A 56,160-nucleotide genomic window follows, 5' to 3' on the forward strand; every position below is an offset into this window, starting at 1 on the left:
ACCGCTTCGTCAGCCCACGAACTTCGATCACAGTGCCGCTCCCCGCTTCCGCCCGGCCCGGCGTCCGGCCGGGTCACTGCTTCGAGGCTAGGAGCGGCCACAGCACGGCCCGTGGGCCCGCAGGGGACAAACCCCGCTGGTCACTGGTACCGGGGTACCAGTGAGCGGGGTGACGGGGTGGTCGTACGCGGTGCTTCGCTTCCGGAGGGCTCGACGGCCGGTGCGTCAGCCCTTGTTGGCGCCCAGGGTGAGGCCGCTGACGAACTGGCGCTGGAGCGCGAAGTACACGATCAGGGTCGGGATCGCGGTGAGCAGGGCGCCCGCGGCGACCAGGTTGGGGTCGGTGAAGTACTGGCCGGAGAGGTTGTTCAGGGCGGAGGTGATCGGCATGTTCTCGCCGGTGGAGATCAGCACGATCGCCCAGAAGAAGTCGTTGTAGATCCAGATGGAGAGCAGGGTCGCCAGGGCCGCCATCGCCGGCTTGCACAGCGGCAGCACGATCTGCCAGTACATCCGCCACACCGACGCGCCGTCGACCAGCGCCGCCTCGGTCAGCTCGTCCGGCAGCATCCGCATGTAGTTGCTCAACACGAAGGCACAGAAGCCCGATTGGAACGCCACGTGGATGAGGACCAGGCCGAGCGCGGAGTCGTAGAGCTTGCCGCTCATCGTGATGCCGGGCAGGTCGATGAGCAGGTACATGCGGTACAGCGGGGTGATGATGACCTGCTGGGGCAGCAGGTTGCCGGCCGTGAAAACCAGCAGCAGGAAGATGTTCAGCCGGAAGTCGAAGCGGCTGACGTAGAACGCGACCATCGACGCCAGCAGCAGCGTGAGCAGCACGGCCGGGACCGCGATGATCAGGGTGTTGACGAAGTAGTGCGTCATGTCGGACTGCTCGAACGCGTTCTTGAAGTTGTCGAGGTTCAGCGTGTCCGGCCAGGAGACGTACCCCTTGTTGCTGGTCTCGGAGTACGGGCGCAGGGCCGCGTAGACCGCCCACAGCAGCGGGGCGAGCCAGGCCAGCGAGGTGACGACGAGGAACACGTGCAGCAGGACCCGGGCCGGGCGCAGCGGGGTGCGCTGCTTCACGCCGAGCGCGGCGGTGGGGGTGGTCATGCGCGCCGCTCCTTCCGGAAGGTCGCGATCAGGTACGGAATGATGACCACGAGGGAGATGACCAGCAGAACGACGGCGATCGCCGACCCGTAACCGATCCGGCTGGACTCGCCGATGATGTTGTTGGTGATCAGGATCGACAGCAACTCGGTGCCCTGGGCGCCCTTGTTGAAGACGTACACCAGGTCGAAGGCGCGCAGCGACTCGATGATCGTGACGACCAGGACGACCGTGTTCGTGGGCCGCAGCGTCGGGAAGATGACGTTCTTGAACGTCTGCCACTCGTTCGCGCCGTCCAGCGCGGAGGCCTCGCGCAGGGACGGGTCCACGCCCTTCAGGCCGGCCAGGTACAGGATCATCATGTAGCCCGCGTGCCGCCAGGACGCGGCGATCAGGACGGCCCAGAGGTTGAGCTTGGGGTCGCCGATCCAGTCGATGTAGTGGCCGGGCTTGTTGGCCCCGATGAGGCTGTTGATCAGGCCGGTGTCGGGGTTGTAGATGAGCTGCCAGACGAAACCGGTGACCGCCAGCGACATCACGACCGGCAGGAAGAACGCGGTCTGGTAGACGCGGCTGAACCGGATCTTCTTGTCCAGCTGGACGGCCAGGAACAGGCCGAAGGGGGTCGGCAGCAGGATGAGCACGACGAACCAGATGACGTTGTGCTCAAGTGCGGGCCAGAACTGCGGGTTGTCGTTGAACAGCTCCTTGAAGTTGGCCAGGCCGACCCACTTGATCGAGCCGAAGCCGATGCCGTCCCAGCTGGTGAAGGCCAGGAGGATCGAGGCGAGGGCGGTGACCCAGACAAGGGCCACGTGCAGGACCGTCGGTACGCCCGCCATGAAGGCGAGCGTGATGCGGTCACGGCGGGTCAGCAGGCGCTTGGCGCCCTGCGGGACCCGCTTCTTCTCAGGCGCGGGGCCCGGAGGCGGAACGGCGTCCGCCTCCGGGCTCGTCGTAGTCGTCTCGGAGATCATGAGGAGGCGAAGATCGTCTTCTTCTGGCGCTCGATCGAGGTCAGCAGACTGTCGACGCCCTTGGGGTTCTGGAGGAACTTCTGCAGCCCGGGCTGCATCACCGTCGAGGTGAAGTCCGGACGGGAGTCGCGGTCCATGAACTGGGTGAGGCTCTTGGCGGCGCCGATCATGTCGAACGCCTTCTTCTGCAGCGGCGAGTACGCGGAGGTGTCGGCCTTGCTGGAGGCGGCCACCACGCTCGGGTCGGTCTTGAGGTACAGCTGCTCGGCCGCCGGGCTGCCCAGGTACTCCAGGAGCTTGACGACACCGTCGTGGTTCTTCGGGGACTTGCTGACCATGTAACCGTCGGTGGGCGCCTCGACGGTGTCCTGGCCGTACGCGGAGTTGATCTCCGGGAAGGCGAAGAAGTCGAGGTCGTCGAGGTCGGCCTTGACGGTGAACTGCTGGGCCACGAAGGAGCCCAGGAGGTACATGCCGGACTTCTTCGACACGATGCCCTGCGCCGCGTCCTGCCAGGTGCGGCCCATGAAACCGTCCTGGTGGTACGGGAGGAGCTCGGCCCAGTGGTCGAAGACCGCCTTGACCTTCGGGTCGGTCCACGCCTCCTTGCCCGCCATCAGGGACTTGTGGAAGTCGTAGCCGTTGAGGCGGAAGTTGATCTGGTCGAAGGTGCCCATCGCCGGCCAGGCGTCCTTGTCGCCGAAGGCGATCGGGACCAGGCCGTCGCTCTTCATCTTCTTGCAGAGGGCGACCAGTTCGTCCCACGTGGTGGGGACGGTGTAGCCCTTCGCCGTGAAGACGCTCTTGCGGTAGAAGATCGCCCACGGGTACGTGGTCATCGGCACGAAGTAGTACTTGCCGTCCTCGCCCTTGCTGAGCTGCTTCATCGCGTCGGGGAAGTTGTCACCGATCTTCGCCCAGACGTCGTCGATGGACGTGGCGAGCTTCTTGGCCGCGAAGAACTGCATGCGGTACCCGGCGAACCAGTTGAACACGTCGTCCGGCGTGCCCTGGAGGTAGGAGTTGATCTGCTCCTGGAAGGTGTTGTGGTCCTTCGTGTTGACCTTGACGGTGATGCCGGACGTCTTCTTGAAGTCCGCGTAGACGCTCGCGAACGCCTTCTTCGGCACCGCGTCGGACGCGTTGGAGCCGACGGTGACGGTCTTCGGGTCGGACGAGCTGCCGCTGCTGCCGCACGCGCTCAGCAGGGGTATGCCGGCGCCGAGCACGGCAGCGCCGCCTATGCCGCGCAGGACGGAGCGGCGACTGGCGGCGGGGAGGGAGAAGTCGGGCATGAACGGCTCCTGACGGACAAGGTTCGGCCGGAATGCGCCACGCCCCAGGTCGTCGTAACCGACCAGAAACCAACGCGACCAAACACGGTGGCGTAATAACAGTCCTATGTCTGGTCATGCGTCAACACCCGCCGCCTTCATTTGTCGAAACGTAATCGACACTCACGAGCAAAAGGAGCGAACGTGCAGCCGAGTGGCCACACGTCCGCTCCGGGGAGGCTGGGGCCACGGAGTCCGCGAGGGGTTCGTGGGGCCCATGGGGCGCCTACTGGAAGGCCGAGAAGGCCTTGGTGAAGGCGGACGGGGCCTGGACGACCGAGCTGCAGGTCGCGTCCGCGCTGGGCTTGGCACCGCCGGGGCACTGCTTGTCACGGGTCGCGGACCACATCGAAAGCCCGCCCAGACTCTTCGCCTTCGCGAATGCCGCCAACTCGTTCGCGTCCTCGACCGTGAAAACCTCCGATGAAACGTCGTTGACGCCGATCATCGGGGTTACTGCAACCGCTTTCCATGCAGCACTGTCCGAGAGCCCGAGAACACTCTTGACTTGGGCCTTAGTCGCAGTAGCCGCTTGCTGTGAGTACGTTCCCATATCTCCGCTGTACGCCGGTCCGTAATCCATTGCCATGATGTTGACCGTGTTGATCTTGACGCCGTTGGACTTGGCATTGGACAACAGGTTCACCCCGTCCTGGGTCAGACCCTCGGGCATCACCGGGAGCGTGAAGGAGACGTCCAGGTTCGGGTGCTGCTGCTGGAGCTTCGCTATCGCCTGGGCGCGGATCGTGTTGGCCGCCGTGTTGGGCAGCGCGCCGCCCTCGATGTCGAAGTCGACCTTGGTGAGGGCGTACGCGTCCACGACCTTGCCGTACGCCGTCGCCAGCGCGCTCGCCGAACCGCACGTCGTCGCCAGCTCGGAGCCGGACGCGCCGCCGAAGGAGACCCGGACGTCACCGCCCTTGGCGCGCAGCGCGCCGATCTGGGAGGCCACACCGTCGCTTCCGAGGTCCGAGACCCCGCCCCACTTCGGGGTGCAGCCGCCGCCGTCGGTGATGAAGGCGAGGTTGTAGTTCTTCACGCCGGTCGCGGTGACGTTGGCGAGCAGGTCGAAGGCGGGATAGAGGGAGGTGTCGACGTAGGGGGCGAAGCCCGCGCCGGCCGTCGTGCCGGTACCGGTGGTCGTGGTCGGCGAGGCGGTGGGGGTGGGGGTCGCCGTGGGCTTGGGGGTGGCCGTGGGCTTGGAGGTCGGGGAGGCGGTCGGGGTGGGCGTCGGCGACGAGGTCGTCGGACGGCCGGTCGGCTCTGGCGTCGCGCCGTCGTCCGCCGAGCACTTGGCGTTGTCGATGAGACAACTGGTCGGCTGGCCCGTGCCGTTGACCACGAAGCCGACCGTGACCGACTCGCCGGCCGCGAGACCGTCCGTGTCCCACTTCGGCGGCTTCACGGTGACGCGCTGCCCGCTCACGCTCGACTCGGCGTTCCACAGCGAGCTGAGCTTCGATCCCGACGGCAGGTCGAACTCCAGCGTCCAGTCCTTCTTCGTGGCACCGGTCGTGTTGGTGACGACGTACTGCGCGGTGTACCCCGTCGACCACTCGCTGGTTCTGGTGTAGGCCGCGCCGACGCTCGCCGCCTGGGCGATGCCGGTCAGCATGATCGCGCCGCCACCGACGACCGCGGCGGCGACCGCTCCGCCGATCACCTTGTTCCTCTTGCTGATCCTGCGCCGGTGCGTGCTCATCGCGTGCCTGCTTTCGCCGTACGGGGGTGGGGTGCGGCAGCACGCTAGCGATCCGGAACCGGGCAAATACCCTGATCCGGGCGAGGGTTGGCGATCTTAGGGTGCGCTTAAGGGAGGGATCGGGAACGGTTAAAGGTCGAGACCAATTTCCCGCGCCGACGCCGTCGTACGGCTCCCCGATGCCCGTTGCGCTCCGGCTCCCGCCCGTCCAGCTGGATCCAGATCCGCACCTCGGTGCCGCCGAGCATCGAGGACCCGATCCGGACGTCCCCGCCGGTCGTCTCCGCGAGCCGGCGCACGATGTCCAGGCCGAGCCCGGTCGACCCGGCGCTGCCGGAACCGCGCCCGCGGGCCATCGCCGCCTCGGGGTCGCGTATGCCGGAGCCCGCGTCCGAGACGAGCACGATCACCGCGTCCTCGCTGTTGTGCACGTCGACCGCGAAGGCCGTGCCCTCGGGGGTGTGCCGGAACACGTTGCCGAGGAGGGCGTCGAGGGCGGCGACCAGGTCGGCGCGGGCCACGGGTATCCGCACCGGCCGCTCCACCCCGGCGACCCGTACCTTGCGGCCCTCGTCCTCGGCGAGCGCGGACCAGAACCGCATCCGCTCGCGCACCACTTCGGCCGCGTCGCACCCGGCGCCGGGCCCGGCCGCCACGGTCTGCGGCTTGGCCTCGCGCGCGGTCCGGATGATCGTGTCGACCTCCCGCTCCAACTGCGCGACGGCGGTCCGCGTCTGCTCGGCGGCGGGCCCGTCCCCGAGCGAGGCCGCGTTGAGCCGCAGCACAGTGAGGGGTGTGCGCAGGCGGTGCGAGAGGTCGGCCGCCAACTCCCGCTCGTTCGCGAGCAGTTGTACGACCTGGTCGGCCATGGAGTTGAACGCGACCGCCGCGAGCCGCAGTTCGGTCGGCCCTTCCTCGGGCACCCGTGCCCCCAGCTGCCCCTCCCCCAGTTCGTGCGCGCCCTCGACGAGGCGCTGCGCGGGCTGCACCATCCGTACGCCCAGCCGGTCGGCGACCGCGACGGAACCGACGATCAGCGCGATGCCGACGCCGGCGAGCACCGCCCAGGCCGTGCCCACACCGTTGCTGACCTCCGACTCCGGGACGTACACCTCGACGACGGATATCTCGCCGGAGCTGAGCGCGACCGGCTGGAGCAGGACGGAACCGCCGGGCACCTCGGTGGTGGAGGCGCGGCCCAACTTCCGTACGGTCGCGATGTCCTTGCTGGCGGCGCGCTGCAGCCCGATGTCGAGAGCGGCTTTCCCCTCGCCCGCCGGTATGTGGACGGCCATCCCGGAGTCCGCACCGGCCGAAGCGACGACCTTCTCCAGTTGGTCCCGGTCCGTGGTGATGGACAGTGCGGGGGCGACGGCGGCGGCCTCCCGCTCGGCGTTCGAGAAGGCGCGGTCGCGGGCCATCTCCTTGATGACCAGGCCGAGCGGCACCGCGAAGGCGACGACGACCATCGCCGCGATCGCCAGACAGACCCTGACCAGCGCCCACCTCATCGCGGCGACTCCGCTCCCGGTGGCTCCAGCTTCACGCCGACACCCCGCAGGGTGTGCAGATAGCGCGGCTGGGCCGCCGTCTCCCCCAACTTCCTTCGCAGCCACGACAGATGGACGTCGATGGTCTGGTCGTCACCGTACGACTGCTGCCACACCTCGGCGAGGAGTTCCTTGCGCGGGACGACCACACCGGGGCGGCCCGCGAGGAAGGCGAGGAGGTCGAACTCGCGGCGGGTGAGGTCGAGTCGGACACCGTCCAGCTCGGCCTGGCGGCGCAGCGGGTCGACGGTGAGGCCGCCGACGCGGATGACGGTCGACGGGGGTGCCTCGCCGGTGGCGGCACGGGAGCGTCGTAGAACAGCGGACATGCGAGCGGAGAGGTGGTCGACCGAGAAGGGCTTGGTGAGGTAGTCGTCCGCACCCGCGTTGAGCAACCGGACGATCTCCGTCTCGTCGTCCCGCGCGGTGGCGATGATCACGGGGACATCCGTGATCCCGCGCAGCATCTTCAGCGCCTCGGACCCGTCCAGGTCGGGCAGTCCGAGGTCCAGGATGACCACGTCGAAACGGAAATGGGCGACCTCGCGCAGGGCCTCAAGGGCCGTACCGACACTGCGCACCGTGTGCGCGGCATCGGTCAGATGCCGGATGAGGGCCGAGCGCACGAACTGGTCGTCCTCGACCACGAGCACACTTGCCATGCGCCGCACCGTACGCCATGCGGGCGAACCGCATCCGGGCCTGTGGACAACTCCCCCCTGTGGACAACCGGTGGGACATCGATGGGACACCTGTGGGGCGCGTGAGGCAGTATGGCGGCGATGCCCAGAGGACTCGTCAACGGATTCGTGCACGTGCTGGCTTGGTCACTCGCCACCGGCGCGGCCGTCACGCTGTCCTGGTGGGGCGTCCACACGGTCATGACGGGCACGGCCTACGACCCGCCGCGCGCCCTGCCCATCACGGCGGCCGGCGCGAGCGCGCAGGCGGCTCAGCCACCGTCCTCGGCACCGGTTCGGGCCGAGTCCTCGCCGAGCCCGACGAGCACCCCGACGCCGACCCGCACCCCCGTCCCGACCCCCACGAAGACGACGGCGAGCCCGTCCCCCTCTCCCTCCACCACCGGCCAGGTGAAGAGTTACGCCACCGACGGCGGGCGGGTGGTGCTCGAACTCGACACCTCCCCGGCCTATGTGGCGCTCGTGTCGGCGACGCCGGGTACGGGCTGGTCGATGCAGGTGTGGAAGACGGAGTCGTGGCTCCGGGTGGAGTTCACCAAGGGCACGGGCAAGGTGTCGGTGATCTGCACGTGGCACGACGGGGCGCCGCGGGTGGATGTGGGCAACTACTGAGTCTTTCCTGGTGCGTTGCTCCGGGTGCGTTGCTCCGGCTAGCGGAACACGGACGGGGGCGGTGCCGGTGAGGCGACCGCCGCTGCGTCCGTCACGGGTACGGCTCCGCCGGTGAAGTCGGTGAGTTCCTTGCCGTGTTCGAGCCTGCCGGGGTGCGGGTCGGAGGCGGCGCGCCGGGTCAACTCGGCGAGCGGCAGCGGGTGGTCGGAGGCGACGAGCACCGCGTTGCCGAACCGCTTGCCGCGCAGCACGGTCGGGTCGGCGATCAGCGCGCGTTCCGCGAACCGGGCGGCCACGGTGGCGATCTGGCCCCGGAGATGCGCGAGCGGGGGCCCGTCGGCGAGGTTCGCGGCGTAGCACCCACCGGGCTTGAGCGCGCGACGCACCTCGTCGAGGAACTCGGTGGAGGTGAGGTGGGCGGGCGTACGGGCCCCGCTGAACACATCCGCCACGACGAGATCGGCCCACCCCTCGGGCACCTTCGCGAGCCCCGCGCGGGCGTCGGCCGACCGCACCCGGATCCGCGCGTTCGGGTCCAACGGCAGCTCCCGCCGGACCAGTTGGACCAGCGCCGCGTCGAACTCGACGACCTGCTGGGTGGATCGGGGCCGGGTGGCGGCGACATACCGCGCGAGCGTGAGGGCACCCCCGCCGAGGTGCACGACGTGGACGGGCTTCCCGGCCGGCGCGACGAGGTCGATGACGTGCCCGAGGCGACGCTGGTACTCGAAGGACAGATACGCCGGGTCGTCGAGGTCGACGTACGACTGCGGCGCCCCGTCGATCAGCAACGTCCAGGCACGCGCGCGTTCCCGGTCGGGTATCAACTCGGCGAGCCCACCGTCGACACCCTCGACGACGGCCTCGGCGGTGCCGGCACCGCGCCGGGGGCTCCTGGACTTTCCCATTGGCCCATTATCGGGGGCTCGGGGCGGTACGGCGCGCTCGGCGTCGGGGGCGGGCGGTTGCGCACCGGCGAGGGGCGGTCAGGTACAGCCGTCCGCCGCCTCGATCAGCCTCGCCGCCTCGCCCAGCGCGGCTCGTAGCACCTCCGGGTCGGTCGCCAGATCGGCGTCGCCGGGGGGCAGCAGCCAGTCGGAGCCCTCGACGGGGGGCTCGGGGTCGGGGGCGAGGCGCAGGCCCCGGCCGTTGGTCTCCGTACAGGTGCTGCCCGGCAGGTCCCAGGCCGCCGCCGTGCCCGGCGGTACCAGGAAGCCGAGTGTGTCGTCGCCGTCGTCGTGCAGGACGGGGCCGACCCCGTCGCACGCGCCGCGCCGCAGGATGTCGACCGCCTCCAGCCCCTGCCGCGTCGGTACCGTCACCAGGTCGCAGGCCGAGTCCACGAACGGTGGCGCACTGCATTCCGCGCTCGGCATTCGAGGATCGACGCTCTGCCTGGTCTCCATCCCGGTCTCCACCACGGAACCCCTCCTTGGACGAGCGGGTCGGGAGTCGGGTGGCTCCCGGGTCCATGGGGTTCAACGCGTTGAAGCGTCAACGGCTACGGCACAAGTCAGCCGCAAAGGATGGCAGTTCATGGCAGATCCCGGATGAGATATCCGGTTTGTAGCCAAACCCTGCGTGGCGGGTCGTGCACAGCAGGTACGTTCTTGCCCGCTGGAAACAGGGCGTCACTCAACAAGTCACCCTGAATCCGGCATGGTTCGACGGTTCGCACGAGAGGACCCGGCCATGGCGTCGTCAATGGTGACCCCGTCCCCGCTCCCCCGACCACCGAGACCCAATCTCGCCTTCCGGCGGCTGCGCGGACAGCGCTCACCGGCGGAGTTCGCCGCGGCCGTACGCCGGTCCGCTCGCGAGATCGGCGAGCGGGTCAGCTGCGACGCGCGCTACGTAGGCCGCGTCGAGGCCGGTGAGATCCGTTGTCCCAACTACGCGTACGAACGGGTGTTCCTGCACATGTTCCCCGGCCGCACGCTCGCCGACCTCGGCTTCGCGCCCCGCTCGTCCGTACGCGGACGCGGGGCGCGCACCGCCGAGGACACGCCCCCCGCACACCTCACGAGCCCGGCCCTCATCACGGATGAGACGGCCAGGACGGGTGAGACGCGGGACGTGTACGAGCCGTATGACACGCAGGACCCGTACGACACGCACGAGAACCACGAGAACCACGAGGAGAGCGACGTGCTGCGTCGCGCATTCATGAGGGGCGGCACCGTCACGGTGGCCGCCGGCACGCTGGGCCCGCTCGGGCTCACCTACGACGCCGTGGCAGCGGATCGTTCCGTCCGCCGCCCCGGTACGAGCGAGGCGGGCGCCCTGGAAGAGGCCGTCCGCAGAATCCGGCTGCTCGACGACCGGCACGGCGCCGACGGCCTCTACCGGCGGGCGGCGGCCCCGCTACGCGCCGCCTACGCCCTGCTCGACGCGGGCACCACCCGGCAGTCGGTCGCCGAGAGACTGCACTCCGGAGCGGGTGAACTCGCCATCTCGGTGGGCTGGTTGGCCCACGACTCCGGCCGCTTCGACGACGCCCGCTCGCACTACGCGGAGGCCCTCGCCACAGCCCGGATGACCGGCGACCCCGGCCTTGAGGCACACGCCTTCTGCAATACGGCGTTCCTCGCGCGGGACGCCGGACGCCCGCGCGAGGCGGTGCGCGCCGCGCAGGCCGCGCAGCGCGTCGGACGGCCCCTGGGCTCCGCCCGCCTGATGTCGCTGCTCGCGCTGCGCGAGGCGGGCGGCTGGGCGGGGCTCGCCGACCGCACCGGCTGCGAACAGGCGCTGGCCCGTGCGCAGGCCCTCTTCGAGCGGGGCCACTCGGACGCCGACCCCGAGTGGATGAGCTTCTACGGAGAGGCCGAGTTGGAGGGGCTTGAGGCGCAGTGCTGGTCCACCCTGGGCGACTGGCCTCGCGCGGCACGGCATGCGCGGCGTGCGGCGCATCTCCAGGACCCGCATTTCACTCGGAACATCGCCCTGTACATGGCCGAGCTGGCGGATGATCTGGCTCGCGGTGGGCGTCCGGATGAGGCGGCTACTGCCGGGATGCGGGTGCTTGATCTTTTGGACCTGGTGCAGTCGTCGCGGATTCAGACGATGTTGGCGGGGACGGCGCGGGTGCTGTTGCCTCACAAGAGGGCGTCGGGCGTATCAACCTTCCTGGAGAGGCACACAGGCCTGCCCAGAACAGCCGCCTAGCTGCGAGGGCTTTGGCTTTTAGGGGCGCGGGGCTGTGCCGATATGCGGCTCCGCCGCGTGGGCGCGACCAGCCCCCACCGGCCCGCAGCCGTACTACAAAGCCAGATGCCCCAGATCGTTCCAGCTCTCGATCGCCGGCTCCCCATAAGCCCACCCAAGCACCGACAACGACGTCGGATTGAGCCGTATCCGCGCCGCGAAGTCGATCGGCAGGCCCAGCCAGCGCGCGCCGATCGAGCGCAGGATGTGGCCGTGGGCGAAGACCAGGACGTCCCGGTCCTCGGCGCGGGCCCAGGTGACGACCTCGTCCGCGCGGGCGGTGACCTCGGCGAGGGTCTCCCCTTCGGGGACGCCGTCGCGCCAGATCAGCCAGTCGGGGCGTACGGAACGGATCTCCTCCGGGGTCATGCCCTCGTAGGCGCCGTAGTCCCACTCCATGAGGGTGTCCCAGTCGGTCGCGCGGTCCCCGAAGCCGGCGAGTTCGCAGGTCTCACGCGCGCGTGCCAGCGGGCTGGTGCGGACCTCCACCCCAGGGAGGCCGTCGAAGGGGGCCCGGTGCAGTCGCTCGCCCAGCACCTTGGCGCCGCGTCGGCCCTCTTCGAGGAGCGGTACGTCGGTCCTGCCGGTGTGCTTCCCGGACAGCGACCATTCGGTCTGTCCGTGCCGGGCCAGCAGGATGCGCGGTGCCATGGGGGACCCTTCCGGGAGAAAACGAGAGGCGGGTCACTCCATCATCGCGCACCCTTGAGAAGGGCAACCCGGGGGGCGATCTCTGCGTCTTTGAGGTCCGGGGGCGCCGGAAACAGGGCGCTCACATACGCCGTAAAGTGTTCCGACCGGGCTATCGGGAAGCCGGACCACGGGGCAGCGCACAGAACAGAAGGGGGAGGGCGATCGGATGCCGCAGACCGAGACACCAGGCATCGAGGCGGACCGGCGAACCCGGCTGCGCTGGTGGACCGAGCTGCCGCTGATCCTCCTGGTGTACGCCTCGTACTCGGCGGGCCGACTGCTGGCCCGGGGTGACACGACGAGTGCCGTGGACCACGGTCTGACGATCCTGCGCATCGAGAAGTTCCTGCACATCAACGCCGAGCACCCGCTGAACCGCCTGTTCACGCGCGAGTCCTGGCTCGGCGTCCCGGCCGACTTCTGGTACGCGTCGCTGCACTACCTGATCACGCCCGCGATCCTGATCTGGCTGTTCAGGTCGCGCTCCCAGGTCTACCGCGCGGCCCGCACCTGGCTGATGACGTCCACGTTCATCGGCCTGATCGGCTTCACCCTGCTCCCGACCTGCCCGCCCCGCCTGCTCTCCCCCGGCTACGGCTTCGTGGACACTATGGCCCAGTACAGCTCGTACGGCTGGTGGGGCGGCGACGCGAGCGCGCCGCGCGGCCTCGGCGGCATGACGAACCAGTACGCGGCGATGCCGAGCCTGCACTGCGGCTGGGCGCTGTGGTGCGGTGTGATGCTCTGGCGCTACGGCGGGACCCGGCTGACCAAGGTCGTCGGGGTCGCCTATCCGCTGCTGACGGCGATCGTGGTCATGGGCACCGCGAACCACTACCTCCTCGACGCGGTCGCGGGCGTGGTCGTGATGGGGCTCGGGTTCCTGCTGGCTCCGCAGGTGATGAAGGCCGCGGACCGGCTCAGGGCGCGGTTCGAGGGACGCGGATCGCTGGTCGCGGCCCGCTCGCGCGACGCGGCTCGGGACGCTTCCCGGAATGGCTCCCGTGACGCCTCTCGTGGCTCAGAAACCTCAATTGTCAGTGGCGGATGCCAGACTTCGCCGGGTGAGCGAATTCCACGGCAGCGCGAGTCACAGCTCGGTACCGGAGCCGAGCCGGGTGCCTCCCCCACGGACGCGGGGGACGGCGCTCCGGCACCGGCTCGCTGAGCTGCGGGGCCCGGACGTCCCGGCCAAGGCGCTGGACGCGCGCGCCCTCGCGGCGCTGGCGGCGAACCCGGGCTGCAAGCGGCGGGCGATCCTGGACGGCGCGGGGGTGAACAAGGCGGTGCTGGCCGATGCGCTCGGCTCGCCGTCGTCCTTCGGGCAGTCCCAGTTCGCCTTCATGCGGGGCAACGCGTTCGAGGCCCGGGTCAAGGCGGACGGCGGCGCGGAGCTGCTGCGGCTGGTGCACGAGAAGCTGGACCCGGGCGCCGAGCCGCCGACCCGCGCGCGGGTGCCCCAGCTGGACGCGATCGGCCCCGAGGGGCGCGCGGCCCGTACGGCGCTCGCGCTGCGCGAGGCGACCGAGGCCGCGGCCTGGACCCTGCTCGACCACCCGATGCTCGCCCTCGACGTGGCGGGGTCGCCCGCGTTCCTGGAGCCGGACGCGGTCGTCGTGCACCCGGACGGCAGTTGGACGGTCGTGGAGATCAAGTCCTTCCCGATGCTGGACGGTTCGGCGGACCCGGCGAAGGTGGGCGCGGCTGCCCGCCAGTCGGCGGTGTACGTGCTGGCGCTGGAAGAGGTCGCGGCCAAGCTGGATCCCGCTCCCCGGGTCCGCCACCGCATCCTCCTGGTCTGCCCGAAGGACTTCTCGAACCTGCCCACCGCGTCCGCCGTCGACGTCCGCAAGCAACGCGCGGTCACCGGCCGCCAGTTGGCCCGCCTCACCCGCATCGAGGACATCGCCGACACCCTCCCCGAGGGCACCTGCTTCGCCCCCGACCGCCCCGCCGCCGAGCTGACCGCCGCGGTCGAGTCGGTCCCGGCGGCCTACGCCCCGGAGTGCCTGGCCGCCTGCGAGCTGGCCTTCCACTGCCGCGACCACTCCCGCACCTCCGGCGCGGTCACCACCCTCGGCCGCTCCCTCCGCGCCGAACTCGGCGACCTGACCACGGTCGACGAGGTCCTGTCGGCGGCCCACGGCGAGTCCGGCGACCCGGACGACCCGACGGTGGCAGCGCTGCGGAGGGCGGCGGAACTGCGGGCCGAGGCCCTGGAGAACGCGGCCGCGCTGCGAGGGCAGGCTCCGGGGAGCGCGGCCGAGTTGCCGATGGAGGCGCTGGGGAGTGCGACGGGTGGTGGGGCGCGGTGACCGTGACCCTGTTCGGTACGGTCGCCGACCCGGCGCACCACGCGATGACGGCAAACCTGTGCGCCGTCGCCGCTGCCCCGGCGCGATCCGCGACGACCACAATCCCGCGCGGCACCCTCGCCGCCGCGACGCAACGCATGATGGCCGCGAGCCCGTGCACCGTCGCCGCCGCCACACGACACCCGGTGACCGCGAATGTGGACGCCGCCGTCGCCGCCCCTGCGCGCCCCACGACGAGCCCGATCCCGCACGCCCCCGACACACCGGCGCCGCACCGCCGGCCGACATCCCGCGCCCCGCACCACCGCACCCCGCCCCCGGTCGCCCACCCCAAGGGGACCCCGTGTCGCTGATGTCAACTCTCGCCCGGCTGGAGGCAGTTCAGACCGGCCGTGCCCAGCCCGCCGCCACCGTCCTGCACCGGCACCTCTCCGCGCGCCCCCTCGTCCTCGTGCCGCTGACCACCGCCGGTGAGGCCGGGGCGCCGCTGGGTGTGCTCGTCGGTACGGACCGGGACGCGCCGCGGCTGTTCGTCGTACCGCAGCCGCGGGACCGGGACCTCAGGTTCACGTTTCTCGCCGAACTCGCGGACGTGGTCCTGCCGTACATCGACACGTTCGCGGACGACGTCGAGGCCGCCGAGCGGAACGAGACCGATCCGGAGACCGGCAAGCGGGTCAAGGTCGAGGTCGAACTGTGCGCGGACGCACCGCAGTTGATCGTGCCGAGCCGCGCGGGCATCGAGTTGGTGCGGCTGCTGGGGCGTTCGATGCGCTTTCGGCGTACGGCCGAGCAGGACCCGGAGACCCCGCACCCGGCGCCCCCGCGCGTGCCGTTGCTGGGGCGTTGGCTGACGCACTTCGGGGAGCGGGCCCGGGTGCCCGGTTCCGCGCTGCTGCTCGCGCTCACCGAGGTGCTCGGCCGGCACTGGGCCACGGGGCAGTCCAGCCTGGAGGACCAGCACTTGGCCGCGCTGCTCGCGTGGATCGACCCGCCGGACGGTGTCTCCGGCGCCGGGGCCGCGCTCGACGCGGAGCTGCGGCGGGACGCGCGGGGCCAGTTGGTGTGCCCGCCGGCCGGCCCGGCCACGGACCCGGCGTTCGACAACAAGCTGCTCGCCCCCGCCATCGAGCGCTACGACCGCGCCCGTACCGCCCTCGCCGCCGCCGAGGACGGTCTGGAGGCCGACGACCGGCTCGGTGAACTCACCGCCGCCGAGCGGGAGATCAGGTCTCTCGTCGAGAGCGTCACCCGCCCCACTTGGGACGCGGTGTGGCACGGGCTCGACCTGTTGCGGGCGCTGCCGGAGGGCGCGCACGCCGTCGACCGGTGGACCCGGGACCGCTGGTCGTTCACCGGTCACCGGGACCGGATCGTCGCCGGTGAGCCCCCGCAGCCGCGCCGCGACGACGCGGTCACCGCGGCCAACAAGCTCGCCACGCGCGAGCGCGAACAGGCCCGCCTGGACGCCCAGGAGGCCCTGGACGACCCGCTGGTGATGGCCGGGCGGCGGCTCGCCGGGGAGGCGTTCGCGGGCGAGGTCATCGATGTCGTCATGGCGTACAGCGAGGGCAAGAGCCCCCGCCCGCGCCCGCTGGTGACCGTGCGCACGGACGACCGGCCGCATCTCGGGGAGCGGGTGAAGGTGTTCCGGTCGCTCGGCGGGAAGCCGCAGTCGGCGGAGTTCGTGGGCCACGAGGAGGACGGCGCGGTCGTCGTGCTGCGGGTCGTCGACAAGATGGGGCGCGGCAAGGAGCCGGAGACCGGTTCGCTGCCGGAGAAGGGCGACCGGATCTGCTTCACGCTGTTCGAGCACGAGCAGCGGGGCGGCGCGAAGCTGCCCGACCAGGAGGAGACACCGTGGACGCACGGGGGTCCGCCGGGCGAGGAGAGCGCCGTGCAGGAGGCCGCTGATCCGGTGACAGAGGAGGACGTCCTGTGAGCGCCGACATCGTCTTCGACCCCGGTGCCGAGGCCGGCCGCGCCACCGACGCGATCCTCCGCGACACCCTGCACGGCACGGCTCGCGGAGTCGTCGTCGACTCCCCGCCGGGTGCCGGCAAGTCCACCCTCGTCGTCCGCGCGGCGCTCGAACTGGCCGACGCCGGGCGTCCGTTGATGGTGGTCGCGCAGACCAACGCGCAGGTAGACGACCTCGTCGTACGGCTCGCCGAGAAGAACGGCGAGCTGCCGGTCGGCCGCCTCCACAGCAGTGACGCCGACCCGTACGACAAGGCGCTGGACGACCTGCCGAACGTACGGAAGTCGGCGAAGGCGGGCGAACTCGCCGGGCTCCCGGTCGTCATCTCCACGGCGGCGAAGTGGGCGCACGTCAAGGTGGACGAGCCGTGGCGGCACGCGATCGTCGACGAGGCGTACCAGATGCGCTCGGACTCGCTGCTGGCCGTGGCCGGGCTGTTCGAGCGGGCGTTGTTCGTGGGCGACCCGGGCCAGTTGGACCCGTTCGCGATCGTCGGCGCGGAGCAGTGGGCGGGCCTGTCCTACGACCCCTCGGCCTCCGCGGTGACGACCCTCCTGGCCCACAACCCCGAACTACCGCAACACCGCCTGCCGGTGTCGTGGCGGCTCCCGGCGTCGGCGGCCCCTCTGGTCTCGGACGCGTTCTACCCGTACACGCGCTTCCGCAGCGGCACGGGCCACGGCGACCGGCGGCTCGACTTCGGTGTCCCGTCGGACGGTTCGGGCCCGGACCGGGTGATCGACGAGGCCGCCGAGTCGGGCTGGGGCCTGCTGGAACTGCCCGCCCGCCACACCCCTCGTACGGACCCGGAGGCGGTGCGGGCGGTGGCGACGGTCGTACGGCGCCTGCTGGACCGGGGCGGCGCGGCCACGTCGGAGCGCTCACCGGACCCCACTCCCCTGACCGCCGACCGCATCGCGGTCGGCACCGCGCACCGGGACCAGGCGGCGGCGGTCCGTGCGGCGCTGGCGGAGTTGGGCGTCACGGACGTGACGGTGGACACGGCGAACCGGCTCCAGGGGCGGGAGTTCGACGTCACGGTGGTCCTCCACCCCCTCTCCGGCCGCCCCGACGCCACCGCCTTCCACCTGGAGACGGGCCGCCTCTGCGTCCTCGCCTCCCGACACCGGCACGCGTGCATCGTGGTCTGCCGGGCGGGGGTCAGTGAGCTGCTGGACGACCATCCGTCGACGGAGCCGGTGCAGCTGGGGGTGACGGTGAAGTTTCCTGACGGGTGGGAGGCAATGATGTCCACATGGGACCACTGGTCCGAGCACCGGGTGGCCTGGCGTCCCTGACCGTCCTTACGGCACCTGCCCGTCAGGCGGTCAGCACTGCGCCGCCCGATCCGCCGGACGGAGTCCGGCACGCCGCCGGAGGCGGCCAATGGAAACAGCCCGGACGGGTGGGAGGCGAATCACGCGGTGCTGGCGCATCTCGCGGAACACCGGGTGGTGTGGAGACCGTGACCGGCACGCCTGTGCGAACGCCGGGTGACGCGGGACCTTGACCTGCGGCTCCTCGCGGTTCGGTCTGCGGGGTGATGAATACCGGGGCGGGCGGCTGGGCAGCCAATCATGCGGTGCGGGATCGGTGCCTCGGGAGTATGCCCGGGGCCCCTTGCGCACCCGGGGGACAATGGACGGTGGTCCGCTCGTGAGGCGGGTCATCCATGACGTACGAGGAGGAGAAGACATGGCGGAGCACACGCCGCGTCGCAACGAATCGCGGCTACGCCCCGCGCCCCTGCTCTTCGAGCCCGCCCAGGCGGCCGAGGACCCGGAGCACTTCTTCGACCTGGAGTCGATGGACGACCCCCGCGCGCTGCTGGCCCGCGCGACGGAGCTGACCCACGCGTTCCGCGCCGCGACCGACCGCGCGGTGGAGTTCCAGGCGATCGCGGCGGCCCAGCTCGCCGACCCACGCCGCTTCGACCGGCTGACCCCGGCGGACATCGCCGAGCGCGCCGAGTGGACCGAGGACTACGCCAAGAAGATGGTCGAGTTCGGCCGGGACCTGCTGCGCGGCACGGAGGGCAGGGACAGCGGGGGTGCCGACCCGGTGTGACCTCGGGGGCGCGGGTCCGGAGGACGAGAAAGAACTTCTGGCATATGCCGGTCGGGCAAGATACTCCTTCCCGCCCCCTCCTGTCCCGATTTCTGGCAACCCTCAGAGAGCGGGTGCTCACGGGCGGTAGATCTATGGGACATGAGCCGCACACAGGATGAGCCCTTCGCCGACCGCTTCGACATCTCGGGCGTCACCTCGGACGGTGCCGCCTGGCTCGCCTCGGCAGGAACGTATCCGCGCAGCACCCTCGCCCTCTGGAGGGAACGGCCGGACGCCCCGGTCGTCCTGCCCTGCGGGTCCGCCTTCGACGTGGTGAGCGCCCCGGTGGTCTTCGGGCGCCGTATGGTCGACCGCTTGTGGGAGGACGGGCCCGGCTCCGGACCCGTCGCGACGCACCGGGGGCGGATGCTCCTGTTCGCCAGTCCCGGCACCGCTCAGCGGTTGCCGTCACTGATGGGCTGGGAGGAGTGGGGCGCGCACCCCGGGGAGCACAGCCGTACGGGGTCCGTCCCGCCGTTGCTGTGTCACGGCAGGGGCGACGCGGTGACCGTCCCCGCGCTGGTCGGCACGGCCTCGTCGGCCCCGTTCGACTCGCGCTGGCTGGTAGCCCCGGACACCCGTCGGCCCTGGCTTCCCGGCGCCGAAATCCTGCTCTGGGCGGCCGTGCGGGCGGCCCGCGCGACCGTGCGGATATCGATTTTTCCTCCCCCGGATCAGGATGCTAAGGTCTACGACGTCAGCAGGCGCCGCTAGCTCAGTTGGTTAGAGCAGCTGACTCTTAATCAGCGGGTCCGGGGTTCGAGTCCCTGGCGGCGCACGCTAGCGATGGCGAGGCATGTTCGCGGAAAGCGCGAACCAGCCTCGCCATCGTTGTTTCTGCGCGGCTTCGCCGCGCGTTGCGGGGGCTTCGCCACCCACACCCCCATCACCAGTCGTCCGGGGTTCTCAGCCCTGCTCCCCCGGCGTGATGATCACCGTCCACGCCCCCGAAGCCGTCCGCCCCTCCACCTCCACCTTCACGTTGTCGCCGGGCACGGTGAAGCTCTCGCCTAGGGAGACCGGCGCGTCGGCGAGGGGCGGGTAGACCGAGGTCTCCCAGCAGGCCTCGGTGTGCGGGTGGGCGTCGACGACCTCGATCGGGCCGTTGCCGGAGGCCGCGCCGTCACGCACCCGGTACACGAGGATGCCCTGTTTGCAGGCCGTGCTGTCGTTGCCGACGGGGCTGCGCGCCTCGAAGGCCAGCGCGCTGTCGGTCCCGGTGCGCACGACCGCCAGCTTGGCGCCGAGGCCGAACGCCGGTGATCCCGCCGCGGCTCCGGCCGAGGAGGTGCCGGGCCCGGCGGCCACGGGTTCCAGGGTCAGCCGTTTCGGCGCGGTGCCCCGTACGCACACCACCTGGCGCGGATCCAGCCAGCCCAGCTTCCACTTGTGCCAGGCGAACAGGTCCGGGGAGAGCCCGAACTGACTGCCCATCAGATCCCAGTCGCCGACATAGGTGTCCCAGTCGCCCTTGCCGTCCACCGGCCGGTGATAGAGGTCGGGCAGGTCGAAGACGTGGCCCGTCTCGTGGGCGAGGACGAGCCGGTCCGGCGGGTGCTTCTCGAAGACCGTGACGACCCGTCGGACGTCCGTGCCGTCGGCCCGCAGCGGGGTGTCCAGGTTGACGACCTTCGTCGCGTCCGAGTCCACGCCGGGCGCGTCCGGATCGGCCACGAAGTACACGATGTCGTAGCGCGAGAAGTCGACCTCGCTGTCGGAGGCGGCCAGCGCGTCGCGGAGGTACGCGGCGCGGTTCACCGGGTTCCAGTCGCGCTGTATGGCGTACGACGTCGACGAGTGCGGCATGCGGATCCAGTTCCGCAGCGGGTGCGGGCGGAGCGTGAACCTGCCGTAGGAGGCGCGTTCGTAGAAGCGGGTGGTGGCCGGGAAGTGGTCGGCGGCGAGTTCGGCGGGAGTGGTCCGCGGGGTCGCGTCGGGGAAGGAGAGGAAGATCATCACCGCGTCGAGCGCGCGGGTGGGGCGCGGGTAGGCGGTGTTCCAGGTGTCGAGGCCCTCGGAGTGGTGGGCGTCGGTGCGCTTGAGGGCACAGGGTGTGGTCGAGAACGGCTCGGCGACCGACTGGCTGGACATGATCGAGGTCGCGGCGAGCGCGGACATCGTGGTGAACACGGCGGCGGTGCCGCGCAGTCCGGGGCGGGTACGCCACTGGGCGAGCCCCTTGAGCGCCGTACGGGAGAGCCCCTTGAGGGGGAGCTGGCACGGCACGTTGGACCTCCGGGAGCGGGTTCACGGGACACCGACACCCAGCCTGTGATGGTTTGTTGGGGTACGCCCTGTTTATCTGCACCAGATGAGTGAGGGGGCGGCCGGGACACGCCCGGGCTGACATCCGGAAACACTCACGGAACGTCACATGTGGTCGGCCATTTGAAGAACCCGTCCAGGTGCGGGCGGAAACGATCTGCCGGAACCGGCCGTTGTTCCGGGACACTGGACAGTGGCTGGAAGGGCCGGGGGCCAACCTCTATGATCGGCACACTTTCCTGCACGGACACGGCACGGCGGCCCCCCACCCGGTCGGCCATCCCGACGAGACCCATCCGAAGATCGAGTGCACTGCGGGAGCGAGCGGTGAGCGGAACGTCCGAAGGGCCGGCGCCCGCGGCAGACCTCATCCGGCCAGCCGTCACAGAGAGTAAGGGCGAGGCATCGCCTCGTACCGATGTCCCCTGTTCCATCGAGGTCCCGGATTCCCACGAGTCCCCCGGGTCCCTCGCATCCCTTGAGTCCCTCGAAGGCGGACGCCTCGGGTCCGCCTTCTCCGCGGCTCCCCTCGCGATGGCCGTCGTGGACCGCGACGGTCTGGTCGTCAGCGCGAACGACTCGTTCGGCGCGCTGCTCGGCAAGGCGGGTGCCGCGCTGACCGGGCGGGTCGCGGCCGATCTGATGGACCTGAAGTCGGACGCCCGCACCTGGCACGCCTATCGCGAGGTGCTGCGCGGCCGGCAGGCCAAGCTGAGCTGCACCCGCCGGGTCAAGCACCCCGACGGGCACGTGCTGTGGGCGCAGGTGACCGTGGCGCCGCTGCCGGCCGAGGAGCACGGTGTGCTGCTGTCCCTCACCGACATCAGCGCCCGCCGTGAACTCCAGGCGCGGCTGCGGCACTTGGAGATGCACGACCCGGTGACCCGGCTGCCCAACCGCACCCTGTTCTTCGAGCGGCTCTCGGCCGCGCTGGAGGCGGAGTCGTACGAGCAAGGGGGTACCGGGCGGATCGGCCTGTGCTACCTGGACCTGGACGGCTTCAAGGCGGTCAACGACACGCTCGGCCACCGGGTCGGCGACCGGCTGCTGGCAGCCGTGGCCGAGCGGTTGACGCGGTGTGCGGACGAAGCCGGTTACGCGCGGGCGAGTTCGCCGCTGGTGGCGCGGCTGGGCGGGGACGAGTTCGCGCTGCTCGTCGAGGACTCGACCGGGACCGACCAACTGGCCGAACTCGCCGAGTCGGTGCTCAAGGCCCTGCAGGCGCCGTTCGACCTGTCCGGGCAGCGGCTGTCGCTGTCGGCGTCGATCGGTGTGGTCGAGCGGCACGCGTCCGGTACGACGGCCACCGGTCTGATGCAGGCCGCCGACACGACGCTGTACTGGGCGAAGGCGGACGGCAAGTCCCGCTGGACGCTGTTCGATCCGGAGCGCAACGCGCACCGGATGACCCGCCAGGCGCTGGCCTCCACGCTCCGTCCGGCCATCGAGCGGGGTGAATTCACCCTGGAGTACCAGCCGTTGGTGGGGATGGAGAACGGACGGCTGCGCGGGGTCGAGGCGTTGGTGCGCTGGAACCACCCGCAGTTCGGCATGCTGACGCCGAATCGGTTCATCGGACTGGCCGAGGAGGACGGCTCGATCGTGCAGCTCGGCCGCTGGGTCCTGGTCACCGCCTGCCGCCAGGCCCGGCGCTGGCAGCTGGACCACCCGGACGAGCCGCCGATCTTCGTGAGCGTCAACGTGGCCGTACGGCAGGTCTGGGACTCGGACCTGGTCGCGGACGTCGCGGAGACCCTCGCCGAGACCGGACTGGACCCGCGGCTGCTGCAGTTGGAGCTGACCGAGTCCGCGGTGATGGGGTCGGCGGGGCGGCCGCTGCAGACGCTCCAGGCGCTGAGCGACATGGGTGTGCACATCGCCATCGACGACTTCGGCACCGGTTACTCGAACCTGGCGTATCTGAGCCGGCTCCCGGTCTCCGTCCTGAAGCTGGACGGGTCCTTCGTCCGCGGCTTCCAGTACGAGGGCGAGGGCGTCCCGCCTAACCCGGCGGACGAGGTCATCGTCGAGGCGATGATCCAACTCGCCCACCGGCTGGGCCTGTCGGTGACCGCCGAGTGCGTGGAGACCTCGGCGCAGGCGGCCCGGCTGCGCCGGATCGGCTGCGACACCGGTCAGGGGTGGCTGTACTCCCGTCCGGTGGCGCCGGATCGTATCTCCGAGCTGCTGGGCACGAAGGCCTGTCAGCAGACCTGAACGGCCTTGGCCCGTCAGGCCGTTCCGTCAGGCCTGAGGGGTCGTCAATCCGTAGGCGTCCGCGATCAGTTCGTACGAGCGCAGGCGCAGGTCGCCGTTGTGGGCGTGGGACGTGAGCATCAACTCGTCGGCGCCCGTGCGCTTCTGGAGGTCGTCGAGTCCGGCGCGGACCTCGTCGGCGGTGCCGTGGATGACGTTGGCGTTCCAGGAGGTGATGAACTCCCGCTCCATGGGGCTGAATTCGTACGCCTCGGCCTCTTCCGGGGTGGGCACGAGTCCGGGGCGGCCGGTGCGCAGCCGGACCATGTTGAGGGCGGCGGCCAGCACCTGACGGCGGGCCTCCTTCTCGTCGTCGGTGGCGAGGGCGGAGACACCGATCAGGGCGTACGGCGCGTCGAGCACCGCGCTCGGGCGGAAGGACTCGCGGTAGAGGTCGAGCGCCGGGACCGTGTTCTGCGCGGAGAAGTGGTGCGCGAAGGCGAACGGCAGGCCGAGCATGCCGGCCAGGCGGGCGCTGAAGCCGGAGGAGCCGAGGAGCCAGATCGGCGGGCGGTGCGGGGACTGGACGCCGCCGGGCGAGGTCGACTGGATCGGGCCGGGGACCGCGTGGATGCGGGCGTACGGGTGGCCGGAGGGGAAGTCGTCGTCCAAGAAGCGGGTGAGTTCGGCGAGTTGCTCGGGGAAGTCGTCTGCGCCCTCGTTCAGGCGCTCGGTGCGGCGCAGGGCGGCGGCGGTGGCGCCGTCGGTGCCGGGGGCGCGGCCGAGGCCCAGGTCGACGCGGCCCGGGGCCAGCGCCTCCAGGGTGCCGAACTGCTCCGCGATGACGAGCGGCGCGTGGTTCGGGAGCATGACGCCGCCGGAACCGAGGCGGATGCGGTCCGTGTGGGCCGCGAGGTGGGCCAGGATCACGGCGGGCGAGGAGGAGGCGACGCCCGGCATCGAGTGGTGCTCGGCGACCCAGTAGCGGTGGAAGCCGCGCGACTCGGCGAGAGCGGCGATCTTCACGCTGGTGCGCAGCGCGTCGGTGGCGGTGCGGCCGGCGCCCACGGTCACCAGGTCCAGTACGGAGAGGGGGACGGGGGCGGTGCCCTGTGCCGTGCCCCGGATCTCGTCACCCCTGATCTCGTCGGTCGCGCCCCGGACCTCGTCGTCTGCCGCCACGGTGGGTGCCTCCTGTTGTGAGCTGTGCGGTGTCCTTCCCCGCTCCTTCTCCGCGTAACAGGAGGCTGTCTCCGGTTTATTCCCGGAGGATCCCGTGGTGGACCGCGCAGGTCAGCCCGCCTGCACGAGCGGCTCCTTGGTGAACAGCACCCCCAGATCAGGCGCGTTGACCTTGCGGTCCGCCAGCCGCAACGCCTCCCACACCGTGACCTGGTTGGCCGTGAGGACCGGCTTGCCGAGTTCCTTCTCCAGGTCCGGGATGTGGGCGGCCGTGTGCAGGGCCGTGTCCGGGAGGAGGACCGCCTCGATGTCCGGGGCGTCCACCGCCCGGGCCAGGGCGAGAACCTCGTCGTAGCCCCAGGTGCCGACCTCGGCGGCGGTGATGATGCCGGAGGCGCGCACCACGGCCGGTTCCACTCCCCCGGCCCGCAGGAAGTCCGCGAACAGGTTCGCCACGTCCTCCGGGTAGGTCGCTCCTACGGCCACCCGGCGCACCCCCAGCTCCTTCGCCGCGTGGACGAAGGCGAAGGACGTCGACGACGCCGGGAGGCCCGCCGCCCGGGCCAGGGCGCGGATCTGGTCGTGGGCGCCCTCCCAGCCGTAGACGAAACTGCCGCTGGTGCAGGCCCAGACGACGGCCTCGGCGCCGGACATGCGGAGTTGTGCGACGCCCGCCGTGAGGCGCTCGGGGGAACCCATCCGCAGGAGCGCGTCCACGCGGTGTGCGTCCTCGCCGATGTCCGTGTGGACCACGTCGAGGCGGACGTCGCTGCCGAGGAGCTGTTCGATGCGCGGGTAGTCGTCCTCGGCGGAGTGGCCCGGGTAGAGGAATCCGAGTGCGGTCATGACCAGCCTTCCTGGTGTTCTTCCGGCAGTACCGGCCCCTGGCGGCGGGCCGATTCGTCCAGCAGCGCCTGATAGGGGCCCACGGCACGCGTACCCAGTCGGCGGAGGGCTGCCCACATCGTGACCTGGTTGGCCGATACGACCGGTATCCGCAGTTCCGCCTCCAGCTGGGGGATCACGTCGTACGTCGGGAGGTTGGTGCAGCTGATGAAGAGCGCGTCGGCCTCGCCCTTGACGGCCTGGCGGGCCATGTCGACGACGTCGCGGTACGGCACCTTCCAGATGTGCCGGGTCAGGCCCATGAAGGCGCGGCCGGTGACCTCGACGCCGGCCTCGGCGAGGTACTCCTCCAGGGACTGGGTGACGGACACCGTGTAGGGCGTGACCAGGGCGATGCGGCGGGCGCCCAGTTCGGTGAGGGCGGCCAGGAGGGCGCCCGAGGTGGTCAGGGACGGGACCTCGCCGGCCCGGGTCATCGCCTCGCACATCGCGCGCTCCCCGGCGACCCCGCCGACGAAGCTCCCGGAGGTGCAGGCGTACGCGACGACCTCGGGGGCGACCTCGTTCAGCGTGCGGACCGCGTCGTGCAGCGTCTCGTGCTCGCTGACGAGCCGGGCCAGGTCGAGGCTCACCTCTACGGGCACGAACGGCGTCCGCGTGAGGTGCAGCGAGATGTCGTCGGGGACCCAGCGCCACAACTCGCGGTCCAGCGCGAAGTCGAAGGGGGCGACGACACCGACACCGCGCTGCGGGCGGGGTCCGCCCAGGAAGGAAACATGCATGGCTACACCGGCCTCACCAAGAGAAACGGGGTGACAACGGTCCGTGCGGGCGTCCGTGTTGACGAAGGTAGGTTCGAGTGCGAGCGTGGTCAATCCGTGCATGTCAGACGGCCGCGCCCGGTGCTTCCCGCCGTGCTTCACGCTGTACCTCCCGCGAGAAACGGCTTCGCATGACCGCAACTCCCGCTGCCCTGCCCACCCTTCTCGTCCTGGACGCCGACCCGCTGCCCCGGCTCGGCAAGCTCACCGGGCGGGTGCGCGTCGCGCACGCCGACGAATCGACGCTCGCTGATCAACTTCCCTCCGCCGACGTCCTGTTGGTGTGGGACTTCGCCTCGCACGCGGTGCGTGCCGCCTGGCCCGGCGAGGGTCCCCGGCCGCGCTGGGTGCACACGGCCAGCGCCGGGGTGGACCACCTGATGTGTCCCGAACTCGCGGACTCCGACACGGTGGTGACGAACGCGCGGGGCGTCTTCGACCAGCCGATCGCCGAGTACGTCGCCGCCCTCGTCCTCGCGATGGCCAAGGACCTGCCCAGGACGCTGGAGCTCCAGCGGCAGCGGACCTGGCGGCACCGCGAGGCGCAGCGGGTGGCCGGAACTCGTGCCTGCGTGGTCGGTTCCGGGCCGATCGGGCGGGCAATCGTCCGCACCCTCAAGGCACTTGGGGTGACGACCGCGCTCGTCGGCCGCACCCCGCGCACCGGTATCCACGGCCCCGGCGAACTCGACCGGCTGATGGCCCGCGCCGACTGGGTGATCTCCGCCGCGCCGCTCACCGACGACACGCGCGGCATGTTCGACGCCCGCCGCTTCGGCTGCATGCAGCCCTCGGCGCGCTTCATCAACGTGGGCCGGGGCCAACTCGTCGTAGAAAGTGCGCTCGCCGAGGCGCTGACGAAGCACTGGATCGCGGGCGCCGCCCTCGACGTCTTCGAGGCCGAACCCCTCACCCCGGACGGCCCGTTGTGGCAGGTCCCGGGGCTGATCGTCTCCCCGCACATGAGCGGCGACACGGTCGGCTGGCGGGACGAACTCGGCACGCAGTTCGTGGCGGCGTACGAGAGATGGGAGGCGGGCAAGCCGCTGCCGAACGTGGTCGACAAGAAGCGTGGGTACGTACCGGGGCACTGAACTCCCCACTCTGGAGGGCCGGATGACGACCGAACTCACCGAGCTGACCGCCGTGGAACTCCTGGACGGCTACCGCAGAGGGGAGTTCAGTCCCGTCGACGCGACCCGCGCCACCCTCGATCGGGCCGAGGAGATCCAGCCCGCCGTGAACGCGTTCGTACGGCTCGACGCGGAGGGTGCGTTGGCGCGGGCCTCCGAGTCGACGGAGCGCTGGCGGCGCGGGGAGCCGGCCGGACTCCTCGACGGGGTGCCGGTCACCGTGAAGGACATCCTGCTGCAGCGCGGCGCACCGACCCTGCGCGGCTCCAAGACCATTGCGGAGCAGGGCAGTTGGGACGAGGACGCGCCCTCGGTTGCCCGACTCCGGGAGCACGGCGCGGTGTTCGTCGGCAAGACGACGACCCCGGAGTTCGGCTGGAAGGGCGTCACGGACTCCCCGCTGTCGGGCGTCACCCGCAACCCGCATGACCCCTCGCGCACGGCGGGTGGCTCAAGTGGCGGGAGCGCGGCGGCCGTTGCCCTGAGTGCGGGTCCGTTGTCGCTCGGCACCGACGGCGGCGGCAGCGTCCGTATCCCCGCGTCCTTCTGCGGGATCTTCGGCCTGAAGCCGACGTACGGCAGGGTGCCGCTGTATCCGGCGAGCGCGTTCGGCACGTTGTCGCACGTCGGTCCGATGACCCGGGACGCGGCGGACGCGGCGCTGCTGCTGGACGTGATCGGCGTACCGGACGCCCGCGACTGGTCGGGGCTCGACCGCGCGCCGGGCTCCTTCAGCGAAGGCCTCGCGCACGGCATACAGGGCCTGCGGATCGCGTACTCACCCTCCCTCGGCGGCCAGGTCGCGGTGCGTCCGGCGGTCGCGGCGGCGGTACGGCGGGGCGTGGAGCGGCTGGCCGCACTCGGCGCGTACGTCGAGGAGACCGACCCCGACTTCACGGACCCGGTGGACGCCTTCCACACCCTGTGGTTCAGCGGCGCGGCCCGCGTGACGCAGAAACTCGCGCCACGGCAACGGGAGTTGCTCGACCCGGGGCTGCGGGAGATCTGCGCGACGGGGGCGGGCTTCTCGGCGCTGGACTATCTGGCGGCGGTGGACGCCCGCATGGAACTCGGCCGCAGGATGGGCCTGTTCCACGAGCGCTACGACCTCCTCGTCACGCCGACGCTGCCAATTACCGCTTTTGAGGCGGGAGTTGAGGTCCCGAAGGGTTCGGGGCACCGCCGCTGGACGGGCTGGACCCCGTTCACGTACCCCTTCAACCTGACGCAGCAGCCCGCCGCCACCGTCCCCGTGGGGAACGACGGCGACGGGCTGCCGGTCGGGTTGCAGATCGTGGGGGCGCGGCACCGGGACGATCTGGTGCTGCGGGCGGCGCACGCGCTGTTCGCCGCCGGGGCTTCCGGGGTCAGGCCCGCCGGAAGCTGAGGCTCTCCCCCGCCGCCCCCGACCGCCACAGGTCGTTGCATGCCTCCGCCATCTCCGCCAGTCCCTCGACCACCTCACCCCAGACGATGCCGGGCACCCAGCCCACATCGCCGTTGAGGAGGAGGTTGTTGCGTTCGTAGAACAGGGCCAGGTCGACGACCGTCGCGCCGGCGCGGACCTCGCGGTCGTAGCCGTAGGCCTTCGTGCCGAGTTCCGTGCCGGCGAAGGAGAAATAGCAGAGATCACCCGGTATGGGGGTGACTGTGGGGTTCTCCAGCGGGGGTTCCGTTTCTGCGAATGGCGGGAAAAGGGCGTAGATCTCGTTGCGGGCGTACTTGGCGTGGTAGACGTCGCCGATTAGCGGGAGTGCGTCCCAGATGGCCGCGCATGTCAGCGGCGCACGTTCTACCAGCAGTTTTGCCCGGCAGTGGACGTTCCGCTTTGCGAGTGAGACCTCGATGAAGTGATCCGTCATGTCTTCCAGGGTGCATAACCCGGGAGCGGTCGGGTAGCTGCGCGCCCATGGCTCCACCAATTGGGAACGACAGACACACATCCGGTCACACGCCGGGTCACACCCGTCGGGCACTGCTCGCCGGGGTGGCGGCGGCAGGTGCGCTGGGCGCGGCCGGCTGCAGCCGTGTGGCCACCGCGTCGACCACGAGCGGCGGTGATCTGCTCGACCGGCTGAAGGCGCAGGGCGTCGTACGGCTGGGGATCGCGGGTGAGATCCCGTTCGGGTACATCGACAGGGACGGGCAACTCACCGGTGAGGCACCGAAGTTGGCGGAAGCGATCTTCAAGCGGCTCGGCGTCGACAAGGTGCAGCCCGTGCCGACCGAGTTCGGCTCGCTCATACCCGGCCTGAACTCGCAGCAGTTCGACGTCGTGGCCGCCGGGATGTACGTGACCCCGGAACGCTGTGCGCAGGTCATCTTCGCCGACCCGGACTACCAGGTGCTCGACGCGTTCGTCGTCCGCAAGGGCAACCCGAAGGGGCTGCACACCTACAAAGACGTCGTCGCGAAGAAGGCGAAGTTCGCCACCGGCACCGGGTACGCCCAGATCCAGCACGCCGTCGACGCCGGGTACAAGCAGAGCGACATCCTGATCGTCCCCGACCAGGTCGCCGGGCTGAACGCCGTAGAGGCAGGGCGAGTTGACGTCTTCGCCGGTACGGCGCTCACCACGCGTGCCGTCGTGAAGAAGTCCGCCAAGGCCGAGTCGACCACGCCCTTCGCACCGCTCGTCGACGGGAAACCGCGGATCGACGGCGGCGCCTTCGCGTTCCGGCCGACCGAGACGAAACTGCGCGACGCCTTCAACGTCGAGCTGCACAAGCTCAAGAAGAGCGGGGAGTTGTTCCGGATCCTGCGGCCCTTCGGGTTCAGCAAGGCCGAGATGACGGACCTCACCGCGAAGGAGCTCTGCGGCGGATGACCTCAGGCCTCTGGGAACTTGTCCTCAAGGGAGTCTGGACGACTGTCCAACTCCTCGTCCTCAGCGCGCTGTTGGCGACCGTCGTGGCCTTCGTCGTCGGCATCGCCCGCACCCACCGGCTGTGGATCGTCCGCTTCCTCGCCGGTTTCTACACCGAGGTGTTCCGCGGCACCTCCGCCCTCGTCATGATCTTCTGGGTGTTCTTCGTCCTGCCGGTCGCCTTCGGCTGGCAGCTGGTCCCCCTGTGGGCGGGCACACTCGCGCTGGGCCTGACCTACGGCGCGTACGGCACGGAGATCGTGCGCGGCGCGCTGAACGCGGTCGACCCGGCCCAGCAGGAGGGCGGGGTGGCGCTGAGCTTCACGCCCTGGCAGCGGATGCGGCTGATCCTGCTGCCGCAAGCCGTGCCGGAGATGATCCCGTCCTTCTGCAATCTGCTGATCGAACTGCTCAAGGGCACCGCCCTGGTCTCGGTCATGGGCATGGGCGATCTCACCTTCAGCGCCAACCTGGTGCGGCTCGCGCTGCAGCAGAGCGCGGAGATCTACACGTACATCCTGCTGATCTACTTCGTGATCGCCTTCACGCTCACCCGGCTGATGCGCGGACTGGAGAAGAAGCTGAAGGCGGGCATCGGCAAGGCGCCCGGCAACGAGAAGGCCGCGCGTGAGCTGAAGCGCGCGCAGACCACGGGTGTCGGAGGTGGCGTCGCGTGAAGTGGGACTGGAACGCCGTGAGCGACTTCATGCCGTATTTCTGGGACGGCCTGAAAGTCACCCTGCAGATCCTGCTCCTCGGGTCGCTGATCTCGTTCGTCCTGGGGCTGGCGTGGGCGCTGCTGATGCGGACCCCAACTCGCTGGGTGCGCTGGCCGGTCGGGGTCGTCACCGAGTTCGTGCGGGACACCCCGCTGCTGGTGCAGCTGTTCTTCCTGTTCTACGTGCTGCCCGAGTGGGGCCTGACCTTCTCCGCGCTGACCACCGGTGTCTTCGCGATCGGGCTGCACTACTCGACGTACACGATGCAGGTCTACCGCGCGGGCATCGAGGCGGTGCCCGTCGGCCAGTGGGAGGCGGCGACCGCGCTGAACCTGCCGTTGCGCCGGACCTGGACGGCCGTGATCCTGCCGCAGGCGATCCGCCGGGTGATCCCGGCGCTGGGCAACTACGTGATCGCGATGCTCAAGGACACCCCGATCCTGATGGTGATCACCGTGCTCGAACTGATGGGCCGGGCCCGGCTGTTCTCCCAGGAGCACTACCAGTTCACCGAGCCCATCACGGTGATCGGTGTGGCCTTCGTCCTCATCTCCTATCCCGCCTCCCTGCTGATCCGAGCCCTGGAGCGACGCCTTGTCCGCTGACACACCCCTGACGAAGGAAACCGACGCCAACGCCAACCCCCCGGTGGACGGCAGCGAGTTGATCCGCCTGGACCACGTCACCAAGCGCTTCGGGTCCAACACCGTGCTCGACGACCTCGACTTCTCCGTGGAGTCCGGCAAGCACGTCACCCTGATCGGTCCGTCCGGGTCGGGCAAGACCACGATCCTGCGGCTGCTGATGACCCTGACGAAGCCGGACGAGGGCACGATCAGCGTCGACGGGGAGCAGTTGTTCCCCGCGCCCGAGAAGCAGATCCGGGAGATCCGCAAGAAGATCGGGATGGTGTTCCAGCAGTTCAACCTGTTCCCGAACATGACCGTGCTGCGCAATGTCACCGAGGCGCCGGTCACCGTCCTGGGCCTGCCCAAGGACGAGGCGGAGGCGCGCGCCCTGGAACTGCTCGACCTGGTCGGCCTCGCCGACAAGGCCGGCGCCCACCCGACCCAGCTCTCCGGCGGCCAGCAGCAGCGCGTCGCGATCGCGCGGGCGCTGGCGATGCGGCCGCAGGTGCTGCTCCTCGACGAGGTGACCTCCGCGCTCGACCCGGAACTGGTCGCGGGTGTGCTCGACGTCCTGCGGGACATCGCCCGCACCACCGACATCACCATGCTCTGTGTGACCCACGAGATGAATTTCGCCCGGGATATTTCAGATCAAGTCCTGATGTTCGACGCGGGCAAGGTCATCGAATCGGGCCCGCCGGAGCGGATCTTCGGCGATCCGGAACAACAGCGGACCCGGGAATTCCTCGGCGCCATTCTTTGACATTTATTCAATTACGACACGTGAGCAATCGAACACCCAAGGTCCACGTCACGTGGCATGACAAAGGCATATGCCAAAGGATTCGCGCCGCAGTTCGGAGGCCATAAGGAAGGCCACAATCTCACCAACAGCCGCTCCACATCGGCCGTTTGACAGCTATCGTGGAGGGGATTCGCTGTCCGGTATCACGGCCCAGAAAAGCGAGCGCAGGGAGAAACACCGTGGCGCTGATGCACGAGCCGACCGCTCCCTACCACTCGGTACAGGACGCACTGCGCATCCTGGAGACAGTCGCCGGACACTCCACCGGCGTCACGGACACCGAACTCGCCCGTCGCACCGGCCTCGGCACCGAGCGCCTGACGATACTGCTGCGGACCCTGCGCCGCGAGGGCTACGTCGAGCAGCTCACCGACGGCGCCTACGTCACCGGCGAGGCCCTGAGCCGCCTCGGCTCGGCGGCCGGCCGGGAGCAGGCAGTGCGCGAGCAGATCCAGCGGACCCTGGACCGGCTGCGCGACTCCCTGGGCGCGGCGGTCTACGTCAGCCGGTACGTCGACGGCGAGGTCACGATCACCCAGTACGCGGCCGGGCCCGCCACCCCGGCGGTCAACGAGTGGGTCGACTTCCGCGTCTCCGCGCACGCGACCGCGCTCGGCAAGAGCCTGCTGGGCCAGCTCGACCACAACGGCCGGCGCGACCATCTCTCCCGGCACAAGATGGCCCGCCTCACCTCGCGCACGATCACCAGCGACCGGCTGCTGCTCTCCCGCCTGGAGACCCAGCCGCCGACCGTCCCCCACCTCGACCTCCAGGAGTACGCGGTGGGCACGGTCTGCGCGGCCGTCCCGATCACCGCCGGCGCCTCGGTCGGCTGCCTGGCCCTCTCCCTCCCGGTCGAGCACGCCCACCGCCTGCGCCAGGCGGCGGACACGCTGAACCGCGAGGCGGGGCCGGTGCTGCTGTCTCTCGCGATCTGAGGGCTGCCGCGACCCTGGTCCGAAGCACCCCTCCGGACCAGGTAGTATTTTTCCCGTCGCCCTCCGCGAGACTCTGATCCAGCGGAAGGCGTGAGTCACGCGCCGCTAGCTCAGTTGGTTAGAGCAGCTGACTCTTAATCAGCGGGTCCGGGGTTCGAGTCCCTGGCGGCGCACGATGACGATGGCGAGGCATGTTCGCGGAAAGCGCGAACCGGCCTCGCCATCGTTGTTTTTGCGCGGCTTCGCCGCGCGCAGTGGGGGCTTCGCCACCCACACCCCCTCAAGCCGGGCCCCTCGTTCCGACGAGGGGTCCTTCGGCGTCCTCCGGGGTCAGTCGTCGGTAGGCCGCCTCCCCCGGCGGCCGCCACCACACCGGATCGGGACATACGACCCCCTCCCGCCGCAACCCCGCCCGATGGATCTTGTTGGTCGCCGTCACCGGCATCCGCTCCACCACCCGCACGAACCGGGGTGCCATCTTCGTCCCCAGATCGGGCTGGGCCAGCAGGAACTCCGCGAAGTCGAGCGGGTCGAAGTGCCCGGCGATCGTCGCCATGACCTGGTCGCCGGTCACCGGGTCCGGTACGGCGTAGACCGCCACGGCGTCGGCGCCCTCGTAGCGGGCGAGGATGTTCTCGATCATCGCGGCGGCGAGGTTCTCGCTGTCGACGCGGAGGCGGTCGTCGGTGCGGCCGGCGAAGTAGAGGTAGCCGTCGGGGTCGCGGTAGAAGAGGTCGCCGGTCCAATACCAGCCCGCCCTGCGCCGCTCGGCGTCCGCCTCCGGGTTACGCCAGTACCCTTCGAAGGGGTTGGCGCCACGGTTCACCAACTCCCCTATCGCCTCTTCCCCGTTGAGCAGTCGACCGGCCGAGTCGAAGGCGGCGGGCGGGCATTCGGCCCGCGTCCCGGGATCGAGTACGGCGAGCCCGGGCGCCGCCCGCCCGACCGCCCCGTCCGGCGTCCCCGGCGACCACTGCACCGCGGCCCCGCCCTCCGAGGACCCGTACCCCTCCACCAGCCGCACCCCGAACCGCCGCTCGAACGCCGCCGCGTCCACCGCCCCCGCCTCCGTACCGAAGCCCATCCGCAGCGGGTTGTCCCGGTCGTCGGCCCGCTCCTCGGTGGCCAGCACGTACTGCACGGCACGGCCGACATAGGTAAAGTACGTGGCCCCGTACGCCCGTACGTCGTCCAGGAACCGTGACGCCGAGAACCGCCGGCGCAGCGCCATCCCCGCTCCGGCCGCCAACGCCGGTGCCCAGTCGGCGATCACCGCGTTGCCGTGGAACATCGGCATGCAGATGTAGTGCACGTCGTCCGGGACGACCTTGAAGCTGTCGACCAGTGACTGTCCGGCGGCGGCCAGGCGGCCCTGGGTGCAGATCGCGGCCTTCGGGGCGCCGGTGGAACCGGAGGTGAAGTAGAGCAGGATGCGGTCGTCGGGGGTGGCGCGGGAGAAGGCGTCCGGGCGTGCCTCCGCGTACGGGGCGAGCAGGTCGTCGTAGGCCTGAGTGTCCGTCACCAGGAGCTGTACGCCGGGGAGTTGGAGGCCGTCGAGGAGCGGGAGGTAGGCGCGCTCGGTGACGAGTACCCGGCACTCGGTGTGCAGGATGTCGCGGGCCAGTTCGGGGCCGCGGCGGGTGGGGTTGATACCGGCGACGGCCGCGCCCGCGAGGGCCGCCGCGCTCAACCACAGGGGATATTCAGGGGTGTTGTCGAGCAGCACGCCGACGTGGGGCGCAGTGCCGGGTGGCAGGAGGTCGGTGAGGAGTGCCGCTCTGGCTGCCGCGCCGGACGCCACCTCGTGGTGGGTGAGCACCCGTTGCCCGCACCACAGTCCGGGGCGGTGGTCGCCCCACCGTGCCTGTACGAGTTCCGCGACGGTATGTCTCCTGGACTCCATGGGGGCGCAGGGTAGTTGACGTACCGTCAGATATGGAGACTACGAGCCCATGAAGTCGAACATCTTGTGGGCCACGAGGATGAAGAGGACGCAGAAGGCGACGACCACGCCGAAGAACACCAGCGCGCAGCCCGCGCCCGCCGCGAGCTTCCCGCGGGCCGGGGCATGGGCGGTGGCCCGCTCAGGGTGGTCGGCCGCGTAGTACACGGTGACGATGTCGCCCTCCAGGGTCGTTCCCGGCCCGTTGCCCTCCTCGAACCTGACCGTGCGGCCCTCGCGCGTCGTGAACTCGTATACGTGGTGCAGCGTCGTCGACACCATGGTGTCCCCGGCGCCGCCGCTGGTCGTCGTGTACGTCCGCAGGCAGCGGGCCTCGGCCGTGAGTCCGCTGCTCCAGGCGCTGTTGACCTGGCGCGAGCGGCGGATCACGCCCGTCGCGCCGAACGCCACGATGGCGATGATGAGCAGTGGCGCGATGTAGAACAGCGCTTCCATGGTGTCCCCCGAGGTCAAGTACCGCTTGGTGGAGGGAACCTACCCCCGGGGGATGCCGGACTGTCTCAAGCAATGCTCAGAACCTCACGCCCTCAGAACGTGACGTCATCGCAGGAGTAGAACGCGTTGGTCGTGTCCGCGATCGTCCACACCGCGACGATCACGTGGTGGCCGGAGAGGCCGGACGGGAGCGTGCCGGTGTGGGAGATGGTGGACGACGAGGGGCGCTGGCCGTTGTAGGGGACGGTGAGGAACGGGGTGGTGTTGAGGTCCGAGCGGGCCAGGTTGTGGTTCTGGTTCCAACCCGCCTTGGTGACGTAGTACTTGAAGTCCGTCGTCGCGTGGATCGCCGTGAACTGCCAGCGGAACGTGTACGACTGACCACCCGTCACCTTGGTCGTCGGCCACGCGGCGCCCGACGGGGCCTTCGGTGCGCTGAGTTGGGCGAAGCGGCTGATTCCGCCGTTGCAGATCTGGCCGTCGGCGGGGCCGGCCGCCGGGAAGCCCTTGGGGCCCTCGACGCTCTGCGGCTCGTACTGGATGTCACCGCAGTTCGTCACCGTGCCGTTGGCACAGAGCTTCTGCCTGCTGATGGGGAGGTCGGTGTAGCCGTGGCTGCTCGCGGCCCCGGACGAGAGCACGATGGCCCCGGCCGTGGTGAGCCCGAGCACGCCCGCGTACCACTTGGTCTTTTTGCGCATGCTGCCGCTCCTGGAGAACGTGTGGGGAAGTTCCGTGAGCCGTGCAGGTCTAGACCAAGTCCCAGATTATTGCCCTTACTTGACCGTGTCCATACCGCTCACGGCGCGGCTTCTCCCCGTCCCGAGCAGAACGCGACCGTCAAGTCCTTGACCAGCGCCCGGCGTTCGTAGTCGTCCAGCTCCACCAGACCCCGCATGGTCAGCCGCGTCACCGTGTCCTCCACGGAGTCGACCACCGACGTGAGCATCGTCGCCCGCTGCTGCGCGTCCAGCGCGGCGATACGGCGGCGGGTCATCGCCGCGGCGACCTCCGGGGCGTACTCCACGCGGACCGGCCGCACCGAGAACACCTCGATGCCGACCGGCGCCGAGTCCGCCGCGACCAGCCGGGTCAGCGCGTCGACGGCCAGGTCGGCCGCGCCCTTCGCGCCCCCGCCCGGCGGCTCCACGGGCACCCGGGCCAGCGCCGCCTCCACGCACTCGCGCAGATACGTCTCGTGGTCCTCGACCCCGAGCGTGGCCCGCGCGGTGTCCCGCACCCGCCACACCACGAGCGTCACGACCCGCAGCGCGACCCCGTTCGCGTCGGCCCCCGGCATCGGCTCACTGCGCCAGTGCCGCAGCCGTACGTCGACGCGGCGGCGCAGCAGCAACGGGTTGACCCACATCAGCCCGGTGCGCCGGACGGTCCCCCGGTACCGCCCGAACAGGCCGAGCACCCAGGCCCGTCCGGTACGGCCCCGGGCCAGACCCCCGAAGCCGAACAGACCCAGCGCGCCGGCCCCGGCGTACGCGGCCCACTGCGCGGGACCGAGTCCGGCACCGGCGTAGAACGGCAGTCGTAGCGCCTCGGTCGCGAGCGGGGGCAGGACGCCCGCCCACCACGAGGTGGCGAGGCAGCCGGCCAGTCCGCAGGAACCGGCGAGCACGCCCGCCGTGCCGGGCAGCACCCGGGCGGGGCGCTCCACCAGGTCGGGGTCGACGTCCGGGGCCGGGCGCGGCTTGGCCGGGACCGGGCGGCGGAAGCGGGGCTGTTCGCCGGTGCCCTGCCGGCGCGCCACGACGGCGGGCCTGAGCGGTACCGAGACCGGGTCGGGGTCGTCGCGGAACAGCAGGTGGACGGGGATCTCGGTGGTCGCCTCGTTCTGGATGAGCCGCGCGGGACGGGTCTGTCCCTCGGGCGGCCCCTCGTTCTCGGGCGTCTGTGAAGTGGTCGTCGTACTCATAGGTGCCTCCAGCCTCCGCGCCAGATGCGTCACAACGGGTGGGGATGAGTGTGGTTGTGCGTTGGTTACGAGAAGAGCCGGCGCCAGGTCTCCGGGCCCGGGTAGCCGTCGGCCGCGCCGCCGCGCCAGCCCTGGGCGCGCTGGAAGGCCTCGACGTTGCGCCGGTCCGGCTCGCCCCAGCGCGGTCCCGGGCCCGTCGTGTAGTACTTGCCGAACCCCTTCTTGACCAGCTGTTTTCCCAGCTCGGTGACGTATTTGTTGTTCGCGCCGAGGCGGAACATGGCCTTGCCCGGGTAGCCCGGGACGCCGTGCGAGGCGGGGGCAGGCGGGCCCGCCGCTCCTACGGCCGCCGTGCCTCCGACGTTCTTGCCCTTGCCGGTGACGAGCAGTTGCCAGGTCTGCGGGCCGGGCAGGCCGTCCGCGTCCGCGCCGGTCCAGCCCTGGGCGAGCTGAAACGCCTGGGTGGCCCGCCGGTCCGCGTCCGACCAGCGCGGGCCCGGACCCGAGGTGTAGTACGAGCCGGCGCCCCGGGCGACGAGCATCGTGCCGAGCTGGGTGACGTACTTGTTGTTGGCGCCGGGGCCGAAAGACGACGCTCCCGGGTACGGCGTGTTCGTCTTGCCCGCGTCCACCGGGGTCACCGGCGCCACCGGGGTCACCCCTTCCGTACCGCCCGTCACGCCCTTGTAGCGGTACGGCACATAGCTGTCCGAGTGGCTCCAGTACGCGTACGGCGTGGACTGGCGGCGGGCGTGCGAGGGGGTCTCCTCCAGGGCGACGTAGTAGGTGTGCGTGTAGTCGGTCCAGCCGCCGAAAATGACGACGTGCGAGCCTTTCTCGGGGTTCGCGAGATTGTGGAACAGGAGAATGTCGCCGGGCTCCAGTTCGTCCTTGGAAATACGCACCCCGTACTGGTCGAGGCTGCCGGTCCATTCGTTCCCCGGCAGCCCCCAGGCCATCGAGACGAACCCCGAGCAGTCCTGCCGGTAACCGTCCGACCAGTACGCGTTCATGCTGTACGGCACCTGCGCCGCGATCCAGGTCTTGGCCCGGTTGATGATCTCCGCGCGGGTGGTCGTGGGCGCCTTGACCGCACCGGCCGGCTTCGCCGGTTTCCCGCTCGGGCCGTGCAGCGGGGCCTTGCTCCCCTGCGGGGTCGCGGGCTCGTCACCCGTGTCACCTGCGGGAACGCCGGGGCGAGCCGGAGTGTGGGGAGCGGCCGCGGCCGGTACGGCGTGCCCGGCGGCGAGGGTGGCGGACGCCGCGGCCGCCACGAAGAGGACCCGCTGGGCGGCGGGGTGGCCGCCGGTGCGGCCGGTCGGGGAATGCGGCAGGAGGCGCCGCCGGTCAGCACATCCGGGGCAGTCGCAATCGCTCGCGGGATCGAATTCCTCGAATACCGGAGTCTCCATGCGATGCCCCTCACACTCCAGGTGGAAATATCCGCGCTCGTGCACATCCGCCAGTTTCTCAACTGTCTTCCGGACTCGCATGTTGACGGTCCGAATGATGTACAGCGGCCCACCGGGACCCGTCCGGGGGTGGTCGGGAGCACCCCCGGGCATCCGGTAGAGTTGTGCAGGTCAACACGCGCGCCGCTAGCTCAGTTGGTTAGAGCAGCTGACTCTTAATCAGCGGGTCCGGGGTTCGAGTCCCTGGCGGCGCACAGACAGCGAGGCCCTCCGCACTGCGGGGGGCCTTTTGCGTGGGCCGAGACATCCGAGCAGGCGGAACATCCGTGCGGGCAGAACACAGCTCACCCCCCGTTTGGCCGGATACCCTCTGGCCATGACAGCCCGTGACCTGCAGGAGCGGATCAAGAAGCTCATCCTCGACCGTCGGCTGTCCTCCGGGGCCCCGCTGCCGACCGAGCCCGAGCTGATGGTGTTTCTGGGTGCCAGCCGGAACTCGGTGCGCGAGGCGCTCAAGGCGCTGCAGGCGATGGGGATCGTCGAGATCCGGCACGGGTTCGGGACGTACGTCGGCCCGATGTCGCTCGCGCCGATGGTCGAGGGGCTCGCGTTCCGTACCGTCGTCGGGCACTACCGCGGCGAGGACAGCCTGCTGCAGCTGCTCGAACTGCGGGAGGCGGTGGAGTCGGGGCTCGTCGCCCGGCTCGCGGGGCGGCTGCCGGAGCGGGATCTCGTCGAACTGGACGCGCTGGTACGGCAGATGGAGCGGGAGGCCGCCGAGGGCGTCGGGCTCGCGGCCACCGATCGCGCCTTTCACGCCACGCTCTACCGGGGGCTGGACAACGCGCTGCTGAGCGAGGTCCTGGAGGCGTTCTGGGACGCCTTCCACCGCGTCCACACCGACCTCGCGGCCGGCCCGCAGGACCCCGAGGTCACCTGCCGCCAGCACCGGGCGATCCTCGACGCGGTCCGGTCCGGGGATGCGAAACGTGCCGAGAACGCCATAAGAGAGCACTTCGACAATGTGCGCACAAGACTGTCCACAACGGCTCCACATGATCCCCACACGCGCCCCAATGAACGCGTATGACCGGTAAACACCGCGTTTCGTGTCTTGCGATCAAGATGAGCACCGTAGAACCCTGGTTTTGAAGATGCTGTCGGTACACGGCAGTTGAGGGGGTACGGAACCGGTTGCGCGGTTTCGCGGGGAGGAGGGGCCCCGCCCTGGAACAGATGTCGGAGGGGGCATCGCGCAACCGGACGGTCGCAGTCGCACATCTCCGTGAGTGGACTGTGTGGTCACCGCGGCCATCACTGACACGCCCGTCGAGGGTCGAGGGGGACGCCGGCGGGCGGCCGAGACAAACAGACACGCGCGTTTTCGCGTGTGGGGGGATGACTCATGACGTCGACGCCGACGGGCGCCCGGCACGACCTCGACCCGTCACAGACACAAACCACCGAACTCAGAATCCCGGGACACCGGACCGGCAGCTTCCGCCGGATCAAGAGCACACTTCCGAGATACGACTACGAGCACTACAGCCGCCTGGCGGGACCCCTCACGCAGCCCGACCCGGGCAAGCCGTACAAGGTCCAGTACCGGTCGCTGCTGTCGCAGGAGACGCACCGCCTGCGCGCCGCCCTCATGCTGAGCGCGGCGCCGCTGCTGTCCCTGGTCCTGCTCGGCTGGCTGATGCAGCCCGAGCACTGGACCCAACGCGACTATCCCGCCTACGACTTCCTGCCCGCGCTGGACATCGTGATGCTGGTCGCGATCGGCCTGATCGAGTTCTTCCGCTGCATGAACGTGCTGTCCAACGCGCACGCCACGCTGGTCGCCCGCGACCCGGTCCCGGTGGTGCCGGAGACCGGCACGAGAGTCGCGTTCATCACGACGTTCGTGCCCGGCAAGGAACCCCTGGAGATGGTCACCAAGACCTTGGAGGCGGCCGTACGGCTGCGCCACCGGGGGCTTCTTCACGTGTGGCTGCTGGACGAGGGCGACGACCCCGAGGTCAAGGCGGTGTGCGGGCGGCTCGGCGTACATCACTTCACCCGCAAGGGAGTTGAGCGCTGGAACCAGCCCAAGGGCGCGCACCGGGCAAAGACCAAGCACGGGAACTACAACGCCTGGCTGGAGGCGCACGGCGACGAGTACGACTACTTCGCCTCCGTCGACACCGACCACGTGCCGCTGCCCAACTACCTGGAGCGGATGCTGGGTTTCTTCCGCGACCCGGACGTCGGCTTCGTCATCGGCCCCCAGGTGTACGGCAATTACGAGGGCCCGGTGACCAAGGCCGCCGAGTCGCAGCAGTTCCTCTTCCACGCCCTGATCCAGCGCGCGGGCAACCGCTACGGCTCGCCGATGTTCGTCGGTACGTCAAATGCCGTACGGATCAAGGCACTTCAGCAGATCGGCGGCCTGTACGACTCGATCACCGAGGACATGGCCACGGGATTCGAAATGCACCGGGCCAAGAACCCTGTCACTGGGAAGAAGTGGAGGTCGGTCTACACGCCGGACGTGCTCGCGGTCGGCGAAGGGCCCAGCGCCTGGACGGACTTCTTCACGCAGCAGCTCCGGTGGTCCAGAGGGACGTACGAGACAATCCTCAAGCAGTACTGGAAGGGCTTCTTCTCGATGCCTCCGGGGAAGTTCTTCAACTACACCATGATGATCATCTTCTACCCGATGTCGGCCCTCAACTGGATACTGGCGGCGCTGAGTTGTGCGCTGTTCCTGGGCCTGGGCGCCTCGGGTGTCAACATCGACCCGACGGTGTGGCTGATGCTCTACGGCAACGCGTCCGCGCTGCAGATCGGCCTCTACATCTGGAACCGGCGGCACAACGTCTCCCCGCACGAGCCGGAGGGGTCGGGCGGGGTCGCGGGCATGGTGATGTCGGCACTGTCGGCGCCGATATACGCCCGCTCGCTGCTGGACGCCGTACTGCGCCGCAAGAGCAAGTTCGTGGTCACGCCCAAGGGCGATTCGGCCAGCCCCGACACGTTGTTCGGGACGTTCCGGGTGCACTGGTTCTTCATCCTGGTCTTCGCCGGGTCGCTGATGGCCGGGTTCGAGAACGGGCACTCCCATCCGGCGATGATCACCTGGGCCACGGTCGCCCTGCTGATCACCGCGTCGCCGATCCTGGCGTGGCGGTACATGCTGCGGCAGGAGAAGAAGCGGCCGTCCGCCGTCCTCCCGGACGAGCCTCAGGACGCCGTTCCGCCGCCGCAGGCGTTGCCGGTCGCGCATGGCCCTCAGCAGAAACCCAGTTGGGCGGCCTCGAACAGCGGTGAGCAGACCATGCAGATCGCGCTCGGTGGGCTGGGGGGTCGTAAGGAATGAAGGAAGCCGGCCGGCGCCGTGCCCGTCGACTCGCGATCAGCACGGTGGTCGTACTTGCCCTGGCCGGGATGAACGGACCCTGGCTGTACAGATTCGGGACCGAGAGATACCACCAGTACGTCATCAACAAGCCCGAGTACAAAGCCGACAACGGGCACTGGGACATCGTCCAGTTCCCCAAGGAGTACCGGCAGGACACCATTCACGCGGTGCTGCTGCACACCGGGAAGGTGCTGCTCGTCGCGGGCTCGGGGAACAACCAGGACAACTTCAACGCCAAGAAGTTCGAGTCGCGGATCTGGGATCCGGTGAAGGGGACCATCAAGAAGGTCCCGACTCCCGCCGACCTGTTCTGCACGGGGCACACCCAGCTCGCCAACGGCAACATCCTCATCGCGGGCGGCACCAAGAAGTACGAGAAGCTGAAGGGTGACGTCAAGAAGGCGGGTGGCGTCATGATTCTCTACAACGAGAATCCCGACAAGCCGATGACGCTGCCCAAGGGCACGAAGTTCACGGGTAAGGCGAACGGTAAGTCGTTCGTCTCTACGGACTCGACCCTGATCCCGCGCGCGACCAAGGTGTTCGACAAGAGCACCGGCAAGTTCCTGCGGAACAACCCCGGTTACGCCCGGGTCGTCGTCGAGGCGCCCAAGGAGGGCACCAAGTACGAGACCGGGACCCAGGACAACTACCGCATCCAGGGGTTGACCGGTGCCGACGAGCGCAACACGTATGGCATCGGGAACAAGTTCGGGCTGGACAAGCGGGACTTCGAGGGGATCAAGAACGCGTACGAGTTCGATCCGGTCGCCGAGAAGTACATCAAGGTCGATCCGATGAACGAGGCCCGGTGGTATCCGACGCTGACGACGTTGAGCGATGGAAAGGTGCTCAGCGTTTCCGGGCTCGACGACATCGGGCAGTTGGTGCCGGGGAAGAACGAGATCTTCGACCCGGCGACGAAGAAGTGGACGTACACGACGACGAAGCGGCAGTTCCCCACGTATCCGGCGCTGTTCCTGATGGAGAACGGGAAGCTGTTCTACTCGGGGTCCAACGCGGGGTACGGGCCGGACAACGTGGGGCGGGATCCGGGTATTTGGGACGTCGACACCAACGCGTTCACCAAGGTGCCGGGGCTCAGTGCTCCGAACATGCTGGAGACCTCGGCGACCGTGTTGTTGGCGCCGGCGCAGGACGAGAAGTACATGGTGATCGGGGGTGGGGGCGTTGGTGAGTCGAAGTTGTCCACCAACAAGACCCGGCTCGTCGATCTGAAGGACGCCGATCCCAAGTTCGTGGACGGGCCCTCGCTGGAGAAGGGGACTCGGTATCCGCAGACCTCGATCCTGCCTGATGACACGGTGCTTGTGTCGGGTGGGTCCGAGGATTATCGGGGGCGTGGTGAGTCCGACATCCTGCAGGCTCGGCTCTATCACCCGGACACGAATAGTTTCGAGGAGGTCGCCGATCCGCTGGTGGGGCGGAACTACCACTCCGGGTCGATTCTGTTGCCGGACGGGCGGTTGATGTTCTTCGGGTCCAATCCGCTGTATGCGGACAAGGCGGACACGAAGCCGGGGGTCTTTGAGCAGCGGATCGAGATCTATACGCCGCCGTATCTTTACCGGGATTCTCGGCCGGATCTTTCCGGGGGACCGGAGTCCATTGCTCGGGGGGCGTCAGGGACGTTCACCTCGGAGCATGCCTCTTCGATCAAGAAGGTGCGGTTGATTCGGCCCAGTGCGTCCACGCATGTCACGGATGTTGATCAGCGGTCCATCGCGCTGGACTTCAAGACGGCTGGGAACAAGATCACGGTTACTGTGCCGAAGGATCGGAATCTGGTGCAGTCGGGGTGGTACATGCTGTTTGTGGATGATGATCAGGGGACGCCTAGTAAGGCGGTGTGGGTGAAGGTGCCGTAGTGCTCCCGCGGGTTGGCTTTTGGGTGCGGGGAGTGCCGTGCTGGTCGCGCCCACGCGGCGGAGCCGCAAATCGATACAGCCCCGCGCCCCTTAGGGAGTTGACGCTTGCGCCAGTTTCAGGGCGTAACTTGGCCACCAATCGCCCGCCTTGGGGCCGCCCTTGCAGGTGCCGTCTGATTCTCCTGGGCGTTTGATCCACAGGTAGGCGTCCACGAGCGGGTCCGCCGTCTTTGTTGTGGGGGTTTCGCCCAGGGCCCTGCCCGGCGGGTTGCACCAGTTCTCGTCTGTGTCGCCGTCCGTATACGGTCCGTTGCCGTTGCGGCTGGTGTCGATGACGAAGTGTTTGTTGGCGGTCTTGGCCGAGAGTTGTTTGCCGTAGGTGATGGAGTCCTGGGTGGAGTAGAAGTTGGACACGTTGACCGCGAAGCCGTCGGCCTTCGCCAGGCCCGCTCGCTCCAGGGGCTGGTAGATCTCGTCGGGGTGGCCCCAGCCTGCGTTTCCGGCGTCCAGGTAGACCTTTGTGTGGGTGAGGGACTTGAGCTTGGTGACCGCGTAGGCGAGCAAGTCGTAGCGTTCCGCCTGGAATTGGGCGGGGGTGCAGCCGTCCACCAGGTGGAGGATGGCGTCCGGTTCCAGGATCACCGTCGCCGAGCGGTCGGCGATACCCTGTGCCACCGCGTCGATCCAGGCTCGGTACGCGTCGCCGTCGCCCGCGCCGCCCTGGGAGTACTGGCCGCAGTCGCGGTGCGGGATGTTGTAGAGGACCAGGAGGGCGGTGCGGCCGGCCTGGTCGGCGGCCTCGGTGAAGCCCTGGGCCTCCGCCTTCGGGTTCTCCGCGCCGATCCACTCGCCGGTCGGCTGCTCGGCGATCTTTCTGATCTGCTCGGCGTCGGCCGTCCTGCCCGCCTTGACGTAAGTGGCCACCTGGCGGGCCGCGTTGGTGTCCGGGTTGACCCAGATCGGGTCGGCTCCTTTGGGCTGTTGGGTGATCTTCGCTCCCGCGCCGGGTTTCCTGTCCCCGTCCCCGGAGGAGGAGCACCCCGCCATCAGCAGCGCCGCCCCCAGGACCAGCGCCGACGTCCGTGTGCCGAAGGAGACCGGGGTCCCCTGGCTGCCGTACATCCAACTCCCCCTTGGCTGTACCGATCCAAGGGTCAATCGTGACATACGTGGCGTGCCGCCCACGAGAACGCCAGGGGTGTTGTCGGCGGGCTGTTACACCTCCGCCCTTGTGGGTAGATGCGCGGCCTAGGGTCTGCCCGGCGCGCTCGGTTCCGGGGCAGGGAGAAGGTGGCCGTCATGCACCACACGACCCGGGAGGGCCGGTTCGCCGCGGCGCTGGTGGAGGCCGCCGACACTCTGACGGAGACCTTCGACACCGGGGACTATCTGCGGCGGCTGGCCGATCACTGTGTGGAGCTGCTGTCCGCCTGGGCCGCCGGGATCGTGTTGATCGACGATGGTGAGGCGGTGGCGCTGGGCGGGAGTACGTGCGGTGGTCGGGAGGAGGTGGCGCTCGACCTGCTTGCCGCTCAGCGCAACGGCGGTCCCTGTCTGGAGAGTTACGGCTCCGGGCGGCCCGTTCCGCCGGTGGCGATCAGCGTGGCCCATGCGGCCGCCCGCTGGCCGGAGTTCACCGGACAGGCCCTGCGGCACGGCGTCGTGGCGACCTTCGCGGTGCCGGTGCGGCGGCGGGACGCTCTCCTCGGCGCGCTCAACGTGTTCACGCCGGCGCTGCCCAACTGCGCCTCGGACAACTGGCGTTCGGAGTTGCAGGTGGCGCAGGCACTCGCCGACGCGGCCGCTCTGGGACTGCAGAACCATCGCGCTTACGCCCGATCCTGCTCCCTGGCAGGGCAGTTGCAGGAGGCGCTGTCTAGCCGGGTCCGGATCGAGCAGGCCAAGGGGATCCTCGCCGAGCGCTGGCACGTCGGTACCGACGAGGCCTTCATCGCGCTGCGCGGGCACGCGCGGCGACGCCGGACGCCGCTGGACCGGGTCGCGCGGGCGGTGATCGAAGGAGCCGTGGACGACACCGACCTGCGCCCGAGTCCGTAGATCCGTAGATCTGTGCGGGACTTGTCCTAGATCTGTGTGGGACTTGTCCGTAGGTCTGCGAGGGGCTTGTCCGTAGGTCCGTGCGGGACCTGGCGGATCGATAGTGACCAGCGCATATGACAGCGAGCAACCACTGTGAGACATGGCGTTATTCGCCCTCTAGGCCCGGACGCTCATTAGTTCTAGAGTCTTTCTCAACGGCCCCAGCCCCCGGCCCGGTCCACACCTTCCACCACTGGTTTTCCAGACCTCCCGCATCGTTCGCCGGGTTACTCCCGCAGCCCGTGCGCGTGCGGTCGAGGACCAGCCCGGTCGGCGGCTTCAGGGGGGAGCAGGTCGTCGGCCGGGCCCGGTTGTCAGAGTCCGGTGCCGGTGAGGTAGGCGGACACGACCACGTTCGCCGTGTAGCTGCGGCTGGCGCGGTCGAAGGTGCCGCCGCAGGTGATGAGGCGGAGTTCGGCGCGGCCCGACTGCCGTGTGCCGTAGGCCTGTTGGGCGTCGAAGTGGGCGCGGGTCAGGACGCGGACGTCGTCTACGGTGAACTCGGCCACCTTGCCGTCGTCGCGGATCACCCGGATCGTTCCGCCCGGGCGGAGGGTGCTGAGCTTGTAGAAGACGGCGGGCCGGGTCTCGGTGTCGACGTGCCCGACCATCAGGGCGGTCCCGGGGGCCCCGGGGCGCACCCCGTTCCCGTACCAGCCGACCACGCCCGCCTGGTCGAACGGCGGGGGGTCGATCGCGCCCTGCGTGTCCAGGCCGCGGGCCACCACCGGTGCCTGGACGGCGAGTTGGGGGATGTCGATGCGCTGCGGCAGCGCGTTCCCCAACGGCTTTGCGGCGGGCGGGAGTTCGGCCTCCGGGGGGCGTCCAACCGCCGCAACGTCACCGGTCGTCGGCGCGGATATGCCCAGCCGGATGTCGGTCAGGTCCTGCCCCCACAGCCAGAGCCCGAGCAGCAGCACGGCCCAGGCGACCCCGGTCAGCAGCCGCCCGGTGCCGGAGGAACGCTCGTGCTCGGCGGGCCTGTCGTGATCGAACATGGCCGGTCAGCCCGTCCTGCGGCTCCGGCGGGCGCTGCGCAGCGCCACGGCCGCCGCGGCGACACCGGCCAGCAACAGACCGACCACCGCGTGCGCGGTACCGGGACCGGCCGCACGCGCGTCCACGGCCGCGAGGTGCGCCGTACCACCGCCGCCCGCGTGGACGGGAGCGACCGGCGAGGCGGGGGCGGAGGGGGGCGCCGAGGGCGACTGGGACCCGTCCGCCACGACCTTGATCGCGCCCTTCACCGTCACGCTCCCGCAGGTGATCTTCACGTCGTAGCTGCCCGGTTCCAGCGAGGTGCGGACCCGGGTCTCGCCGGCGAGGGTGCCGGCCGCGCCGACCAGCTTGGCGTCGGCGACGAACGCGGCCGACGCCGCCGAGCCCGTCGTACCGGCACAGCCGCTGATCTTCAGCGCTACGTCGGCGCCGGGGGCCGGGGAGGCGGGGGTCACCGTGACACCGCCTCCGTCCGCCGCGTACGCCGTCGGGGTGAGCGCCGCGAGGACCACCGCGACACCCGCACAGAGTGTGACTTTAAGTGAACCCATCGTGAACCTCCAGATATCTGGAGACTCCTCCTCACAGCGGACGGCCGCATCCTCAGCCACGCCCCGCTGCTCCGTATGGGGGACGGCGCCGGAAGGTGCATAGCATGGTCACCTCACATGCCCGCGTACCGCAGGAGTGCCCACCCATGACAGAGCGCAAGCCCATCGAATCGTGGCTCACCGACATGGACGGGGTGCTGATGCACGAGGGCGTCCCGGTGCCCGGCGCGGAGGCGTTCATCAAGACGCTGCGTGAGAAGGGGCGTCCGTTCCTGGTCCTCACCAACAACTCGATCTACACCGCGCGTGACCTGCACGCCCGGCTGAACCGGATCGGTCTCGACGTGCCGGTGGAGAACATCTGGACCTCGGCGCTGGCCACCGCCGCCTTCCTGGACAACCAGCACCCCGGCGGCACCGCCTACGTGATCGGCGAGGCCGGGCTGACGACGGCACTGCACGACGCGGGGTACGTGCTGACCGACTCCGACCCCGATTTCGTGATCCTCGGTGAGACCCGCACCTACTCCTTCGAGGCCCTGACCAAGGCGATCCGGCTGATCAACGACGGCGCCCGGTTCATCGCGACCAACCCCGACAACACCGGGCCCTCGCCCGAGGGCGCCCTGCCGGCCACCGGTTCCGTGGCCGCGCTGATCACCAAGGCGACCGGCAAGGAGCCCTACTTCGTCGGCAAGCCGAACCCGCTGATGATGCGGTCGGCGCTCAACACCATCGGCGCGCACTCGGAGACCAGCGCCATGATCGGCGACCGCATGGACACGGACGTCCTCGCCGGGCTGGAGGCCGGGATGGAGACCTTCCTCGTCCTCACCGGGCTGACGACCAGGGGCGATGTGGAGCGTTACCCCTACCGGCCCACGACGGTCGTGGAGTCCATCGCGGACCTGGTCGACCTGATCTGACCTGAACTAATCTGACCTGATCCGATCCGATCGGACCAGGGGTGATCAGCTGTTGGTCGCCGACTGCCAGTCCTCGACGTACGACGTCAGGTTCTTGTCGATGTCCGACCAGTCCGGTTCGAAGATCTCGACGCCGGTCATGAGCTTGGTCAGGGCGGTCGCGTTGGCGTCGGTGGCCTTGACGTCCTGGCGGGCGCTGAAGCCACCGCCGATCGAGCTGACCTGCTGCTGGGCCTTGAGGCCGAGCATGAAGTCCAGGAGCTTCTTGCCGTTGGCGCTGTGCGGGGCCTTGGTGACGAGACCGGCCGCGTACGGGAGGGCGAAGGTGGTGGGCCTGCCGCCCTGCTTCGCCGGGAACCAGATGCCGAGGTTCGGCATGGTCTTGGACTGGGCGTAGTTCATCTGCACATCACCGTTGGCGACGAGCAGTTCACCCTTGTCGACCTTGGGCGCGAGCTTGCCGGTGGAGGCGGACGGGCCGACGTTGTTGGACTGGAGCTTCTTGAGGTAGGCGAGGGCCTGGTCCTTGCCACCGAAGTCGTGAATCGCCTTGATCAGTACGGCCGTTCCGTCGCCGGCGACTCCGGGCGTGGAGTACTGAAGCTTGTTCTTGTACTTGCCGTCGAGGAGTTCGTCCCAGGTGGTCGGGGCCTGGCTGAGCTGCTTCTTGTTGTAGACGAACCCGAAGTAGTTGTTGACGACGGAGGTCCAGGTGCCGTCGGTGGCCTTGTCGGCGCCGCTCACCTGGTCGGCACCGGCCGGGGTGTACTTCTGCAACAGCCCCTTGCTGTCGGCCTGTTGGATGAACGGCGGCAGAGTGACCAGGACATCGGCCTGTGGGTTGCTCTTCTCGCGGACGGCGCGCTGCACCATCTCGCCGGAGCCGCCCTCCACGTACTTGACCTTGATGCCGGTCTGCTTCTCGAAGTCCTTGAAGATCTCGTCGTACCAGCCGTCGCCGTTCTCTCCTTTGAGTCCGTCGGCGCTGTAGACGGTGACGACCTTGGCGTCGGAGGCGGCGGAGGTGCCCCCGCAGGCGGTGAGGAGCGGGGTGACACAGAGCGATACGGCTACGGCGATCTTGAGCGTGTTTCTGGGCATGGCGAGGCCAACTCCTGGCGTTTCAAGGGTGTTTGAGGTGGAGGAGATGCTTGAGGATCAGCGGTACGAGGCTCGGTTGCGGACCCGCGAGACGACGAGCAGGACGAGCAGGGTCGCCGTCATCAGGACCACGGCGAGCGCGGACCCGGCGAACAGGGCGCCGCGGTCGGTGGCCGAGTAGATGAGGACCGGAAGCGTGGTCCAGTCGGGCGGATAGAGCATCATCGTGGCGCTCAACTCGCCCATGGACAGGGCGAAGCAGAGTCCTACGGCGGCGGTGAGCGAGGGCAGCAGCAACGGCAGCCGGATCCGCCACAGGACGTACAGCGGCCGGGCGCCCAGGGAGGCGGCGGCCTGTTCGTAGGCCGGGTCGAGGCGGACGATCGCCGCGGACACGGACTGGTAGGCGAAGGCGGTCACGAGCACGGTGTGGGCGAGGATCACGATCCACCGGGTGCCGTTGAGCAGCATCGGCGGCTTGGAGAACGCGACCAGGATCGCGAGCCCGACCACGACGGACGGCACGGCCACCGGCAGCACGAACAGGGCGTCCAGCAGCCTGCGTTGACGCTTCTTGAGCCCGGCTGCGGCGAGCGCGGCCCAGGTCCCGATGCTGAGCGCCAGCAAGCTCGCGGTCAGGGCGGTGACCAGGCTGGTGGTGAGCGCCTGGAGGGCCTCACCCCGGGTGGCAGCGGAGTAGTGGGAGGCGGTGAATCCGGAGGGGAGCACGCCGGACCAGTTGGTGGCGAAGGATGCCCCGAGGACGACGAGGAGGGGCAGCGCGAAGAGGGGCAGGAAGAGGACGGCGAAGACCAGCCACACAGCCCACTTCGCCTTGCGGCTATGCACCAACACGACGGCTCACCACCCGGTAGAGGCCGTAAAGCCCCACGGATATAAGGACGTTGACGACGGCGACGACGCATGCGCCCGGGTAGTCCGACTCCAGGATCGCCTTGCTGTAGACGAGCATGGGGAGGGTCGTGACCCCTTTGGCGCCCGTGAACAGCACGATCCCGAACTCGTTGAGACAGAGGACGAGCACGAGACTCCCGCCGGCGGCGAGCGCGGGCAGCGCCTCCGGCAGGATCACCTGCCGGATGATCCGGGGCGCCCGCGCACCGAGCGAACTGGCCGCCTCCAACTGCGAGGTGTCCAGCTGCGAGAACGCGGCGAGCAACGGCCGCATCACGAACGGCGTGAAGTAGGTGACCTCCGCGAGCAGCACCCCCCAGGGCGTCGCGAGGAACTGGAACGAACCGACGATCCCGGTGGTGCCGTAGATGAAGAGCAACGCGAGCGTGATGAGGAAGGAGGGGAAGGAGAGGTAGACGTCGATGAACCGCGCGACCGTCTTGGCTCCGGGGAAGGGGACGAAGGCGATGATCAGCGCGAGCACGAACCCGAGGAGCATGCATCCGAGGGTCGAGACGACCGCGATCCAGACGGTGGTCCAGAGGGCGGTACGGAACAACTCCGAGGCGAAGACGTCGGCGTAGGGCTGGAGAGAGGTGCCTCCGCCATCAGGTTGGAACGACTGCTGAACAACGAGGGCGAGCGGGTAGAGGAAGAAGAGCCCGAGCAATGCGACAGGCGCCAGGGCAACCCCCCAGGGGCGCGGGGCTGTATCTGATTTGCGGCTACCGCCGCGTGGGCGCGACCAGCCCCCACCGGCCCGCGGCCAACGAACAGCCTCACTCATCGCCAACTCCAACAGACAGCAACACCGCATCCTCCGGCGCGAAATGCAACGTCACCGCATCCCCATACACAGGCGGCTTCTTCAGTTCCGGCACGTCAGCCATGACCCGCTGCCCATCCACCTCGACGTAAAGCCGGTGAGTGGCCCCGCGCCACTGGATCTCCCGCACGACACCCGCGAGTTGATTGGGTCCCTCCCCCAGCCCGACCAGATGCGGCCGTACACACAAGGTCGCCTCGGCCCCCGGCGCAACCCCCCGCACATCGACCCGCCGCTCCCCGAAGAACACTCCCCGCTCCCCCACAGTCACCGGCAACAGATTCGCGCTCCCGACGAACCCCGCCGTGAACTCGCTCTTGGGCGCCCGGTACAACTCCCGCGGTGTCCCGCACTCCTGGAGCCGGGCCCGGTCCATGACGGCAATCCGGTCGGCCAGAGTCAGCGCCTCGACCTGGTCATGGGTGACGTAGAGGATCGAGACGTCGGGCAACTCCCGGTGCAGTCGGGCGAGTTCGGCGAGCATCCCGGACCGGAGCTGCGCGTCGAGCGCGGAGAGGGGCTCGTCGAGAAGAAGAACCCCGGGTCGTATCGCCAACGCCCGTGCGATCGCGACGCGTTGCTGCTGCCCGCCGGACAACTCCCGTGGATGGCGCCGGGCATACTCCTCCATGCCGACCATCTCCAGCGCCTCGGCGACCCGGGTACGGATCTCCCCGCGCGGCACCTTCCGCGCCCTGAGTCCGAACGCCACGTTGTCCTCGACGCGCAGATGCGGGAAGAGCGCGTACTGCTGGACGACCATCCCGACGCCCCGCCGGTACGGCGGCAGGTCCGTGACGTCCCGGCCGCCGAGGAACACCCGCCCCGACACCGGCCGTACGAACCCGGCGACCGCCCGCAGAGCGGTGGTCTTGCCGGAGCCGGACGGGCCGAGCAGCGCCATGACCTCGCCGGGTTCGACGGTGAGGTCGAGGGCGTCGAGGACGACCGTGCCGTCGTAGGCGACGGTGACGGAGTCGAAGCGGATGCCGTTGGTCATGCGAGGACTCCGGGCAACTGTCCTACGCCGTCCAGGACTTGGGTCGCCCCGGCCGCCCGCAGCGCGTCCGCGTCGTGGGCGCCGGTCAGGACACCGGCGACCAGCCCCGCCCCCGCGCGAACCCCGCTGAGCATGTCGTACGAGGTGTCGCCTACGACGGCCAGCTGCCGTACGTCATCCGCAACCGCCGTACGCAGGAAGGCGGTCAGGACCATGTCCGGGTACGGTCGTCCCCGGCCGCCGGCGTCGGCGGGGCACAGCGTGAGGTCGGCGAGGTCCTGCCAGCCGAGCGCGGCCAGGATCGCGTCCTGCGTGGTGCGGGCGAAGCCGGTAGTCAACACGACCGTACGGCCTTGGGACTTGAGCGATTCGATGGTCTCGCGGGCGCCGGGGAGGGCGGCGACCCGGCCGCCGTCGACGAGTTCGGCGTACGCCGCCTCGAAGGCCTTGTTGGCGTCCTGGGCTTTCGACTCCTCGCCGAACAGGTGGCGGAAGACGGAGATCTTGGACTCGCCCATGGTGGCGCGGACGTAGTCGAGCATCGAGTCGGGTTCGGCGCCCAGGTGCCGGGCGGCAGCGGCGAACGCCTCCTCGACGAGGCCGCCGTCGGCGACGGTGGTGCCGGCCATGTCGAGGACGACGAGACGGATGTCGGGTGTCGTGCGGTTCATGAGGGAGGTCACGGGGGTCACCAGTCCAGTTCGTTCGCGGTGGTTTCGGCGATCGCCGGGGAGCAGGTCATGCCGCGACCGCCCGGTCCGGTGACCAACCACACGCCGTCGCGCACCTGTTGGCGGTGGACGACGCGGGTGGGGTCGGTGCACTGCGCGTACACGCCGGCCCAGCGGCGGCGGATCTTCGGGAGGGGGCGGCCGAGGAACGACTCGACGACCTCGGCGAGATGGTCGTAGGGGGCCTCCGCGGTGTCGAAGGCGAAGGGGTGCTCGTACTCGTGGGTGTCGCCGATGGTCAGTCCGCCGTCGGCGCGCTGCACCATGAGGAGTTGCATGGCGTGCGCGGCGGCCGTCGGCAACTGCGGCTGCTCGGCGTTGAGTTGGTCCAGGGCCTGGCCGCGGTAGGCCGGGTAGTAGCGGAAGCTGTCCGCGTCGGCGATCGACGTGGTGAGCGGTTCGCCGAGCGGGTCGGTCTGCATCATCTGCAACCGGACGCGGCGGACGGGGAGTTCGGGTCCGGCGAGTTCGCGGACGAGTCCGCCGAGCCAGGCGCCCGTGCACAGCACGACCGCGTCCGAGGCGTGCACGTCCCCGTGGTCGTCGCGCACCGCGTGCTCGCCGACGACCTCGCGGACCTCGCGGCCCGGCAGGAAGGTGTAGTTCGGGGACTTCGACAGCTCGGCGCGCAGGGCGAGTTGGGCGGTGCGGGGTTCGACGGCCGCGTCCCGCTCGCAGTACAGGGCGGCGGTGAAGTCACCGCGCAGGGCCGGGTTCACGGCGCGGGCCTCGGTGGCGGTGAGGAGCTTGTAACCGCGGGCCGCGGAGTCCTCCCGCGCCACGGCGGCCTCGGCGACGGCGAGTTCGCGCTCACCCCGGACGGGGGTCAGCGAACCGTTGGCCCGGAAGCCGAGTCCGGGGACGCGGACGCCGATCTCCTCCCACAACTCCCGCGCCCGCAGGGCGGTTTCGAGTTCCTCCCCGCCCGCGCGGCCACTCACCCAGATCTGCCCGAAGTTGCGCAACGAAGCGCCGCGAGCCTCCGCCTCGCGCTCGATCTGTACGACCTCATGGCCGCGTTCCACTGCTTGCCAGGCGTGCATGGTGCCCACCACGCCGCCTCCGACGACTGTCACTCTCACGACGGCCACGCTCCTCGGGATCCGGGAACCGGAAAGGTCCGGCTCCCAACGAGAGCGTGAACGACCTATCACGTTTGGGCTAGACCCGTTATCTATCCGTGATAATCGAAGGGGCTACGGCAGAGGTGTTCTCAGCCTCTGTGGTGCGTCGTGAAGGAGAAGCGGTCGCCCCGGTACAGACCCCGCACCCGTTCCAGCGGGCGGCCCTCCGTGTCCCGTGACACGCGGTGGATCAGCAGCATCGGGAGGGCGGGCGGGGTGCCGATGAGGAGGGCCTCGCGCGGGGTGGCGAGCACGGTCTCGATGCGTTCGTCGGCGTCGCCGAAGTGGATGCCGCGGTCGCCCAGATAGCCGTAGAACGAGGAGTCGGGCTCGAAGTCCGTGTCCAGGTGCGGGACTCGCGCGACGGAGACATAGGTGCTTTCGAGGCCGACCCGCTCGTCGTCGGCGAGCAGGACGCGCTCCAGGTGCCACACGGGTTCACCGCGGGTCAGCCCGGTCTCGGCGGCGAGCGCGTCGGTGCAGGGGAAGCGGTCGAGCGTGACGAGGCTGCGGCCCGGGGTGCGCCCCTGCCGCCGTACCCCCTCGGTGTAGCTCGCCAGGGACAGCGGCTGCTCCAGCTTGGGGCCCGCGACGACCGTGCCGCGGCCCTGCCGGCGCAGCCTGCCCTCCAGCACGAGTTCGCGCAGCGCCTGCCGCACGGTCTCGCGGGCGACCTCGTACCGCTCGGAGAGGTCGCGCTCGGTCGGGATCAGGCCGCCCTCCCCCAACTCGTCGACGAGCACGGCGATTTGAGCCTTGACCGCGTAGTACTTGGGGATGCGGCCGTGCTCCGGGATGCCGGAGCGGACGGGGGCGCCGGGGGCCTGGTCGTTCGGGTAGTCCACGGGGAGATCGTCGCAGAGGTGGCGGCCCGGGTTATCGGCGCCTCCGGGCCAGCACCAGAGCACCGCTGGTGACGAGGAGGACGGACACGGCTGCGAGGACGAGGTGTTCGGGGCCGATGCCGGTGCTGGCGAGTTCGTCGGTGAACGAGAGGTCCTCGGCGGGCGCGGTGGTGGCGGGCGTGGGAGTCCTCGTAGAGGTGACGGGGGCGGTGGATCCCGGGTCGGCGGCCTCGACGTCGAAGCGGTAGTCGTTCGACTGGCCGATCCAGTCCCCGTCGTCGGCATGCCGTTGTACGACGGCCGCGTCGGCGGTGATCTCGTTCGCGACGGCGTCCGGGGCCAGCGCGAGGCGCACCTTCACCGTGAGGGTCTTGCCGGGGTCGACGGTGAAACCCGGGAAGCCGTCGTCGAAGGCGCCGACGAGTTCGGCCTCGTCGGTCTTCTCGAAGTGGACCGGGTGGGGGCGCGGGCGGGTGCCGTCGTAGAACTCCAGCTTGGGCTGGGACGGTTTCAGGGCGCGCCGTTGGTCGACGAGGACGACGACCGGGTGGATCGCGGTGCAGCGGCGGGTGGTGGTGTTGGTGAGGTCGAGATACCAGGTGCCGTATCCACCGCCGGCCGTGTAGGTGTCGGGGCCGTGGTGGATGCGGGTGGTGAGGGGGAAGGTGCGGGCGTCGGGGGCGGCGCAGGCGGGGGCGGCCGCCGCCGCGTGGGCCGGTGGGGCGGCGGTGACGAGGAGGGGGGCGGCTGCGGCGAGGCAGAGGGACAGGAACCGGGACCGGGACAGTGACCGGTACAGGGGTAGGAACTGGGGCAGGGGTGTGCGCAGTGGGGTGCGCGGACTCAGGGACAGTCGCATAAACACATGAGCGTGCCGGAGGGGCTCTGTCGATCGGGGGTGCCGTGCCGAGCGCGGGCGGCGAATGCCTCGAACGGGCGCGGCGGGACCCCTGTTCGGCGGAAGTGTTACAGATCCGGCGAAAGTGTCACACTTCTCCGGACCACCTACCGCCCCGCCTGGCAGTCCGCCGCGCGAATGCCTCGCACGGCCGCGACAGGACCCTTGTCCGACGGAAGCGCGACGCTTCCCCGGACCACCACCGCCCGCCTACCCGTCCGCCCGTCCGAACAACGGCCCCAGCAGCAACTGCGCCGCCCCCTCCGCGACGCCCCGCGCCCCGCCGGGGGCGACCCGTACGGGTACGGCGGCCTCGCGGGCGCCCTCACGCCGGGCGCGTTCGTCGAGGACGGCGGCGACTCCGCGTACGAAGGGTTCCGGGTCGGCGGCGACGGTACGGCCGCCCAGCAGCACGAGG

At 69.9% G+C, this 56,160-nt stretch carries 54 protein-coding genes and 3 tRNA genes (2 of these 57 only partly in view); 25 read left to right on the forward strand and 32 right to left on the reverse strand.

The genetic code is table 11. The annotated features are described in order from the left end of the window. From OG496_RS22885 to OG496_RS22915, 7 genes are all read right to left on the reverse strand, one after another. Positions 1-31, reverse strand: partial view of an ABC transporter ATP-binding protein gene (locus OG496_RS22885; RefSeq protein WP_405972222.1) — the 5' portion only. It extends 890 nt beyond the left edge of the window; 31 of the gene's 921 nt are visible here — the first part of the coding sequence; its start codon is at positions 29-31; the stop codon falls past the left edge of the window. Between the two features lie 194 nt (positions 32-225). Then, entirely contained in the window at positions 226-1,119 is an 894-nt protein-coding gene (locus tag OG496_RS22890) for a carbohydrate ABC transporter permease (RefSeq protein ID WP_366490621.1), read from the reverse strand. Then, positions 1,116-2,096: a sugar ABC transporter permease gene (locus OG496_RS22895; RefSeq protein WP_365310378.1), complete on the reverse strand. Its 981-nt coding sequence runs from the start codon at positions 2,094-2,096 to the stop codon at positions 1,116-1,118. The genes OG496_RS22890 and OG496_RS22895 overlap by 4 nt, the downstream gene beginning before the upstream one ends. Continuing rightward, complete coding sequence (locus tag OG496_RS22900; RefSeq protein ID WP_366490619.1) at positions 2,093-3,391, reverse strand: extracellular solute-binding protein; 1,299 nt, start codon at positions 3,389-3,391, stop codon at positions 2,093-2,095. The genes OG496_RS22895 and OG496_RS22900 overlap by 4 nt, the downstream gene beginning before the upstream one ends. A 265-nt stretch (positions 3,392-3,656) precedes the next feature. Continuing rightward, on the reverse strand, positions 3,657-5,132 hold the full coding sequence (locus tag OG496_RS22905; RefSeq protein WP_405972223.1) for a cellulose binding domain-containing protein: 1,476 nt from the start codon (positions 5,130-5,132) through the stop codon (positions 3,657-3,659). 107 nt (positions 5,133-5,239) lie between these two features. Continuing rightward, positions 5,240-6,643, reverse strand: coding sequence for an ATP-binding protein (locus OG496_RS22910; RefSeq protein ID WP_405972224.1), 1,404 nt, complete (start codon positions 6,641-6,643; stop codon positions 5,240-5,242). Beyond that, a complete protein-coding gene (locus tag OG496_RS22915; protein WP_399391894.1) occupies positions 6,640-7,344 on the reverse strand; it encodes a response regulator transcription factor in 705 nt (234 codons plus the stop codon). The genes OG496_RS22910 and OG496_RS22915 overlap by 4 nt, the downstream gene beginning before the upstream one ends. Positions 7,345-7,455: 111 nt before the next feature. Between OG496_RS22915 and OG496_RS22920 the strand changes: the two genes are divergently transcribed. Further along, positions 7,456-7,995, forward strand: a complete 540-nt coding sequence (locus OG496_RS22920) for a hypothetical protein (protein WP_366490616.1) — start codon at positions 7,456-7,458, stop codon at positions 7,993-7,995. Between the two features lie 38 nt (positions 7,996-8,033). Here OG496_RS22920 and OG496_RS22925 read toward each other — a convergent pair whose 3' ends face one another. Both OG496_RS22925 and OG496_RS22930 read right to left on the reverse strand, forming a co-directional pair. Continuing rightward, positions 8,034-8,903, reverse strand: a complete 870-nt coding sequence (locus OG496_RS22925; RefSeq protein ID WP_366490615.1) for a fused MFS/spermidine synthase — start codon at positions 8,901-8,903, stop codon at positions 8,034-8,036. A 78-nt stretch (positions 8,904-8,981) separates the two neighbouring features. After that, positions 8,982-9,416: a hypothetical protein gene (locus OG496_RS22930; protein ID WP_366490614.1), complete on the reverse strand. Its 435-nt coding sequence runs from the start codon at positions 9,414-9,416 to the stop codon at positions 8,982-8,984. A 271-nt stretch (positions 9,417-9,687) separates the two neighbouring features. Between OG496_RS22930 and OG496_RS22935 the strand changes: the two genes are divergently transcribed. Continuing rightward, positions 9,688-11,160 carry a hypothetical protein gene (locus OG496_RS22935; RefSeq protein WP_405972225.1) on the forward strand — a complete coding sequence of 491 codons (1,473 nt, stop codon included), beginning with the start codon at positions 9,688-9,690 and terminating at the stop codon, positions 11,158-11,160. A 93-nt stretch (positions 11,161-11,253) separates the two neighbouring features. Here the strand turns inward: OG496_RS22935 and OG496_RS22940 are convergent, their stop codons facing one another. Next, positions 11,254-11,850 carry a histidine phosphatase family protein gene (locus OG496_RS22940; protein WP_405972226.1) on the reverse strand — a complete coding sequence of 199 codons (597 nt, stop codon included), beginning with the start codon at positions 11,848-11,850 and terminating at the stop codon, positions 11,254-11,256. Positions 11,851-12,058: 208 nt separating this feature from the next. Between OG496_RS22940 and OG496_RS22945 the strand changes: the two genes are divergently transcribed. From OG496_RS22945 to OG496_RS22980, 8 genes are all read left to right on the forward strand, one after another. Next, positions 12,059-13,060, forward strand: coding sequence for a phosphatase PAP2 family protein (locus tag OG496_RS22945; RefSeq protein WP_405972227.1), 1,002 nt, complete (start codon positions 12,059-12,061; stop codon positions 13,058-13,060). Further along, positions 13,011-14,207, forward strand: a complete 1,197-nt coding sequence (locus tag OG496_RS22950; RefSeq protein WP_405976685.1) for a hypothetical protein — start codon at positions 13,011-13,013, stop codon at positions 14,205-14,207. Before OG496_RS22945 ends, OG496_RS22950 begins: the two co-directional genes overlap by 50 nt. Further along, positions 14,204-14,560 carry a hypothetical protein gene (locus OG496_RS22955; protein ID WP_405972228.1) on the forward strand — a complete coding sequence of 119 codons (357 nt, stop codon included), beginning with the start codon at positions 14,204-14,206 and terminating at the stop codon, positions 14,558-14,560. Before OG496_RS22950 ends, OG496_RS22955 begins: the two co-directional genes overlap by 4 nt. Then, the gene (locus OG496_RS22960; protein ID WP_405972229.1) at positions 14,551-16,149 is read left to right on the forward strand and encodes a hypothetical protein; all 1,599 of its coding nucleotides are present in this window, start codon (positions 14,551-14,553) and stop codon (positions 16,147-16,149) included. The genes OG496_RS22955 and OG496_RS22960 overlap by 10 nt, the downstream gene beginning before the upstream one ends. Then, positions 16,146-17,486 carry an AAA domain-containing protein gene (locus OG496_RS22965; RefSeq protein WP_405972230.1) on the forward strand — a complete coding sequence of 447 codons (1,341 nt, stop codon included), beginning with the start codon at positions 16,146-16,148 and terminating at the stop codon, positions 17,484-17,486. Before OG496_RS22960 ends, OG496_RS22965 begins: the two co-directional genes overlap by 4 nt. 397 nt (positions 17,487-17,883) lie before the next feature. Beyond that, complete coding sequence (locus tag OG496_RS22970) at positions 17,884-18,255, forward strand: hypothetical protein (protein WP_033283808.1); 372 nt, start codon at positions 17,884-17,886, stop codon at positions 18,253-18,255. A 141-nt stretch (positions 18,256-18,396) separates the two neighbouring features. After that, the gene (locus tag OG496_RS22975) at positions 18,397-19,011 is read left to right on the forward strand and encodes a bifunctional DNA primase/polymerase (protein ID WP_405972231.1); all 615 of its coding nucleotides are present in this window, start codon (positions 18,397-18,399) and stop codon (positions 19,009-19,011) included. Continuing rightward, a tRNA-Lys gene (locus OG496_RS22980) sits at positions 19,002-19,075 on the forward strand. The genes OG496_RS22975 and OG496_RS22980 overlap by 10 nt, the downstream gene beginning before the upstream one ends. A gap of 128 nt (positions 19,076-19,203) precedes the next feature. Here the strand turns inward: OG496_RS22980 and OG496_RS22985 are convergent. Further along, complete coding sequence (locus OG496_RS22985; RefSeq protein ID WP_405972232.1) at positions 19,204-20,523, reverse strand: M6 family metalloprotease domain-containing protein; 1,320 nt, start codon at positions 20,521-20,523, stop codon at positions 19,204-19,206. A gap of 366 nt (positions 20,524-20,889) precedes the next feature. On the opposite strand from OG496_RS22985, the gene OG496_RS22990 reads away from it, so the two are divergent. Continuing rightward, positions 20,890-22,779: an EAL domain-containing protein gene (locus tag OG496_RS22990; protein ID WP_366490605.1), complete on the forward strand. Its 1,890-nt coding sequence runs from the start codon at positions 20,890-20,892 to the stop codon at positions 22,777-22,779. A gap of 27 nt (positions 22,780-22,806) precedes the next feature. On the opposite strand, the gene OG496_RS22995 is transcribed toward OG496_RS22990, so the two are convergent. The 3 genes from OG496_RS22995 to OG496_RS23005 form a co-directional block, all read right to left on the reverse strand. Beyond that, the gene (locus OG496_RS22995; RefSeq protein WP_366490604.1) at positions 22,807-23,940 is read right to left on the reverse strand and encodes an LLM class flavin-dependent oxidoreductase; all 1,134 of its coding nucleotides are present in this window, start codon (positions 23,938-23,940) and stop codon (positions 22,807-22,809) included. 111 nt (positions 23,941-24,051) lie between these two features. After that, positions 24,052-24,786: an aspartate/glutamate racemase family protein gene (locus tag OG496_RS23000; protein WP_405972233.1), complete on the reverse strand. Its 735-nt coding sequence runs from the start codon at positions 24,784-24,786 to the stop codon at positions 24,052-24,054. Beyond that, entirely contained in the window at positions 24,783-25,568 is a 786-nt protein-coding gene (locus OG496_RS23005; RefSeq protein ID WP_405972234.1) for an aspartate/glutamate racemase family protein, read from the reverse strand. Before OG496_RS23005 ends, OG496_RS23000 begins: the two co-directional genes overlap by 4 nt. 170 nt (positions 25,569-25,738) lie before the next feature. Between OG496_RS23005 and OG496_RS23010 the strand changes: the two genes are divergently transcribed. Together OG496_RS23010 and OG496_RS23015 are read left to right on the forward strand one after the other, a co-directional pair. Further along, the gene (locus OG496_RS23010) at positions 25,739-26,701 is read left to right on the forward strand and encodes a D-2-hydroxyacid dehydrogenase (protein ID WP_405972235.1); all 963 of its coding nucleotides are present in this window, start codon (positions 25,739-25,741) and stop codon (positions 26,699-26,701) included. Positions 26,702-26,723: 22 nt separating this feature from the next. Then, on the forward strand, positions 26,724-28,127 hold the full coding sequence (locus OG496_RS23015) for an amidase (RefSeq protein ID WP_405972236.1): 1,404 nt from the start codon (positions 26,724-26,726) through the stop codon (positions 28,125-28,127). Here OG496_RS23015 and OG496_RS23020 read toward each other — a convergent pair. Further along, positions 28,108-28,602 carry a DUF3830 family protein gene (locus OG496_RS23020; RefSeq protein ID WP_405972237.1) on the reverse strand — a complete coding sequence of 165 codons (495 nt, stop codon included), beginning with the start codon at positions 28,600-28,602 and terminating at the stop codon, positions 28,108-28,110. The genes OG496_RS23015 and OG496_RS23020 overlap by 20 nt on opposite strands. Before the next feature lie 47 nt (positions 28,603-28,649). On the opposite strand from OG496_RS23020, the gene ehuB reads away from it, so the two are divergent. The 6 genes from ehuB to OG496_RS23050 all read left to right on the forward strand — a co-directional run bounded on the left by ehuB (position 28,650) and on the right by OG496_RS23050 (position 32,870). Beyond that, entirely contained in the window at positions 28,650-29,567 is a 918-nt protein-coding gene (ehuB, locus tag OG496_RS23025; protein WP_405972238.1) for an ectoine/hydroxyectoine ABC transporter substrate-binding protein EhuB, read from the forward strand. Next, a complete protein-coding gene (gene ehuC / locus OG496_RS23030) occupies positions 29,564-30,283 on the forward strand; it encodes an ectoine/hydroxyectoine ABC transporter permease subunit EhuC (RefSeq protein WP_318016528.1) in 720 nt (239 codons plus the stop codon). Before ehuB ends, ehuC begins: the two co-directional genes overlap by 4 nt. After that, positions 30,280-30,930 carry an ectoine/hydroxyectoine ABC transporter permease subunit EhuD gene (gene ehuD / locus OG496_RS23035; protein ID WP_405972239.1) on the forward strand — a complete coding sequence of 217 codons (651 nt, stop codon included), beginning with the start codon at positions 30,280-30,282 and terminating at the stop codon, positions 30,928-30,930. The genes ehuC and ehuD overlap by 4 nt, the downstream gene beginning before the upstream one ends. Next, entirely contained in the window at positions 30,920-31,717 is a 798-nt protein-coding gene (gene ehuA / locus OG496_RS23040; protein ID WP_405972240.1) for an ectoine/hydroxyectoine ABC transporter ATP-binding protein EhuA, read from the forward strand. The genes ehuD and ehuA overlap by 11 nt, the downstream gene beginning before the upstream one ends. Positions 31,718-31,938: 221 nt before the next feature. Further along, positions 31,939-32,697: an IclR family transcriptional regulator gene (locus OG496_RS23045; RefSeq protein WP_405972241.1), complete on the forward strand. Its 759-nt coding sequence runs from the start codon at positions 31,939-31,941 to the stop codon at positions 32,695-32,697. Between the two features lie 99 nt (positions 32,698-32,796). After that, positions 32,797-32,870, forward strand: a tRNA-Lys gene (locus OG496_RS23050). Positions 32,871-32,977: 107 nt separating this feature from the next. Here the strand turns inward: OG496_RS23050 and OG496_RS23055 are convergent. The 5 genes from OG496_RS23055 to OG496_RS23075 form a co-directional block, all read right to left on the reverse strand. Beyond that, positions 32,978-34,600, reverse strand: a complete 1,623-nt coding sequence (locus OG496_RS23055) for a long-chain-fatty-acid--CoA ligase (RefSeq protein WP_405972242.1) — start codon at positions 34,598-34,600, stop codon at positions 32,978-32,980. Between the two features lie 39 nt (positions 34,601-34,639). Further along, a complete protein-coding gene (locus tag OG496_RS23060; RefSeq protein ID WP_405972243.1) occupies positions 34,640-35,095 on the reverse strand; it encodes a DUF3592 domain-containing protein in 456 nt (151 codons plus the stop codon). Positions 35,096-35,187: 92 nt separating this feature from the next. Next, positions 35,188-35,796 (reverse strand): lytic polysaccharide monooxygenase, encoded by a 609-nt coding sequence (locus tag OG496_RS23065; protein ID WP_388114515.1) that lies wholly within the window; start codon positions 35,794-35,796, stop codon positions 35,188-35,190. Between the two features lie 98 nt (positions 35,797-35,894). Then, complete coding sequence (locus OG496_RS23070) at positions 35,895-37,022, reverse strand: SPFH domain-containing protein (RefSeq protein WP_405972244.1); 1,128 nt, start codon at positions 37,020-37,022, stop codon at positions 35,895-35,897. Between the two features lie 65 nt (positions 37,023-37,087). Further along, positions 37,088-38,434: a peptidoglycan-binding protein gene (locus OG496_RS23075; protein ID WP_405972245.1), complete on the reverse strand. Its 1,347-nt coding sequence runs from the start codon at positions 38,432-38,434 to the stop codon at positions 37,088-37,090. 180 nt (positions 38,435-38,614) lie between these two features. On the opposite strand from OG496_RS23075, the gene OG496_RS23080 reads away from it, so the two are divergent. The 4 genes from OG496_RS23080 (at position 38,615) to OG496_RS23095 (ending at position 43,726) form a co-directional block, all read left to right on the forward strand. Further along, positions 38,615-38,688 (forward strand) — tRNA-Lys (locus tag OG496_RS23080). Between the two features lie 122 nt (positions 38,689-38,810). After that, a complete protein-coding gene (locus tag OG496_RS23085) occupies positions 38,811-39,524 on the forward strand; it encodes a FadR/GntR family transcriptional regulator (protein ID WP_366490591.1) in 714 nt (237 codons plus the stop codon). A gap of 315 nt (positions 39,525-39,839) precedes the next feature. Next, positions 39,840-41,795 carry a glycosyltransferase family 2 protein gene (locus tag OG496_RS23090; RefSeq protein ID WP_405972246.1) on the forward strand — a complete coding sequence of 652 codons (1,956 nt, stop codon included), beginning with the start codon at positions 39,840-39,842 and terminating at the stop codon, positions 41,793-41,795. After that, complete coding sequence (locus OG496_RS23095) at positions 41,792-43,726, forward strand: galactose oxidase-like domain-containing protein (RefSeq protein WP_399391994.1); 1,935 nt, start codon at positions 41,792-41,794, stop codon at positions 43,724-43,726. Before OG496_RS23090 ends, OG496_RS23095 begins: the two co-directional genes overlap by 4 nt. Before the next feature lie 90 nt (positions 43,727-43,816). Here OG496_RS23095 and OG496_RS23100 read toward each other — a convergent pair whose 3' ends face one another. Continuing rightward, positions 43,817-44,848: a glycoside hydrolase family 6 protein gene (locus OG496_RS23100; protein WP_405972247.1), complete on the reverse strand. Its 1,032-nt coding sequence runs from the start codon at positions 44,846-44,848 to the stop codon at positions 43,817-43,819. Positions 44,849-45,025: 177 nt separating this feature from the next. Between OG496_RS23100 and OG496_RS23105 the strand changes: the two genes are divergently transcribed. Further along, positions 45,026-45,784, forward strand: coding sequence for an ANTAR domain-containing protein (locus OG496_RS23105; protein WP_405972248.1), 759 nt, complete (start codon positions 45,026-45,028; stop codon positions 45,782-45,784). A gap of 356 nt (positions 45,785-46,140) precedes the next feature. Here the strand turns inward: OG496_RS23105 and OG496_RS23110 are convergent, their stop codons facing one another. Next, positions 46,141-46,824 (reverse strand): class F sortase, encoded by a 684-nt coding sequence (locus OG496_RS23110; protein ID WP_366490586.1) that lies wholly within the window; start codon positions 46,822-46,824, stop codon positions 46,141-46,143. A gap of 6 nt (positions 46,825-46,830) precedes the next feature. Then, complete coding sequence (locus tag OG496_RS23115; protein ID WP_405972249.1) at positions 46,831-47,376, reverse strand: hypothetical protein; 546 nt, start codon at positions 47,374-47,376, stop codon at positions 46,831-46,833. A 146-nt stretch (positions 47,377-47,522) separates the two neighbouring features. On the opposite strand from OG496_RS23115, the gene OG496_RS23120 reads away from it, so the two are divergent. Continuing rightward, on the forward strand, positions 47,523-48,302 hold the full coding sequence (locus OG496_RS23120) for an HAD-IIA family hydrolase (protein ID WP_366432490.1): 780 nt from the start codon (positions 47,523-47,525) through the stop codon (positions 48,300-48,302). 45 nt (positions 48,303-48,347) lie between these two features. On the opposite strand, the gene OG496_RS23125 is transcribed toward OG496_RS23120, so the two are convergent. The 9 genes from OG496_RS23125 to OG496_RS23165 form a co-directional block, all read right to left on the reverse strand. Further along, complete coding sequence (locus OG496_RS23125) at positions 48,348-49,403, reverse strand: 2-aminoethylphosphonate ABC transporter substrate-binding protein (protein ID WP_405972250.1); 1,056 nt, start codon at positions 49,401-49,403, stop codon at positions 48,348-48,350. A gap of 57 nt (positions 49,404-49,460) precedes the next feature. Next, positions 49,461-50,258, reverse strand: coding sequence for an ABC transporter permease (locus tag OG496_RS23130; protein WP_405972251.1), 798 nt, complete (start codon positions 50,256-50,258; stop codon positions 49,461-49,463). Beyond that, a complete protein-coding gene (locus OG496_RS23135) occupies positions 50,245-51,105 on the reverse strand; it encodes a 2-aminoethylphosphonate ABC transporter permease subunit (RefSeq protein WP_405972252.1) in 861 nt (286 codons plus the stop codon). Before OG496_RS23135 ends, OG496_RS23130 begins: the two co-directional genes overlap by 14 nt. Continuing rightward, a complete protein-coding gene (locus OG496_RS23140) occupies positions 51,098-52,144 on the reverse strand; it encodes an ABC transporter ATP-binding protein (protein ID WP_405972253.1) in 1,047 nt (348 codons plus the stop codon). Before OG496_RS23140 ends, OG496_RS23135 begins: the two co-directional genes overlap by 8 nt. Next, positions 52,141-52,815 (reverse strand): phosphonatase-like hydrolase, encoded by a 675-nt coding sequence (locus tag OG496_RS23145; protein WP_405976686.1) that lies wholly within the window; start codon positions 52,813-52,815, stop codon positions 52,141-52,143. Before OG496_RS23145 ends, OG496_RS23140 begins: the two co-directional genes overlap by 4 nt. 17 nt (positions 52,816-52,832) lie before the next feature. Then, entirely contained in the window at positions 52,833-53,957 is a 1,125-nt protein-coding gene (locus OG496_RS23150; RefSeq protein ID WP_405972254.1) for a TIGR03364 family FAD-dependent oxidoreductase, read from the reverse strand. A 131-nt stretch (positions 53,958-54,088) separates the two neighbouring features. Next, positions 54,089-54,844: a GntR family transcriptional regulator gene (locus tag OG496_RS23155; protein WP_366490579.1), complete on the reverse strand. Its 756-nt coding sequence runs from the start codon at positions 54,842-54,844 to the stop codon at positions 54,089-54,091. A gap of 31 nt (positions 54,845-54,875) precedes the next feature. Next, a complete protein-coding gene (locus OG496_RS23160; protein ID WP_405972255.1) occupies positions 54,876-55,703 on the reverse strand; it encodes a hypothetical protein in 828 nt (275 codons plus the stop codon). A gap of 249 nt (positions 55,704-55,952) precedes the next feature. Further along, a protein-coding gene (locus OG496_RS23165; RefSeq protein ID WP_405976687.1) for an ROK family protein crosses the window boundary here: on the reverse strand, positions 55,953-56,160 show its final stretch. It continues 908 nt past the right edge of the window; 208 of the gene's 1,116 nt are visible here — the last part of the coding sequence; its start codon lies off the right edge, out of view; the stop codon is at positions 55,953-55,955.

Source organism: Streptomyces sp. NBC_00988 (assembly GCF_045162645.1).
In the GTDB taxonomy this organism is placed as follows: Bacteria; Actinomycetota; Actinomycetes; order Streptomycetales; family Streptomycetaceae; genus Streptomyces.

Coding starts and splice junctions, on each gene's coding strand:
- OG496_RS23160 (WP_405972255.1), bottom strand. CDS start 55,703: ATGCGACTGTCCCTGAGTCCGCGCACCCCACTGCGCACACCCCTGCCC.
- OG496_RS23140 (WP_405972253.1), bottom strand. CDS start 52,144: ATGACCAACGGCATCCGCTTCGACTCCGTCACCGTCGCCTACGACGGC.
- OG496_RS23065 (WP_388114515.1), bottom strand. CDS start 35,796: ATGCGCAAAAAGACCAAGTGGTACGCGGGCGTGCTCGGGCTCACCACG.
- OG496_RS23105 (WP_405972248.1), top strand. CDS start 45,026: ATGCACCACACGACCCGGGAGGGCCGGTTCGCCGCGGCGCTGGTGGAG.
- OG496_RS23005 (WP_405972234.1), bottom strand. CDS start 25,568: ATGCATGTTTCCTTCCTGGGCGGACCCCGCCCGCAGCGCGGTGTCGGT.
- OG496_RS23015 (WP_405972236.1), top strand. CDS start 26,724: ATGACGACCGAACTCACCGAGCTGACCGCCGTGGAACTCCTGGACGGC.
- OG496_RS22895 (WP_365310378.1), bottom strand. CDS start 2,096: ATGATCTCCGAGACGACTACGACGAGCCCGGAGGCGGACGCCGTTCCG.
- OG496_RS23055 (WP_405972242.1), bottom strand. CDS start 34,600: ATGGAGTCCAGGAGACATACCGTCGCGGAACTCGTACAGGCACGGTGG.
- OG496_RS23120 (WP_366432490.1), top strand. CDS start 47,523: ATGACAGAGCGCAAGCCCATCGAATCGTGGCTCACCGACATGGACGGG.
- OG496_RS22890 (WP_366490621.1), bottom strand. CDS start 1,119: ATGACCACCCCCACCGCCGCGCTCGGCGTGAAGCAGCGCACCCCGCTG.
- OG496_RS23125 (WP_405972250.1), bottom strand. CDS start 49,403: ATGCCCAGAAACACGCTCAAGATCGCCGTAGCCGTATCGCTCTGTGTC.
- OG496_RS23110 (WP_366490586.1), bottom strand. CDS start 46,824: ATGTTCGATCACGACAGGCCCGCCGAGCACGAGCGTTCCTCCGGCACC.
- OG496_RS22940 (WP_405972226.1), bottom strand. CDS start 11,850: ATGGCACCGCGCATCCTGCTGGCCCGGCACGGACAGACCGAATGGTCG.
- OG496_RS22975 (WP_405972231.1), top strand. CDS start 18,397: ATGAGCCGCACACAGGATGAGCCCTTCGCCGACCGCTTCGACATCTCG.
- OG496_RS23085 (WP_366490591.1), top strand. CDS start 38,811: ATGACAGCCCGTGACCTGCAGGAGCGGATCAAGAAGCTCATCCTCGAC.
- ehuC (WP_318016528.1), top strand. CDS start 29,564: ATGACCTCAGGCCTCTGGGAACTTGTCCTCAAGGGAGTCTGGACGACT.
- OG496_RS22970 (WP_033283808.1), top strand. CDS start 17,884: ATGGCGGAGCACACGCCGCGTCGCAACGAATCGCGGCTACGCCCCGCG.
- OG496_RS23135 (WP_405972252.1), bottom strand. CDS start 51,105: ATGAGTGAGGCTGTTCGTTGGCCGCGGGCCGGTGGGGGCTGGTCGCGC.
- OG496_RS23000 (WP_405972233.1), bottom strand. CDS start 24,786: ATGACCGCACTCGGATTCCTCTACCCGGGCCACTCCGCCGAGGACGAC.
- OG496_RS22910 (WP_405972224.1), bottom strand. CDS start 6,643: ATGAGGTGGGCGCTGGTCAGGGTCTGTCTGGCGATCGCGGCGATGGTC.
- OG496_RS22945 (WP_405972227.1), top strand. CDS start 12,059: ATGCCGCAGACCGAGACACCAGGCATCGAGGCGGACCGGCGAACCCGG.
- OG496_RS22935 (WP_405972225.1), top strand. CDS start 9,688: ATGGCGTCGTCAATGGTGACCCCGTCCCCGCTCCCCCGACCACCGAGA.
- OG496_RS23145 (WP_405976686.1), bottom strand. CDS start 52,815: ATGAACCGCACGACACCCGACATCCGTCTCGTCGTCCTCGACATGGCC.
- OG496_RS22905 (WP_405972223.1), bottom strand. CDS start 5,132: ATGAGCACGCACCGGCGCAGGATCAGCAAGAGGAACAAGGTGATCGGC.
- OG496_RS22925 (WP_366490615.1), bottom strand. CDS start 8,903: ATGGGAAAGTCCAGGAGCCCCCGGCGCGGTGCCGGCACCGCCGAGGCC.
- OG496_RS23075 (WP_405972245.1), bottom strand. CDS start 38,434: ATGGAGACTCCGGTATTCGAGGAATTCGATCCCGCGAGCGATTGCGAC.
- OG496_RS23010 (WP_405972235.1), top strand. CDS start 25,739: ATGACCGCAACTCCCGCTGCCCTGCCCACCCTTCTCGTCCTGGACGCC.
- OG496_RS23070 (WP_405972244.1), bottom strand. CDS start 37,022: ATGAGTACGACGACCACTTCACAGACGCCCGAGAACGAGGGGCCGCCC.
- OG496_RS23115 (WP_405972249.1), bottom strand. CDS start 47,376: ATGGGTTCACTTAAAGTCACACTCTGTGCGGGTGTCGCGGTGGTCCTC.
- OG496_RS22915 (WP_399391894.1), bottom strand. CDS start 7,344: ATGGCAAGTGTGCTCGTGGTCGAGGACGACCAGTTCGTGCGCTCGGCC.
- OG496_RS23100 (WP_405972247.1), bottom strand. CDS start 44,848: ATGTACGGCAGCCAGGGGACCCCGGTCTCCTTCGGCACACGGACGTCG.
- OG496_RS23060 (WP_405972243.1), bottom strand. CDS start 35,095: ATGGAAGCGCTGTTCTACATCGCGCCACTGCTCATCATCGCCATCGTG.
- ehuB (WP_405972238.1), top strand. CDS start 28,650: ATGGCTCCACCAATTGGGAACGACAGACACACATCCGGTCACACGCCG.
- OG496_RS23020 (WP_405972237.1), bottom strand. CDS start 28,602: ATGACGGATCACTTCATCGAGGTCTCACTCGCAAAGCGGAACGTCCAC.
- OG496_RS23090 (WP_405972246.1), top strand. CDS start 39,840: ATGACGTCGACGCCGACGGGCGCCCGGCACGACCTCGACCCGTCACAG.
- OG496_RS23095 (WP_399391994.1), top strand. CDS start 41,792: ATGAAGGAAGCCGGCCGGCGCCGTGCCCGTCGACTCGCGATCAGCACG.
- OG496_RS22900 (WP_366490619.1), bottom strand. CDS start 3,391: ATGCCCGACTTCTCCCTCCCCGCCGCCAGTCGCCGCTCCGTCCTGCGC.
- OG496_RS22920 (WP_366490616.1), top strand. CDS start 7,456: ATGGCGGCGATGCCCAGAGGACTCGTCAACGGATTCGTGCACGTGCTG.